The sequence below is a fragment of the Maricaulis sp. genome, from assembly GCF_048268525.1.
In the GTDB taxonomy this organism is placed as follows: Bacteria; Pseudomonadota; Alphaproteobacteria; order Caulobacterales; family Maricaulaceae; genus Maricaulis.
The window spans coordinates 1-54,941 of record NZ_JBLWVH010000008.1 but is presented as its reverse complement, the minus strand read 5'-3'; the positions used below and the strand labels follow the sequence as shown (position 1 = coordinate 54,941).

The window sequence follows — 54,941 nt, the reverse complement described above, 5'->3', positions numbered from 1 at the left end:
CGCCGGGATCGGCGTTCAGGGCCGCGGACAGTCTGGTCCGGTCTATCGCGCCATCCATCACCACACCGGGAAACGCCTTGCCAACCGGCTCGACTGCCGCTCCGCCCGGCGCGTAAAGCTCGTGGACAGTGGCATCGGAATCGAAAACGGGGAGCCCGGCCTCTCTCAGCAATTGCGCCGTCGCCGACTTGCCCATGCCGATCGACCCAGTGAGTCCGACCCGCAACATCAGTGTGTTCCGAGATGCTTGAGCAAGCGGGTGCGCATATCCGGCAGTTGCGGGACGGGGCAGTTAAAAAAGGCCTCAAAACTCGGCCGGGCCTGTCCGATCAGCATGTCCAGACCGTCAATCGCCGTCAGACCCTGCGCCCGGGCATCAACAAGAAACCGTGTATCAACTGGCGTGTAGATGCTGTCGAACGCGACACTACCCGGTCTGACCCGTTGCCAGTCGAGGACCAGACCCTCTCGACCTGCCAAGCCAAGCGAGGTCGCGTTGATGATCAGGTTGCGTCCTTGCAATGCGTCATCCTGGGCTTCCCATGGAATGATGCGGGCCTCCGGCGCGATATCACGGGCGAGGCCCTGGGCGCGCGTGATATTGCGATTGCAGATAGCGACGTCCCGGACGCCAACTGTCAGGAGCGCATACAACATGGCGCGCGCCGCACCTCCAGCTCCGAATATCAATGCCCGAGCCTTTTTGAATATGATATCGGCCGGGTTGAGGGCATACAGAAATCCGGCAATGTCAGTATTGTCAGCATGGATTCCCGCGGGGGTGAATGTCAGGAGGTTTGCGGCGCCGACCGCCCGGGCCGGTGCCGAGGCGGTCTGTGCCAGTTCGAGCGCTGCCTCCTTGTGGGGCAGGGTCACGTTGAGGCCGCGACAGCCGGCGCCGGCCAGGCCACGAACAACACTGTCAAACCGGTCGGCGCTGATCGGAAAGGGCGCATAGAGGGCATCAATACCCGCCGCATCGATCCAGTGACGCATCACCACAGGCGACAGGGAATGGGCGATCGGATAACCGGTTACTCCGGCAACACAGGCAGCTCCGGTCGGGATCATGGCTGCAATACCCCATGCTCACGCAGCACCGCCGCCAATGGCAAAAGCGGCAGGCCGAGAATGGCATAGTAATCGCCCTCCACCCGCTCGAACAATTGCGATCCAAGGCCTTCATAAGCGTAGGCGCCAACGCTGGCGGTCAGCGCAAAGCCGGCATTCTTGAGATACTGGTCGAGGAAAGCGTCACTGAAATCCCGCACATGGATGGTGGAGGTCTGCTGGTGTCGCCAGACTGGCTGACCGGCTTGCAAAAGCGCGAGGCCGGCATGCAAGCAATGTGGCCGACCGCGCATGCGCTCGAGACGGGCCCGCGCCAGCGAGGCATCCGGCAGTTTATCGAGTAGCTCACCGTCCAGTTCCATCGTCTGGTCAGCGCCCAGAACCAGGGCATCAGGATGCGCCAGCGAAACCGGTTCAGCCTTCGCTTCTGCCAGGCAGAGCGCCATGTCACGTGGCGACAGATCAGCCCTGCCCGCCTTGATTACGCTCTCATCGACATCCGACTTGATAATCTCGAACGGAATCTCCGCCTGACGCAGGATGTCGGCGCGGATCTGGCTTCCCGAGGCAAGAATGAAACGGGTCATGCCGACAGGTTCCGTTTTTCCATGAGAAGGTTGATGATCTTCGCGGCGGTTTCCTCGATTGACCGTCGCGTCACGTCAATGGTCGGCCATTTGTGCTTGGCGTACAGGCGTTTGGCGAACAGGATCTCCTCACGAACCGCAAAATCGTCGATATAATTGGTGTCCCGGTCCTCGTTCAGACTCAACAACCGATTACGCCGGATCTGAACAATGCGTTCCGGTGACGCCGTCAATCCGACCACCAGCGGATTGCGCAGACTGAACAGCGCATCGGGGATCGGGACATCTTTCACCAGCGGAATATTGGCCGCCCGATATCCACGATGAGCCAGATAGACACTGGTCGGGGTCTTGGACGTCCGGCTGACACCGAGCAGGACAATGTCGGCACCCTCGAAATCATCACCCTGGCCATCATCATGGGCCATGGCGTAATTCAGGGCATCGATGCGTCGGTAGTAGTCGGCATCCAGGGATCGCTGTGCTCCTGCCCGGCTGGCCACCGGCCGCCCCAGATAGGCGCTCAAGGTTGCCAGCATGGGGTCCAGAATGGCGATGGCCGGCACGCCGAGCTCGACACACCGTGTTTCCAGCTCTCGGCGCAGGTCGGCATTGACGATCGTGTACATGACGACGCCAGGATAGGCCGCGACCTCATCCAGCACCCGGTCAAGCTGTTTGGAGGAGCGGACCAACGCATAAAGATGTTCCAGCGGGCTGGTCCCCTCAAACTGGGCGACCGAAGCCCGCATGACCTCCATCAGGGTCTCGCCGGTCGAGTCCGACACCATATGAATATGAAAACATGTTTCGAAAGATGAATTGATAGGAGGCATGAGACCGATCACGGTTTGACGTTTACCATTTGTTAATAAGTTGGGCTGTTTTCCCCGGCGCGGCAATCCGGCTGCAACGGTTGTGGGTAGTACCGGGTCTTACCACGAAAAACCCACATCAATTTCCACAGGGTCCAAGGCTGTCGAGAAGGTTGTGAAAAATCCCGCCTCACATTGATTGGCCAGACGCTGTTGTCCACTGTCATTCCACATCACCTGGCTCACCTTTATCCATGAAAAATAACAGTGAATCGCTTTTTCCCGTCGATAGCCGGCTCACTTGTGTGGATGGATAAGCCCGAACTTTCCCGAACCGGATAACGGGGATTGTATCGGTCATCCCCAAAATCCACCCCCCAACAATCATCTACAATCCTTAGATTCTTTTTTGAGAGATGAAGGGCACAGATTGATCCTGTGGGAAGAGATGCCTAAGCAGGGCGAATGAATGATCTGACAAAAAAGCCGATGCTCCAGGTCCTGGCCGGAGAAACCGTCTCACCGCCACCGGTCTGGCTGATGCGCCAAGCCGGCCGCTATCTCGCTGAATATCGGGAAGTCCGCTCGCGAGCGAAGAACTTCATCGATTTCTGTTTCTCTCCGGATCTGGCGGCTGAAGTGACTCTGCAGCCCATACGTCGCTTTGGCTTTGACGCTGCGATCCTGTTTGCTGACATCCTGCTGGTACCGATCGCGCTGGGTCGCAAGGTCTGGTTCGTGACCGGTGAAGGTCCCCAGCTGGAACCCTTCGATCCGCGCCAATTCGAGCAGCTTCGTCTCGACCAGACGGAAGCAGTGCTCGGGCCGATCGGTGAGACGCTCAAGCGGGTGGTCCCTGAACTGCCTGACACCACCACCATGATTGGCTTCGCAGGATCACCCTGGACGGTCGCGACCTACATGGTCGAGGGCGGCGGATCGAAAGATCGCTTCCGGACCCGTGTCGCCGCCTGGGAACACCCCGAGGCCTTTGACGGGATGCTGGATCGGATCGCCGACGTCACGGCTGAATATCTGATCATGCAAGCCCGTTGTGGCGCTGAAGTGCTCAAATTGTTCGACAGCTGGGCCGAGGGCTTGCCGGAACCGCTGTTCGAACGGGTCGTGATCCGGCCGACCAAGCGGATCGTCGATGCTGTGCGGGCGGCCGGCGTTGACGTGCCGATTATCGGGTTTCCACGCGGCGCCGGGACGCTCTACCCGCGATATGCGCGCGAGACAGGTGTGACGGCGATTGCTATCGATACGGGTGTTGATCCGGCCTGGATCCAGTCAGTCCTGCCGGCATGCATGCCGGTCCAGGGGCATCTGGACCCGTCTGTCCTGCGGGCCGGCGGAGCGGCGCTGGATGGCGAGGTCGACCGATTGTTGGACCAATGGGCTGGTCGGCCCCATATCTTCAATCTTGGCCACGGCATCACGCCGGACGTGCCGGTTGCTCATGTCGAGCAGCTTCTGGCACGCATACGAGATCGCAGCTGATCCGGGAGAACGGACATTGGACAAAGCCCGCAAAAAACTCGCCGTTGTTTTGTTCAATCTTGGTGGGCCTGACGGGCAGGAATCCGTCCAACCCTTCTTGCGCAACCTGTTCCGTGATCCGGCGATCATCCAGGCGCCAGGTCTGATTCGCGAGGCCCTGGCCTGGTTCATATCGACGACACGGGCGAAGGAAGCCAAGGCCAATTACGCCAAGATGGGTGGCGGATCCCCCTTGCTTCCGGAGACCATACGCCAGGCGAACATGCTGGCCGAACAGCTGGGCGCCCGTTGGCCCGACCATGACGTGCAGATCTGGCCGGCCATGCGCTATTGGCACCCGTTTACCGAGGATGTGGCGCGGGAAGTCGAAGCCTGGCAGCCCGACGAAACCGTGTTGTTGCCGCTCTATCCGCAGTTTTCAACGACGACGACAGGCTCTTCGCTGAAGGCCTGGAAAAAAGCTGGTGGACCTGAGACCCGCACGGTTTGCTGTTATCCGACCGAGCCCGCTTTCCTTGACGCGCATGCATCCCTGATCCGCAAGGCGTGGGAGAAGTCCGGACGTCCGGACAATGTCCGTTTGCTGTTTTCTGCGCACGGACTTCCAAAAAAGATCATTGATTCGGGGGATCCCTATCAATGGCAGGTCGAGAAGACGGTTGAGGCCGTGATCAGGCAATTGCCTGAGTTTCCGGATTTCCAGATTTGCTATCAGAGCCGGGTCGGGCCGCTGGAATGGATCGGACCTTCGACGGATGAAGCAATCCATCAAGCCGCGGCTGACGGAAAGTCAATCCTGCTGACGCCGATTGCCTTTGTCTCGGAGCATATCGAGACTCTGGTCGAGCTCGACGAGGAATACGCGGAAATTGCCGAGGAATTGGGCGTGAAGACCTATGTCCGCGTGCCGGCTCTGGGTCAGGACCCGGTGTTCATCGAGGCACTCGCCAATCTGGTCAGCGACGCACTCAATCGTCCGGCAGGACTGCAATCGGCTGATGGTGAGCGGATTTGTCCGGCTGACTGCAGCGGGTGTCCGTGCAAGTCTGCTGCCTGATCTAACCGGGACATTATGTACCATGCTGTTGGCTGCCTATGACTGGCTTCGCGCTTTCCACATCCTGGCCGTGATCGCCTGGATGGCGGGCCTGCTCTATCTGCCGCGTCTTTACATCTATCATTGTGCTGCCACACCCGGCGGTGAGCTGGATGAGACGTTGAAGCTGCAAGAACGCCGGCTTTTGAAGATCATCATGAATCCGTCCATGATTGTGGCCTGGGTGATCGGACTGGCCCTGGTCTGGGCCAATATGGAGCGGGCCGGAGGCTGGTCGGTTTTTGTCAGCCTGGCCTGGTTCGGAAAATTTGTTCTCGTCAGTGCGATGACCGGTTTGCACCATGTCTTCGCCATTCGGTTCAAACGCTTTCAGGCTGGGACCAATGATTGGTCGGACAAGCGCTATCGCTTGCTCAATGAAGCCCCGTTTGTGCTGGCGATTGCCATCGTTCTGATTGCGGTTGTCGCCCTCAACTGAACAGGAATTGGCGCGCGCCGAGTGGCTTGTGCTTGACGGTGGGCGGGCTGCATGGCAAGGGTTTCTCGAATCCTTTTTCAGGATCCCTTCTTTCGTGACGTGAGACGCGTGAATCACAGCGCGCCCGTCTGCTCCTCAATTCTCGGGTCTTCCTCGCCTTGGCAGTACCCGGCTTGCTTGATCGCGTAAGGCCCGTCCCGGGTCACGCTCTTGTGCTTGAGCTGATAGTATCATCATGACCGACGAAATTTCCGCACCCGTCCCCGCCCTGCTTGAAGGTCTGGAGCGCATGACGCTGCAGGATCTCAAGGAAAAGAAGCCAACAGAACTGGTTGAGTTTGCCGAAGCGCTCGAGATCGAGAATGCGTCTTCCTTGCGCAAACAGGCCATGATGTTCGCCATTCTCAAATCCCTTGCAGAGCGGGATGTCGAGATTCATGGCGGCGGCGTCATGGAAGTGCTGCAGGACGGGTTCGGTTTTCTGCGTTCGCCGGAATCAAATTATCTGGCCGGACCGGACGACATCTATGTGTCCCCGACCCAGATCCGCAAATTCGGCCTGCGTACGGGCGATACGGTTGAAGGCGAAATCCGCAGTCCGCGCGATGGCGAACGCTATTTTGCGCTCTTGAAAGTCTCGACGATCAATTTCCAGGATCCGGAATCCGCTCGTCACAAGGTCCATTTTGACAATCTGACCCCGCTCTATCCGGAAAGCCGCTTCAATATGGAGCTGGCCGATCCGACGGTGAAGGATCGTTCCGGCCGGGTCATCGATATTGTGTCACCGCTTGGCAAGGGCCAGCGCGGACTGATTGTGGCGCCGCCGCGGACCGGCAAGACCGTTCTGCTGCAAAACATCGCCCACGCGATCGAAAGCAATCATCCGGATTGTTATCTGATGGTCCTGCTGATCGATGAGCGGCCGGAAGAAGTGACTGACATGCAGCGTACGGTCAAAGGTGAGGTGATTTCCTCGACTTTCGACGAGCCGGCAACGCGTCACGTCCAGGTCGCCGAAATGGTGATCGAAAAAGCCAAACGCCTGGTCGAGCACGGCCGTGATGTCGTGATCCTGCTGGACTCGATTACCCGTCTGGGCCGGGCTTACAACACGGTGGTGCCGTCCTCGGGCAAGGTGTTGACCGGTGGTGTTGATGCCAACGCCCTGCAACGCCCCAAGCGCTTCTTTGGTGCGGCCCGGAATATCGAGCATGGCGGATCGCTGACCATCATCGCTACGGCGCTGATCGATACCGGTTCGCGGATGGATGAAGTCATCTTCGAAGAGTTCAAGGGTACGGGTAACTCGGAAGTCGTGCTCGACCGCAAGGTCGCCGACAAGCGCGTCTTCCCGGCGATCGACATCCTCAAATCCGGTACCCGGAAAGAGGAACTCCTCGTCGACCGTGGTCAGTTGCAGAAAATGTATGTCCTGCGCCGCATCCTCAATCCGATGGGTGCCCAGGATGCGATCGAGTTCCTGCTCGACAAGCTGCGTCAGACCAAGACCAATGATGAGTTCTTCGACTCGATGAATACCTGATTCATCGGATCGGTCAGGGGACCAGGATACTGGCCCCTGTCGTCTGGCGGGATTCCAGCATCTCGTGGGCTTTGACGGCATCGTCCAGCGCGTGGCGCTGGTTGATGGTGATCGTCAGGGCTCCGCGGGCAACAGCATCGAAGACATCGGCGGTATTGGCAGCCAGGGCTTCATCGGTCGCGGTATAATGTCCAAGCGACGGGCGGGTGACGTAGAGCGAGCCCTTTTGTGTCAGAATTCCCAGATCGACACCCGTTACCGGGCCTGAGGCATTGCCGAAGCTGGCAAGCAAGCCGCGCGTCTTCAGGCAATCGAGTGACATTTCGAATGTGTCCTTGCCGACTCCGTCATAGACAACCGGAACACCCTGACCGTTCGTGATGTCCCGTACTCGGGCTACCACGTTCTCCTCGGTATAATTGATCATGTGTGTGGCGCCCATCGAGAGGGCGAGGTCGCATTTTTCCTGTGTGCTGGCGGTTCCGATGAGGGTGACACCCAGATCCCTGGCCCATTGGCAGACCAACAGGCCGACACCGCCGGCAGCTGCGTGGAACAGGATGGTTTCGCCGCGCTGGACCGGATAGGTCTCCTTGAGAAGATAGCGGGCCGTCATGCCTTTGAGCATGATGGTTGCGGCTTGCTCATGTGAAACAGCATCAGGCAGTTTCGCGACGCGGCCGGCCGGAACGATGTTGGTTTCGGCATAGGCACCCAAGGGTCCGCTGCCATAGGCGACGCGGTCACCGGTCTGGATACCTGAGACCCCACTGCCCATTGCCTCGACGATACCGGAAGCCTCGAGCCCCAAACCGCTGGGCAGGGGGACAGGATAGAGACCGGATCGGTGATAGGTGTCGATATAGTTCACACCGATCGCGACATGCCGGATCAACAATTCTCCAGGGCCGGGCTCTCGGGCCTCACAGTCTTCAAGCTGCATAACGGACGGACCGCCGGTCTGATGGATCCTGATTGCTTTTGTCATGGGTCTTGCCGATCCGGATTGTTCTGTGCGTCCACCATGTGGGGGTTCGTTACGGGTTTCCTAGGGCGTGCAGGCATTGATCTGGTCACGCAGAACGGCGCCGCCGCCCAGGGCCCTGACTGCAGTATCGACATCATCGACGGCGATCAGCTCGATATTGGCGTCGCGCGCTTCGAGATAGAGGCCGGGACTTCCATCCTCGCGGCGGAACAGGCCCGCTGATGTCTCTAGTCCGAGATCGCCGAGCGCTGTGTCGGCGTGGGGGTCCAATGGCCCGGTTCCCATCCAGATATAGCTCGCCTCAAGATTGACACCGGCGCGGCGCAAGGCGGACCTGTCATTGGGAACCGAGAGGAGAAGCCCCGGATCCAGTGCATGGACGGCGGCGGCGTCCTCAACGGTATAGGCGATGACCGCCACCAGATCGCGTGCGCCCTGTTCGTGAATGAAGGTGACAATCTGCTCGGGCGAAACCGATTTGAGATCGAGATTGAGGACTAGGTTGGCCTCTCGGGCCAGATCGAATGCTTCTATGAGGGTCGGAATGCGGGAGCTGGTTGGCAGCCCGTCATTGTCTGCGAGGCGGAGCCCGGACAGATCGGCCCAATCGAGCCCGTCGACCGGACCTGTTCCTGATGTCGTGCGGTCCAGGCTGTCATCGTGCAGCAGGTAGAGGACCCCATCGGCGGAGCGTCGGACATCGATCTCGGCATAAAGCACACCCAGAGTGGACAGGCGACGCAGGCTGGTGAGGGCATTCTCCGGATAGCCCTCAGCCGGCCCGCCGCGATGCGCGGCCAGCATGGATGTGCCTGTTTCGCGGAAACAGTCCATCGCGATGGCGGGTGCGGCACGGTCGACCGGGACGTTGTGTGATGCCGGTGAGCAGGCAGCGAGCAGGGCGGTTGCAGCGATAGGGAGCAGGCGCATGGTGGTCCTCAAGGCTGGTGTGGTGTCCGGAGGTGATTTGGGCAGGATTGTATCGTCGGCATGCGACAATTCTTGATGGCCGCGCGGTGGGACCATGCTTTCAATGTCGTGTGTTCGTGACAATCATAATCGGTACCGGATGCCAAAACACGGGGAGAAACACCATGGTCGAACAATCAGGCTTGCGTCTCTATCACGCGCCAAGGACCCGCTCGGTGCGGGTGCGGTGGTTGCTGGAGGAAATGGGGCTGCGTTACACGCTGGAGAGCGTTGCCTTTGCCCAGCGACCTGCCGGTGACGAGGCGTATGCAGATGTCCACCCGTTGCGCAAGGTGCCAGCGCTGGCTGACAAGGGCCGGGTCATGTTCGAGTCGGTGGCGATCATGCAATATATCATGGGACGCTACGGGCCGACGGATCTGGACGTGAAGCCCGAGGAAGAGGATTACGACCTCTTTCTGCAATGGCTCCATTTCGGTGAGAGCGGGCTGATCATGCCGGTCACGCTTCTGCTGGCTCACACGGTGTTGTTGCCGGAAAAGGCCCGTAGCGAGGTGATCGCGAAGTCAGCCAAGGCGGACACGGTCAAAGCGCTCACAATGTTGGCAGAGCATGGTCTCAAGGATCGGGACTATCTGGCCGGTGATCGCTTTACCGCAGCCGATATCTCGGTCGGCTACATGCTGTTTCTGCTCAAGATCATCAAGCAAATGGATGATGCGCCGGAGGCCGTGAAGGCCTATTTCGCACGTTTGACCGCCCGCCCTGCCTGGGCTGCTGCCAGTGCTGTGACGGGCTGATTGCAGGGGCCGGTCAGCCGAGCACCCGTTGGTCGAGTTGCTGACGGACTTCGGCCCGGTATCGGTCTGAAACCGGCAACTGGACGCCATTGCTCAGTTCGATGATGCGGAAACTCTCGCCGCGGGACCGGGCGACGCTGACCTTTGACGGGTTGACCAGGTGGGAGCGGTGGATGCGGATAAAACCGGCATCGGATAGCGCTGTTTCCAGTTGGGCCATGGTGGTGCGGTGCAAGACATCGCGCTCGTCCAGGTGCAAGGCGATGTAATTGCCTTGCGCGGTGGCGCCGAGAATACTGGCGACGGGGATGTATTCGACACGGCCGCTTGATTTCACGGCGAGTGATCCGGGGCTGTGTCCCGTCGTGGTGCGAGGGTCGAGCTCAGGTCGCATCTGCCGACCGACCAGAAAGGCCATGGCAAACAGGACAACGTCCCACAGGAAGTCGCGGACGCCGAAGCTGGCGAGTGTCTCGAGCGGCGACCGGCCTGTCCCGATCGAGAAGGCGACAGCCGCATAGGCGAGAACGGCGATCATGGCTGTCGTGCCAGCGACCAGGGCGGATACCGTGCTGTCTTGCAGATTGGCGTTGGTGTGGCGGGCGCCAAGCTTGAAGACCAGGGGGAAGAGGAAGAGCCAGGGCAGCAGGCCGCGCGTCCAGGCCATCAGATAGGCCGGGTAATCGGCCTGTGGATCTTCCCTGACCGCATCTATCCAGCCGGCGGTTGCGAACACAAGCAGGCAGACAAGCCAGATGCCGGTCGTCACTGCCAGGAAGGGGGGGCGGAGCGGGAAGCCGGCGCGGCGCACTTCACGGAGATCGTCGACGAATGCCAAGGGTAAATTCCGATTGTCGTTGATGCGAGACTGTCGGCACGGCTGAGTATTGTGACGGAAGATGGACGATCACGGTAATCACGCCCGCGTGACGATGAGGGTCAATCGAGGATTTCGTGGAGAAACTTCAGCGTCAGCATGTTGGCTCGGTCAGCGCTGTTCCCGGAATAGTGCCTGCCGCCGGGACGAGCGAAGGCGTGGTCTTCGTCGGGATAGCCTTCCAGGCGGATCATCGGATGATCGTCGAAGGCGGTGTGGATGTCGGCCTGGGCCTGCGGGGGCACGAACTGATCCTTGCCGGCGATGTGTAGAAGCAGCGGGCGATCGAGCGCGTCGGCCTCGCCGAGCCGGGTTTCGATCCCGACGCCATAATAGCCGACCGTGGCGTCGCTGTTGGTGCGGCAAGCGGTCAGATAGGCGAGCATGCCGCCGAGGCAATAACCCATCGCGCCCGCCTTGCCGGTGCACGCCTTGTCGGCTCGCAGATGCGCCAGCGCCGCGGCGACATCGCACATGCCGGTGTCGAGGTCGAATTCGCCATAGAGCTGGAAGGCGCGTTTCAGATCGGCATCAACATGATCGTCGAGCTCGAGGCCCGGCTCGGCGCGCCAGAACAGGTCGGGGCAAAGCGCGACAAAGCCGGCTTCAGCGAGACCGTCGCAGATTTGCCGCATGCCCTGATTGACCCCGAAAACCTCCTGCAGGACAAGCACGCCGGCTCCCTTGCCGGAGGCCGGCACGGCACGGTAAGCGGAAAAGGCTCCATCAGCTGTGTTGATGGAGATATGTTGACCTGTCATGGGAGGCTCCTGTTGAGTAGTCTTCTAGCAGTTCAAGCGAGGCCGGAATGAAGGTCAAGATCGACATTGATTGTACGCCCGAAGAAGCCCGGGCCTTTCTCGGCCTTCCTGAGGTATCGCGGATCAACGATGCGATGGTCGATGAAGTCGTCAAACGGACCGAGGCCAATCTGGAGTCGATGGAGCCGGAGGTCTTGATGCGCCAATGGTCGGCCGTTGGTGGTCAAATGACTAATCAATTCATGGAGATGATGCGTCAGGAGGGTGGCGTGAGCGGGTCGGGCAAGGACAAGTAGGACATTGAATACAACGGTTTACGCGCTTGCCACTCCGGCCGGACGGTCGGGGGTTGCGGTCATCCGCCTTTCCGGGCCCGGCGCAGGCGGGATGCTCGACGCGTTGGCCGGCTTTCCCCGGCCTGAACCGCGACTGGCAAGCTTGCGTGCGCTTCGCGACAGATCCGGCTCGGTCATGGATCGCGGGCTGGTTTTGTGGTTTCCGGGACCAGCGAGTTTCACGGGTGAAGACAGCGCTGAATTCCACGTTCACGGAGGACCAGCCGTCATCGATGCAGTGCTGTCGGCGCTGGATGAAGCCGGGGCTCATCCGGCCGAGGCCGGGGAGTTCACCCGTCGAGCATTCGAGAATGAGAAGATTGATCTGACCGAGGCCGAAGGATTGGCCGATCTGATTGACGCCGAAACCGAGGGCCAGCGTGCCCAGGCGCTTTCGCAAATGTCGGGATCCTTGCGGCGCCTCTATGATGGATGGCGGGACAGTCTGATTACCGCGATGGCTTCGATCGAAGGCGAGATCGATTTTCCCGACGAGGCCGACGTTCCGGACGCGTTGTCCCACGCCGCCTATGCGCCGTTGAGTAAACTGATCGACTCGATGTTCGAGCATCTGGATGACGGGCGGCGGGGCGAGCGGATCCGGACCGGGTTTTCCATCGTTCTGATCGGTGCCCCGAATGCTGGCAAGTCGAGCCTGCTCAATTGTCTCGCCCGACGTGATGCGGCGATTGTCACGGATATTCCCGGGACGACCCGGGATATTGTTGAGGTTCAATTGACCCTGGGCGGTTTCCCTGTGGTGATTTCGGATACTGCCGGATTGCGCGAAGCCGTGGATGCGATCGAGGCAGAAGGGGTTCGTCGTGCCCTGGATCGGGCCGAACATGCGGATCTGAGGATTGGTGTGGCGGATGCGCGGTCGACGGACGACCTGGTTGATCTGGAGGGCCGGCTGACCGATGGGGATTTGCTTGTCCTCAACAAGCTTGATCTTGGTACTGGCGCGGAACGGGATGGTGCCTATCGCTTGAGTGCCAAGTCCGGTGATGGCGTCGAGGCGTTGGAAGCGCGGATCGAACAGATTGTGCGGGACCGGCTGTCGACCAGGGAGATGCCGGCTCTGAGCCGGGTGCGTCATCGGAAAGCGGTTGAGGCGGCTTTGGAAGCTCTTGCGCGGTGTCGGGACCAGCTGGCAGATGCGCCGGAGCTGGCCGGAGAGGATGCCCGTCTGGCTGTGCGTTCGCTGGAGAGCCTGACCGGTCGGGTCGATGTCGAAGACATTCTGGATCGGGTGTTCTCACAATTCTGCATTGGCAAGTAGCCGCGGGTTAATGCTGTGCCGTGTTTCACGTGAAACATCCAATCTGCGATCTCGACTCCTTTGGGTGAAGGCCTTATGTAGGCCGACTTCTTCTAGAGCCTGAACCGAACGGATCGATCCCCATGCAAACCTGGGACGTCATAGTCATTGGCGGTGGTCATGCCGGCTGCGATGCGGCCGCGGCTTCAGCGCGCCTGGGGGCCCGGACGCTCCTTCTGACCCACAAGCTTGAGACGATTGGAGAGATGTCCTGCAATCCGGCCATTGGCGGGTTGGGCAAGGGTCATCTCGTTCGGGAGATCGACGCGCTGGATGGGGTGATGGGCCGTGTCGCTGATGCGTCGGGTATTCAGTTCCGCCTGTTGAACCGTTCAAAGGGACCGGCTGTACGAGGGCCGCGCACGCAGTCGGATCGTGCCCTCTATCGTGCAGCGATGCAGGCCGAGTTGACGTCCCTGTCGGGGCTGGAGATCAAGGCCGTCGCTGTTGAGGATCTTATGTTCGATGGCGATCGCTGTGTTGGCGCGACCGACGCTGATGGTCATGCGTATCACGCTGCCGCGGTTGTCCTGACGACAGGCACGTTTTTGCGCGGCCTGATCCACAAAGGGAGTGAGCGCATTCCAGCCGGGCGTGCAGGGGAGGCGCCTTCGATCGGGCTTTCTGATACATTGTATGGTCTGGGCCTGCAGATGGGGCGTCTTAAAACCGGCACGCCGGCCCGCCTTTCCAAGTCGTCGATTGATTGGGACAGTCTCGAGCAGCAGGCAGCGGATGAAGAGCCGGTGCCGTTTTCCTTCCTGACCGATCGGATCGAGGTGCCGCAGATCACTTGCGCGGTGACGCGGACGACCGAAGCGACACACCGGATCATTGCCGACAATCTCGGGCAGTCAGCGGTTTACTCCGGCGCGATCGCCGGGCGTGGTCCCCGGTACTGCCCGTCCATTGAGGACAAGGTCGTCAGGTTTGCCGACCGCTCCCAACACCAGATCTTCCTCGAGCCGGAAGGGCTGGATGACGACACGGTCTATCCGAACGGCATCTCGACGTCTCTGCCGGATGATGTCCAACAAGCCTTCCTCGAAACCATTCCGGGTCTCGAACAGGTGTCGGTCAAGCGGTACGGCTATGCGATCGAGTATGATTATGTCGATCCGCGAGAGTTGGACGCGACACTGCAGTTACGCAAGCGCGCCGGTCTGTGGCTCGCCGGTCAGATTAATGGAACGACGGGCTATGAAGAGGCCGCTGCCCAGGGGTTGATGGCCGGCGCCAATGCCGCCCTGTTCGCAACGGGTAGGCAGCCCTTCGTGTTGAGCCGTTCCGAGGCCTATATCGGCGTGATGATCGACGACCTGATCACGCGGGGAGTGAGCGAGCCCTATCGGATGTTCACATCGCGCGCTGAATATCGTCTGACGTTGCGGGCGGATAATGCTGACCAGCGCCTGACGCCGAAAGCGACCGAGCTGGGCCTGGCTGGCGGTGTTCGTGGCGCAGCGTTTGACCGCAAGATGGATCAGCTGTCGTCGGCGCGGTCGCTATCGCAGAGCCTGTCGCTGACTCCAAATGAAGCTCGCGACCGTGGCCTGTCGGTCAATGCCGATGGTAAGCGTCGGAATGTTTCCGAGCTGCTCGCTTATCCGGAGGTGGATTGGCAGCGCCTACGAGCGATCTGGCCTGAGCTGGGGAGCGTATCAGCGAGCGTGGCGGAGCAAATCGAGATTGATGCGCTTTATGCCGGTTATATCGACCGCCAGCAGGCTGACATCCTGGCCTTCCGTCGTGACGAGGCCGTGCGTCTGCCGCGCGATCTGGACTATTCCGGTATCGGGGGGCTGAGCAATGAGGCTCGTGAAAAGCTTGAACGTGCGCGTCCGGAAACCTTGGGTCAGGCGGCTCGAATTGAAGGTGTCACGCCGGGTGCGCTGACGGCGGTGCTGGCCCATGTGAAACGTCGTTCGCAGGAGGCCAGCTAGATGGATCGCGAAACTTTTGGTCGTGAGGCCGGTGTTTCACGTGAAACACTCGATGGATTTGAGGCGTGGCGGACGCTGTTGGTTGAAACAAACGCCCACACAAATCTCGTCGGACGGTCGACCTTGGACCAGTTCTGGGCACGCCATGCGATGGACAGCTATCAGCTAATGGACCATATCGGTCCGGATGTGAGCAAAGTGGCGGACCTCGGCGCCGGCGCCGGCTTCCCCGGCATTGCGTTGGCCCTGGGTTTTCGCGATCGTGGCCAGGACGCACATGTGATCTTGGTCGATTCCGTGGGCAAAAAAGTCGCCTTCCTTCGCAAGACCATTGCGGAACTGGGCCTGGATGCGGATGCCCGATCGGTTCGTGTCGAGACGCTCGATCCGGCTGAAGGCTTTGATCTGGTCACTGCCAGGGCTTTCGCGCCGTTGAATAAATTATTGGGGTATGTCTCGCCCTTGTTGAATAACAGGGCCCAAGGCCTTTTTTTCAAAGGTCAAAACTATCGCGATGAATTGACCGAAGCCCGTAAACACTGGACATTCGATTGTGAAGTCATACCCAGTCGTACCAGTGACGGGGTGATCCTGCGCATTCATGAGGTGGAACGTGCCAACTGACGTCCAGCGCGCCAAGGCGCCCCGCGTAATCGCTGTCGCCAACCAAAAGGGCGGCGTGGGTAAAACCACAACGGCCATCAATCTGGGCACGGCGCTCGCGGCCATCAAACAAAAGGTCGCGATCATCGATCTCGACCCCCAGGGCAATGCCTCCACCGGTCTCGGAGTGCCACCGGCCAAGCGCACCCTGACATCCTATGACGTTTTGGTCGGGGGCGATTCTCTCAAGTCTGCCATGGCGTCAACAGTTGTTCCGGGATTGAGCATTGTTCCGTCTGACGAGCTTTTGTCAGGAGCCGAGCTCGAACTGGCTGATGATCAGCGCCGTTCCTACCGCCTCAAGCGGGCGATCGATCAAAGCATGCAGGCGCTGGGGCCTGACGCAGCGGCACTCGATTACATCCTGATTGATTGTCCGCCTTCTTTGAATGTTCTTACCGTGAACTCCTTGACCGCCGCTGATTCCATTCTGGTACCGCTGCAGTGTGAATTCTTTGCGCTAGAGGGCCTGTCCCAGCTTCTCAAGACGGTCGAGCGGGTGCGTGGCCATCTGAATTCCCGCCTCGATATCCAGGGCGTGGTTCTGACCATGTATGACAGCCGCAACAACCTGTCGGCCGAGGTTGCGGCAGATGTGCGCGAGCACTTTGGCGACAAGGTCTATAAAACGGTCATTCCGCGCAATGTCAGGGTCTCTGAGGCTCCGTCAGTCGGCAAGCCGGTCCTGCTCTACGATCTGCAATGTTCCGGATCACAGGCCTATATCAGCCTGGCCAAGGAAATCGTCCAGCAAGAACGCAAACGTCATCGTGAAGAACAGGGTGTGGAAGCATGAGCGCCAGCGAAAAGAACAAACGTCTGGGCCGCGGTCTTTCGGCCCTGCTCGGCGAGACTGATACCGAGGGCTATAGCGCGCCGGACGCCCAAACCTCACCTGCCACAACACCCTCACGCGATGGCGTGCGCATGATCCCGATCGAGTTGATCGCGCCGAACCCGGACCAGCCCCGTAAGACCATTACCGAGCCTGAGCTCAATGCCCTTGCGGAATCAATCGCTGACAAGGGCATTGTCCAGCCGATCCTGGTGCGACCTGTTGATGGCGGGGAGCGGTTCCAGATTGTTGCCGGAGAACGTCGCTGGCGCGCTGCGCAACGGGCCCGTTTGCATGAGGTGCCGGCGCTTGTCCGAGAGCTTACAGATCGGGAAACGCTGGAAATCGGCATTGTCGAGAATGTTCAGCGCGCCGATCTTAACCCGGTCGAAGAGGCGCAAGCCTATCGCCAGCTGATCGACCGCTTCGGTCACACCCAGGAAGACGTCGCCCACGCCGTGTCGAAGAGCCGCAGCCATGTCGCCAACATGATGCGGCTTCTGTCGCTGCCGGATCCAGTCCTCGCACACCTGGCGAGCGGGCAGATTTCGGCGGGCCATGCCCGGGCGATTGCCAGTGCCCCGGACCCGGAGGCACTGTGCGAGCTTATCATTGCGCGTGGATTGTCGGTTCGCGAAGCCGAGAAACTGGCCCGTGACGCGCACAATCCGCCTGCACCGGAGAGCAAGGGCGGCGGGCGTGAAAGTGCAGCCAAGGATGCTGATACGCGCGCTCTGGAAGCCGATATCACCGCTCGATTGGGCCTGGCCGTGGAAATCAAACACGGCAGCAAGGGCGGCGAGTTGCGCGTGCAGTACAAAACGCTCGAACAGCTGGATGATGTGTGTCGACGGCTCAGTGCCGAAGGGGTCCGCTGATCAGCGCGCCATCTGGGCGGCGCCGCGCGCCAGCCTCAGCAGAAGATCACCGACAAGCGCTTCGGCCGGAGCCCCGGACCGTTTGACGGCCCGTTCGGCGTCGAAAGCGAGCTGGCGGGCATGCTCCAGACGACGACCACGCCACAGTGACAATTGACGCTTGAAGGCATCGGCTTGTGGTCCGTATCGCGGGGCGCCGCTGCGCGCCATCGCGCCATCGTTTCCGCCTGCAGCATGGACGGCACCAAGCTGGTCGAGGCGGCGCTGCAGCGCGCGCAGGATTCCAACGGCTGAACCGCCAGCCGTGATCGATCGATGATAGGCACTGTCAGCTTTTGTCAGTAAGCCGAGCAGGGCCGGCGCCAGAACGGCATCGAGTTGAGCCTCGCCCTGATCGGCCGCGACGGCTTCGATGTCGTCGCGCGTGATCACATCGTCGCCCTCAGCGCGCTGGGACTGAAGTCCCTTGTAGAGAATCAGCTTCTCGATCTCGCCTCGGGCCAGGGCACGATCTCCCTCAAGGCGCGGAAGCCACGCTGCACGCGCTTCGCGTGCAAGTTCGAGCCCCTCTACCTTTAGCATGTCTTCACACAGTGATTCGAGTGAATGAGACGTATCGGCATAACAAGCTATCGTTATTGCATTTTTTGCAGGTTCAAAGGTTTTTCGGAGCTTCCCTCGCGGCGCTAGATCGCCGGATTCGACCAGCAGCACAGCTTCCGCCGTCTGAGAGCCGCTCTCCAGACCCTTGATAATCTCGATGATCGGCCCGCTTCCGGTTTCACCGGTCAGTCGGACCCGGACCAGACGCTTTCCACCTGTCAGTGACATGGCAGCCATCGCATCGGCAAGGCCAGCCGGGTCGGACTTCAGGTCTTCCTCGGTGAGTTGGGTCAAAGCGAAGGGATCGTCGGGATCCTCAAGGATCGCCCGGACCAGCGTCTGGGCCCGCTCATGGGTCAGGCCTCGATCGGGACCGTAAATCAGATAGGCGCGGATCGACGGGTCCGGATTATTGACGCGGGCATCGGCTTCGCGCGCAGACGCCTTCACTGGGTGTCGGCGTCCTGAAGCGCTCGCACGAGCTGGTTGGCGATACGTTCGGCCGCGAGCTGTGCAGACCGCTCCGTCGCGTTTCGTTCCGCAGCAACGGACGCATAGATCGATTGGGGCACATTGTAGGATGCTTCGGTCTGGACAGTCCCTGACACGACAGGCACGCTTTCGCCCTCGCGCAACAACTCATAATCAACCGCCAGACCGATGGCGTAACGTGATACGGCCGCGTCGGTTCCGACGCCGAGTGCCGAGCGTGTGGTCTCGCTTTCAGTGCGAAGGAGATAAGGGCCGCTTGCATGCCGTGCGCCCATGCGATCGAGCAAGGCTTCCTGCAAGTGGAAATCAACCTGCTCCCGCCCGGTCTCAACCCGGATTTCAGACAAGGCATTGTTCACGCCCGCCCCGCCATACATTGGCGAGAAGCCGCAGGCGGACAGGGTCAAGCCCGTCGAAACGACGAGACCGACAAGAAGTGCACGGCGGCTGGAACGCATGATTCTATCCTGCGACGATATTCACGATACGATCAGGTACCACGATAACCTTGCGGACGGTAAGCCCTTCCAGCGCGCGCTGGACCGCCGGGTCGGACATCACCAACTCCTGGATGGCATCCTGGCCGGCTCCCTTTGGCGCCGTGACTTCCGTCCGGCGCTTGCCATTGACCTGAACCGGCAGGGTGACGCTGTCCTCGACCAGCAAGGCCGGATCGGCTTCGGGCCACGCCGCGTCAATCACCAGGCCTTCCCCGCCAAGCGTTTCCCAGCATTCTTCGGCCAGGTGGGGCACAAAAGGCGCGATGATGCGGGTCAGGATACCCAGCGCTTCGGCCTTGGCCGCAGTTCCGATTGCGTCGGACGGCTCGAACTTCCGAAGTACATTGACCAGATCATGAACCTGGGCGACGGCAGAGTTGAAGCGGAAGCCCTCAATCGCGTCGGTGACCGCGTGCAGGGCCTTGTGGGCTGCCCGCCGGATCTCGAGCGCGGGTCCGGAAGCCTCTGTTGCGATGGTCAGCGGGCCGGGAGCTCCGTCCGGAAGGGAGGTGACCGTCGTCCACAGTCGCTGGACAAAGCGCCAGACGCCTTCAACACCGCTGTCGGTGTATTCGACGTCCCGCTCCGGCGGTGAGTCCGACAGGACAAACCAGCGCACGGCGTCCGCGCCGTAGCTTTCGATGAAAGCGTCCAGATCGACCACATTCTTTTTCGACTTGGACATTTTCTCGATGGCGCCGACGGAGACCGGTTTGCCGGTCGCCAATTCCACGGCGCCGTCCTTGCGAAGGTCGACCTCCTCCGGCGCCAGCCACTTGCCTTCGGCAGACTTGTAGGTTTCGTGCGTTACCATCCCTTGCGTGAACAAGCCGGCGAAGGGTTCGCCCGACTTCATGTTCATCAGGCCGGCGTCGTTCAGGGCCCGGGTGAAGAAGCGGGCATATAGCAGATGCAGGATGGCGTGTTCGATACCACCGACATACTGGTCAACCGGCATCCAGTGCTCGGCATCGCTGGCCAGGAAGGGTGTGTCCTCGGACCAGGGTGAGGTGAAGCGCAGGAAATACCAGGACGAGCAGACAAAGGTATCCAGCGTATCGGTTTCGCGGCGACCCGCTTTGCCGCACTTGGGACAGTCGGCATTCTTCCAGGTCGGATGGCGCTCCAGCGGGTTGCTCGGGTGATCGAAGGTGACGTCTTCGGGCAGGACAACCGGCAGCTGGTCCTCCGGCACCGGAACGACGCCGCAATCCGCACAATGAATGACCGGGATCGGGCAACCCCAATATCGCTGCCGTGAGACCAGCCAGTCGCGAAGGCGATAGCTGGTCGCACCCTTGCCAAGCTTGCGGGCTTCCAGCTCGGTGATCGCACGCTCCAGCGCGTCGGCTGTTGAAAGACCGTCCAGAAAGCGGGAATTGTAGATCGTGCCGGGCCCGGTATAGGCCTCGTCTTCGATCGCATGCGTGTCCGCGCTCGCCTCGGGCGGCAGGACGACCGGCTGTACGGCGAGGTCGTATTTCCGGGCAAAGTCGAGGTCGCGCTGGTCTCCGGCGGGGGAGCCGAAAATAGCGCCCGTGCCGTAGCCGGAGAGCACGAAATTCGCTGACCAGACCGGCAATTCCCATTTCTCGTCAAAGGGATGACGGACCGTGATGCCCAGATCAACGCCGCGCTTGGGCGCTTTTTCGATTTCTTCGGCCGTCGTGCCCATGCGGGCGCATTCATGCATGAAGCGATCGATCTCCGGATCATCGGCGGCTAATGCCTTGACGATGGGGTGATCGGGCGCGAGCGCCAGGAAACTGGCTCCGAACAGGGTATCGGGACGGGTCGTGAAAACATCGATGGTGGCGCCGAACTGCTCGGCCAGGCCTGTATCGGTGAGCGGAAAGCTCACCTCCGCGCCGCGGGACCGGCCAATCCAGTTGGACTGCATGGTACGGACCTTGTCCGGCCAGCGGTCCAGCTCGTCGAGCGCGTCGGTCAGTTCGTCGGCGTATTCGGTGATCTTGAAGAACCACTGGTCCAGCTCACGCTGAACGACCAGGGCGCCAGAGCGCCAGCCGCGGCCATCGATAACTTGCTCATTGGCCAGTACGGTCTGGTCGACCGGGTCCCAATTGACCTTGGCCGTCTTGCGGTGAAGCAGACCGCGTTCCATCAGTTTCAGGAAGATGGCCTGCTGGTGACGGTAATAGGCCGGATCGCAGGTCGCGATCTCGCGGCTCCAGTCAAGCGCCAGGCCCAGGCGCTGCAGCTGGCCCCGCATGGCGTCGATATTGTCATGGGTCCAGGCGCCCGGATGGACGCCGCGATCACGGGCAGCATTCTCGGCCGGCAGGCCAAACGCGTCCCAGCCCATCGGATGCAGCACGTCAAACCCGCGCGCGCGCTTATAGCGAGCGACCACATCGCCCATCGTATAATTGCGCGAGTGCCCGACATGGATCCGCCCGGACGGGTAGGGAAACATCTCGAGGACGTAGTATTTGGGCTTGTCGTTGGATGCGCTGGGGCCAATGGCCTTGAATGCATCACAGGCATCCCAGGCCGATTGCCACTTGGGTTCGGCTTCGCGAGGATTGTATCGTGTCATGTCTGGCCCGCGGCCGCGCCGCGCCCCCGGTATGCGATCAGCCTGTGCAGCCGGTCTAGTTTTCCAGTTGCGAAATCCGCAGCTGGCGCGCACGGGTCAGGATGGCGTTCTCGATGTCGTACGCCGTCTGGGCGCCTGTCTCCGCGTCGATCCATTCTCCGCTCTCACTGCGCACCTGACGGAATACGCTGACGGCCAAGGCGTCAGCGCGCAGGCGTGTATCGAGAATGTAGACGGTCAGCTTGAAGCGCTCGCTGGCCATTTGCGGATTGGCGTACCAATCGGTGACAATGACGCCGCCGAACGGATCCACTTCAGCCAGGGGCATGAAGCTGATCGTGTCCAGGCTGGCACGCCACAGATAACCATTGACGCCGATGCCCTCAGGCTCGACCACGCGGTTGCTGGCGAGCGGGTTGGGAAGCGAAGGCAAGCGGAATCCGGACGATTCCGATGATGATTCCGCCGCTTCGGCGTTGCGCGAGGCGCAGGCCGGAAGTGCAAGAATGGCGGCAGAAAGGATCAATCCAAGAATCCGACGGTCCGACATGTGCCGTGACTCCTTCGAAACAAGACGGCGAAAACGCACGAGAAACTGCAGGACGCGAATGCGCCTCAGATTTAGAGTGGTTTGTATAACACGCGAATCCGTGCGCGCCAGCGACGAAAGGCACCCACCAAGGAGTGACAAACCTGCAACATGTTTGCGTGAACACGCATCGAACCCAATCCGGACGCTTGACCGGAAGGCCGTGCTCACCTCCTGTAAGGCGCGACGTCCGGGGGGACGGGGCCGATCGGCGGGACCGCGAGCGATGAAACGGACTACAAGCGCGATACTTTTCGCGGCTCTGTCCGGAACTCTTGCGGGCCCGCCGGCATCGGCACAAGACGCTGATTTTCCTGATTATGACCCGTTTGCCGCCGACGATGTCAGCTCCGTCAGCTGGCGTGCCGACATCGGCCTAGTGCTGTTGGCAGGCGATACACCCGATGGCGGCGCCGAAGCGTTGGCGGATGTCGAGCTGGGTTTCGATTTCGAAACCTTCACCGAAAGCGGCCGCCGGTGGGGCTTTGTTCTCACCGGCCATGCCGAGCGCGATCTGACCGGAGATTCTCATGGTGGCCGGGTGGGTGACTGCCCGCCTGGAACCGGGGATTGTGCGGCGGTTGGCCCCGGCGGGTCGCTGATGACTCCGATTGCGCCGGGCAGCGGCCTTTTCAGCGGCGGCAGCAGCTCCAGTGGCCGTGTACGCGCGATGATTTCCGACGCCTATCTCTTCACCGACACCGGCTGGGGTGAGTTGCGACTTGGGTATGGGGCGGGTGCGGCCCGACTGGACCCTGTTGGCGGCCCCGCTGCGGCCCGGCTTGTTCGAGCTGATGGTGGTCACCTCCAGGCGGGGGGCCGGTCGGCAATCCGTTCAGAAACACCCTTCTCCGGTCAGGATCCGAAACTGGTCTTCCGCTCCATTGCGCTCGGGCAGGAGACATCGGTGGGAACGATCCGGATTGCGGCGTCCTTTACCCCGGAAGTCAGCCAGTGCGGTATCGAATACTGTCCCCGCCGGATCGGCGAGACAGGCCAGGTCGGCGCGATCAACACAGAAGTGGCCGAGCTTTCCCTGACCTACAACCTTCGCCGCGGCGAGCACGAATGGGCCTTCAGCACGGCCGCCAGCAAGGCGGGCGGGGTTGATGGCGTTGTCGGTTTCGAACCGGTTTCAAGCCTCGACGCGGGTTTGTCCTGGCGCTGGAACGACTGGCTGGCCGGCGGCCGCTGGCAGCGCAGCAATAACGGTGTCGCCGGTGATGGCGACCTGGAGACCTGGTCGGCCTCGATCGGGTTTGAGCAGGGCGATTGGCTGACTGCGCTGGAGTTTGCGGCCTTCAGTGATGATTTCATTCATGCCGACGGCGAGACATTGCAGGCTGCCACTTCACGCCTTGTCGGAGAATCGGGCCTTATCGGGTTCGGCGTTCAGGCTGCGACCACGCGCGAGCCGTTCATCCAGGCGTCCGGGCGTACCCGGCAGACAGAGAGGTCGATGACCGCCTTTGTCGAGCTCGGCTGGCGATATTGACAATTCCGCCACAGGACTCGGACTTCTTTCATTATTTGCGCAGAATCTGTTGGGTCGGCGGGCAGTGCTGCGCTACAAAAGATTGGCGTGAGGGAGAAGTACGATGATCGGGCGGAACAAACCGTTTGAAATCATTGGAAAAAAATCGACTGTGGCAGGCGCTGCCGCGGCCGTCCTTCTCTGTGCGCCTGCCGCGATGGCCCATGATGTCAATGCGGATACCGAGGCCGCAGCGCCTTGGTATGAGGCTTTTACCCTGTCCATGGCTGAGGCACCGACGCCTGAACTCGATGAGGCCACCACCTATGATCTCGAGCTGGGCGAGCGCTGGGGCGTGACGCTTGGCTATCTGGAGCGCAGCGACTCCCGTGCCAATGACGATCTCAGTGCCGGAGCTTTCGTGACCTTTGGCGACCGGATCCGTTTGGGTGGTCAGGTTCGTTTTGCATCACCCGATGACAGCTTCTTCGTGCGCAACAGCGACGACGAAGAGCGGCAGCCGGAAATCAAGTTCGAGTCGGCCCTTCGTTTCTGATCGCGCCAACGACAGCAACACCTGACATTCCCAGCCCGTACAATCTGCCGGCATTCGTGTGTCTGACGCCGCCGAGCGCGTAGACCGGCAATGACGTGCGCCGGGCCCAGGCGGCCAGGGCCAACGGACCCATGGCGCGCCCGGCTGATGGGCTGCTGCTGGGAAAGACTGTCGAGACAAGGACCGCGTCCAGCCCGGCCCGATTGGCACGAGCAAGCGTGGACGGCGCATGTGCCGACCCGGAAAAGGGCATGCCGCATCCGCGTGCGCGCGCCCGCGCCGCCTGCGGCATCATTCGCTCGGGCCAGTGCACGCCGGCAGCATTGCTTCTTATTGCCAGGTCCAGATCGGACGACACCAGCACGACAACGCCTCTATCCATGCCTCTGGCGACTGCGGCAGTTGCGATTGCCAGCCGGTCAGGATCGCCGAAATGGCGATAGATGAGACCGGAGCCCGGTGGCAGTATGCCTGCCAGTGCGACAGGGTCGGGTTGCCGCATCGGGTCGGTGAGCGCCAGCAAGGGCGGCAAGGCGCATGTCCGGTCACCGCGCACCGACAGGGCAGTCCTTGCCAACCGCGCGGCTGCGTCGTAGGGCGAATTCATGACTGATACTCTCGACATGACGACACGGCGCGACGCGCTCCTCGCGGAAATGGGTGAGCTGGCCAGCCAGGCGGGCCGGGCGCCAGACTGCATCAAACTCGTCGCAGTTTCCAAACGCCAGCCCGAACAGCGGCTGGAGGCGGCGCTGGCCGCCGGTCAGCGCATTTTTGGTGAGAACCGGGTCCAGGAGGCGATGGAGCACTGGGGCGAGCGCCGAAAACAGTATCCGGACCTGGAATTGCGCCTCATCGGTCCGCTACAGTCCAACAAGGCCGCCGAGGCCGTGGCCCTGTTCGATGTGATCGAAACCCTGGACCGGGTCAAACTCGCCGACGCCCTGCGCAAGGAAATGGACCGTCAGGGCCGCTCGCCAGTCCTCTACGTCCAGGTGAATACGGGTGCAGAGGCCCAGAAGGCCGGTATCCTCCCGCAGGACCTGCCGGCTTTCCTGGAACGTGTGCGCGGCGAGCATGGATTCGCGATTGCCGGTCTGATGTGTATCCCGCCGGTCGACCAGCCGCCTGGTCTCCACTTCGCCCTGTTGGCGAAGCTCGCGGAAGAAAGCGGGGTTCAACGATTATCGATGGGGATGAGTGCCGACTACCCCACAGCGATCGCCCTCGGCGCCACATCGGTACGGGTCGGAACCGGCCTGTTTGGCCCGCGTTTGTCCAAGTAAGTGATCTGCAGGTCCGGCTAGCTGATTGTCAGCCAGTCGTCCGGCCGGGCCGCGGCCAGCAATTCACGGACATGATCCGGGTCCAGGGCAATGCAGCCCTCCGTCGGCTCATAATCACCCCGCTTGCAGTGCAGGAAGATGGCAGACCCGTCGCCGCTGACGGGTGGATCGTCATTGTGGCCCAGCACAAGGATGATGTCGTAAAGCCCATCCTCGCGCCACAAGGCCTCATGCGAGGCTGGATATGGGCGCCGCACCGGGCGGTTGTAGGCCGGATCGTCAGGGGCATCACACCAGCCGTCATCGGGTCTCAGGGCGCGGCAGGGCAGTGCCGTTGCCGGCGCCGAAATCCGGTCAGCGCGGTACAGGACACGCCGCAATGGATAGCGCCCCAGCGGCGTGGCGCCGTCTCCTTCACGCTTGTCTGACGCCTTCGTGACTCCCGACCGTCCCAGCGCTGCGCGTACGGTGCCACCTTTCGGCTCGGAGGATAAAGTGATGTGGCCGTTCCGGCTGACCTGCCAATCCATTGGGAACCTGTCGCCAAAAGCGCGGTGGTCGGCGAGGGACATCCGGAACGAGTATGCTCGGATGTCCACTTCGCCTCCCCCACCACGGAGGTTTGTCCGGGCAGCCGGACCTGCCATTAACCAAGCAAATTCGGGACCAGATCAGCCATCAAGCCAGGCTGGGAAAAATTGACCAAACCAGCAATTCCTGCCGGGCAGGATCTGCCGACCGGCAGGAATTGCCTTGTGAAACGAAATGGGCACAATCAACGCATGAACGCGCAAAAAACCATTCTGATCATCGACGATGATGAAGACCTTCGTGAAGCACTCGTCGAGCAGTTCGCCCTGCATGAAGAGTTTCGCACCCTGTCCGCAGAAACCGCTGGCAGCGGTATGGGCATAGCCCGAAATGAAAGGGCTGATCTCATTCTTCTTGATGTCGAGCTGCCCGACATGGACGGGCGCGAGGCCTGCCGACTGATGCGCAAGAACGGCATCACGGCGCCGGTGGTGATGCTGACCGGCCAGGATACCGATGCCGACCAGATCCTTGGCTTGGAGTCCGGGGCCAATGACTATGTCACCAAGCCGTTCAAGTTCTCGGTGCTGCTGGCCCGGGTCCGAGCGCACCTGCGCAGCCACGAGCAAAGCGAGGACGCGGTGTTCCAGGTCGGCCCCTATGAGTTCCGGCCATCGATGAAGTTGTTGCTGACATCGGACGAGAAAAAGATCCGCCTGACCGAGAAAGAAACTAATATTCTCAAATACCTGTACCGCGCTGGCGGCAAGCCGGTTCCGCGCGACGAGCTGCTTCACGAGGTTTGGGGATATAATCCGACGGTGACCACGCATACGCTGGAAACCCATATCTACCGGCTCCGCCAGAAGATCGAACCTGACCCCGCCCATGCCCGCCTTCTTGTCACCGAAAGCGGTGGCTATCGGTTGCAGAGCTAGGGGGATGGCGTTCAGCCTGTCGAAAACCTGGCGACTGGTCAGCCTGTTGGCCGTGATGACGCTATTTGGCCCATCGCCGGCCGGAGCGCAGGAATTGCCGCAACTGCCCCAGATCGACCAGGTCCCAGTCAGCATGTCGGTTCGCTATTACGACGTTGACGGGCGCCGTGTCAGCGATGCGGTCGAGGCCATGCGCTTTGCCGGCCCGATCGGCTATGAAGCGGAGACCCGCACCTGGGGCAGCTATTACATGGAGTATGAGCAGACCTCCCAAGGATGCGCCCTGAGTGTGCTGGAGATTCCCCTCGAGGTTGAAATTCTTTATCCGAACTGGACCGGTTACGATCGTGCGCGGCGGTCGGACCGGGACCGCTGGGATGCTCGCATGCATGTTCTGACGGTCCATGAGAACGTGCACGCCCTGATCGCTCTTCTGGGCATGGTCGAGACCTATAACGATGTCGTTCAGGAAGGACCGCAACCTGACTGTGGGGCGCTGCAGGATCGCGTCCGGTCAATGGTCGACGCTGCCAATGACCGCTTGAACGTCTGGCAGCGAGACTATGATCGCGTCACCAATCATGGCGCTGATCAGGTCGACTTCGATCTTCAGGCCTTCATGGCTGAGCGTCTCTAACCGCCCAGGGTCAGCACGACCGGTGCGTGATCCGACGGCTTCTCCCGACTGCGCTCGTCTTCCCAGATCCGGAACGCATCGCGCCCGCCCGCCAGGGCGCGATCACGGGCCGCCGGCGACGCCCAGATATGGTCCAGTCGGCGCCCGCGATTGGCCTTGCGCCAGTCCTTCGCGCGATAGCTCCACCAGGTGTAGATCTTTTCGTCCATCGGGATGAGTTCTCGCGCCACGTCCGAGAACTGGCCAGCCTGGCGGATGCGCTCGAGCGCTTCGACTTCGACGGGTGTATGCGACACGACTTTCAGCAACTGCTTGTGGGACCAGACATCGTTCTCATAGGGCGCGATGTTGAAATCACCGACCAGCACCAGGGGCGCATTCTCATTGGCACGGCCGGCAAAATAGCGTTCGATCCGCTCCAGGAATTCAAGCTTGTGAGCGAAGCGTGGATTGATCGCCGGGTCCGGCTCATCGCCGCCGGCGGGAATATAGAAATTGTGCAGCTCGAGACCCTCGACGCCGACCCGTTGATGGCGCGCCTCGCCACGCGGGCACAGATCGGCATCGCCCAGGTCTTCCAGCGGGTATTTCGAAGCGATTGCGACCCCGTGCATGCCCTTTTGACCGCGCACATGGAAATGCTTGAAGCCCATTTCGCGGAAGGCCTCTTCGGGAAATTGTTCTGCCAGGCATTTGATTTCCTGCAGGCACAGCACGTCCGGATCGGCTTCCCGGACCCAGTCAGCAACAAGCGGCACGGCGCGCAGGCGCACGGAATTGATGTTCCAGCTGGCAAGGGTCAGGGTCATGGCGCGGTCTCGTCTGTGAGTGGGTTCAAAGGATGTTGTAGGTCGAGCCGGCAATGCCGACAGGCCAGCGACCGCGCGCAAACAGGCGCCAGCGGGCCAGGAAGGGGTGCGGCGGCTGATCGTCCTCGGCTTCGGCCAGGACCACCAGGGCTGCTCCATTGGCCGCCTGGGCGAGGGCGCCAGCGGCGGCATTGACCAGCGCCATGTCCTCGACATCGTCCATCGAGGCGGCGTCCTCGATGATGTCGCGGGCGCTGTCCCCGGTTTTCTGCGCGACCATCGACAGGGCCGCGTGCACGGCTTCTTCGTCGAGGCGTTCCAGCACGCGGGAAACGAGGCCGGTCCGCAGCATTTCCTCGGCCTCCCAGCTGACCGGGTCACGGTCGAGCGTTTCAGCGGCGCCGGCGGCCTCTTCCCAGTCTGTGAGTAGGCCCGGCTCGGCGTCGGGGAAACCAAGCCCGTCCAGATAGGCGCGGGCCAGGTATTTCTCGCGCTCGTCCAGCGGCTCGCCCAAGCGGGCAAACCAGGAGTTGGAATTCAGGCTCTCGGCGAAGGCCTTGGCCTTGTAGAGGAGCGGGATTTCTTCGAGCAGGCGCGGAATATCGGCGTCGTCGGGGTCATCATGGAACTGCATGACGCGTATTTAACCCTCAATCCGCCGCCGCAACAGGGGCGCAGGTGCGAGAAACGGGGGATAGCGGGTGCGAACTGGTCCCAAAACGAAATGCGCCCGGTCTCGAGGGGGAGGAGACCGGGCGCAAAGCCATGCGCTTGTCTGTGTGAGCGCAGCGCCGGGAGGGGATCAATCCGGCGCGACTGAGATAAGGATCCGCAAGCGGGGGGACGACGCCGATCCATTGCCTCTCAGTCAGCGTAACAATAACGCCACAGCGCACAGACTTTTACAAATAAAAAATGAGAAAGAAATTGCGTGTGTCCAAAAAGCCGCAACTTTCTAGCGGCCACGCCTCGAATCGCGCCGTGATTCCGGCTCCGGAATGACAAAAATCCGCGGATTGAGGCTGACGCCTGACTGGACATCGGTCAGGCTGACCCGTGTGATCTCGCCCAGTGCGTCTGTGACAAACCATTCGCGCAGCGCGTAGTCGGTTTCGGAGAAAACGAACATGATTTCGCCCTCCATCTCGTCGGACGGGTCACGAAGTGTGAGGTAAAGAAAGCCGAACTCACGCTCCAGCGAAACAATCGATGCGTCCTCGGCGATGTTGATCTCCGGCTTCAGCAACCACCAGAGCGGGGTTGAACGCAGGGGAATCCTGTCGACGGTCTCCAATGCCCGGTCTTCCACCGCGACGGTCGTGCCATCGGCGATGATCCGCAGCGGATTGGGCTCGTCATAATCGAGCCGGATGCGGCCGGGGCGGGACAGGGCGAAAACGCCCTCAGCCGAGGACCCGTCCGGTGCAATCTGAATGAAGCGCGAGCGCAGCGTGTCGATCGAGTTGAGAGCGGCATTGATGCCGGCCAGAGCGGCCTCGCGGTCCAGCGGGGCCGGAGTCGGTGCCTGCTGGACGGAGGCCGGGTCGACGGCCGCTTCATCAGGAAGCGAGGCCGGTTCGGTCGCCTGCAAAAGGGCGAGAGAGGCAAGCAGAGTGATCATGGCGCCAAGCTGAACCGGGATTGCGGCGTGAGCAAGACCTTGATGTTCATGATCTGCTCACGCCGCATCCCGGTCGGTACCGGTGCTGTCATTGGGCCGGATAGTGGATCTCGTAAGCCGAAAGCTGGGAGCTCGACCAGTGCGGCGCAAAAATGAAGCGGCCGTCCGGCGTGCCGCCAATCGAATTGAGCATGATGTCTTCATCTTCAAACCCGTCCAGCACGGTCAAACCAGCCGTTTCGGACCAGTGCAACAGGCGGCCGCGCAGATCGCTCAACACCAGTCCGCCGCGCCCGTCGGTCACCACACCGTCCAAAGATCCCTCGCCCTCGAGCAGTAGCTCGGTCGCCAGTGTGTCGGGCTGCACCCGGATCAGATTGCCGACACCGCTGGAGCAGACGATATAGATCCAGCCATCGACATATTCGATCCCGTTGGCACCGGTGAAGGGGGCGCCCTCGAACAGGGTGCGCCAGGCGCCTTCGACAAGACCGAAAACCCGGCCTCCGCGCGTGTCTGTGACCCAGATGCGACCATCCGGATCAATGGCGATGTCATTGAGGAAAGTGTTGTCGACGTCGAGCGTCCAGCGATCCAGCTCCTCGCCGCTGTCTGTATCGAGCGCAACCACATGGCGTCCGGCATCGACCATGTAGAGCAACCCGTCCTGCGAAACGATGCCCAGCGGATCGTCAAAACCATCAGCCCAGCGGGCCTGCCATTCGCCTGTTTCCAGGTTGAGTCTGGAGACATATCCCTGTCCGGGCGGGTCGGTTTCCTCACCGGCCCCGGACTGGTTGCCGATATAGGCCCAGTCGCTGCCGACTGGCACATGGACGGCCTCCGGCCGGTCGACATTCTCACTTCGCCACAAGGCGTCCGCCTGCGGCATGGATTGCCCGTGGGCCAATGATCCCAAAAGGGCCAGGCCAGCGGCCAGCCAGATAGATTTCATGATGCGTCCCTCAGTCGTCATGCCCCCGAGCACAACGACCTTTGCAGCGAGTGCGCTATCCGGCCATTCACGATGGGGTGAGCTGGGTGCAGTCGGCAGTCGGCTCAGGCGCCGTCGCCCTCGGGCAGAAAAATTTCGCGACGACCGGCATGGTCGGCGGGGCCGATCATGCCTTCTTCTTCCATCTGCTCGATCAGGGTCGCGGCGCGGTTATAGCCGATTTGCAGCCGGCGCTGGATATAGGAGGTCGATGCCTTGCGGTCGCGGGCGACCAGAGCCACCGCCTGGTCAAACAGACTGTCGCCGCTGTCCCCCAGATCCATGCCGGACTGGCCGTCTTCGTCGTCATCACCGCCGGCGGTGACGGCTTCGAGATATTCCGGAGCGCCCTGCTTCTTGAGAAAAGCCGCAACGTCCTCGACTTCCTTGTCTGACACGAAGGGGCCATGAAGTCGGCGCACTCGGCCGCCGGACGCCATGTAGAGAAGGTCGCCCATGCCCAGAAGCTGTTCGGCACCCTGCTCGCCCAGAATGGTTCGACTGTCGATCTTGGAGGTCACGGAATAGGAAATCCGGGTCGGGAAGTTGGCCTTGATCGTACCGGTGATCACATCCACGGAAGGACGCTGGGTGGCGGTGACCAGGTGGATGCCGGCGGCGCGGGCCATCTGGGCCAGACGCTGGACGGCGCCTTCGATTTCCTTGCCGGCGACCATCATCAGATCCGCCATCTCGTCGATGACCACGACGATATAGGGCATTTTCTCTGCGGCGATGGTCTCGGTCTCGAAGACCGGTTCACCGCTCTCCTTGTCATAACCGGTCTGAACGGTCCGCGAGAGCGGCTCGCCTGTCTCGAGAGCTTCGGCGACGCGTTCGTTGAAGCCGGCGACATTGCGGACGCCGACCTTGGACATGCGCAGATAGCGGCTCTCCATCTCCCGCACCGCCCATTTCAATGCCACGACGGCCTTTTTGGGGTCGGTGACAACGGGAGAGAGAAGGTGCGGGATGCCGTCATAGACTGACAGTTCGAGCATTTTGGGGTCGATCATGATCATCCGGCAGTCTTCCGGCGGAAGCCGGTAGAGCAGGGACAGGATCATGGCGTTGATACCAACCGACTTGCCCGAGCCGGTGGTACCGGCGATCAGCAGGTGGGGCATGCGGGTGAGGTCGGCGACGAAGGGTTCGCCGCCAATGGTTTCGCCGAGCGCAAAAGGCAGCTCTGCCTTGGCGTCCTCGAAGGCCTTGGAGTTGAACAGCGCCCGCAGGAAGACGGTTTCGCGTTTCGGATTGGGCAGCTCGATCCCGATCGCATTGCGTCCCGGCACGACCGCGACCCGGGCCGCCATCGTGCTCATCGAGCGGGCAATGTCGTCTGCGAGGTTGATCACGCGGGATGACTTGACCCCGGGAGCGGGTTCGAATTCGTAGAGCGTCACCACCGGTCCGGGGCGGACCTGGACAATCTCGCCCTTGACCCCGAAATCGGACAGGACACCCTGCAAAAGCTCGGCATTCTGTCTCAGCGCTATCTCGTCGATAGCGTCGTTGCGGACGGAAGGTTTGGCGAGAAGGTCAAGTCTGGGCAGCTTGAATCCGGCCTTGCGGGCAAATGGCAGGGCTCCCTGCGCCTCGCGCGAATCGCGATCGGAAGGTTTGGACTTTCGTGACGGCGCGACCTTGACCGCCGGGTTGTAATTGGGCGTCTCCGGCTCGTCGCTGCGCGCCGCAATCGCCGGCGCTGAATCGGCTGCGCGCATGGCACGCTTCAAGACCGGTTCATCGCGAGGCTCATCTACAGTGTCTCCGTCAATCGGGTCTTCGTCCTCGTCCGACCAGCGGCCAGCCAGCCGGTCACGGAGGCGATCGAACCAGACGCGAAGCGTTGCCCAGGCGAGGCCGCTGACATCGACAGCGGCGCTCAGGTCGCGGGCGCGCAGACCGAAGGTGAAGAAAATTCCGGCAATCGACAGCAACAGCGCGAATCCGGCCGCCAGCACTGTCGCACCGGGCAGCTCAAACCGCAGCGGCAGGGAAGCCAGAGCACCAAGGAAGGCGTCACCGATCACACCTCCCAGTCCTGGGGCGAGAGGCCAGGCTTGTGGAACAGGCAGGGAGGCGACCGCCGCAGCGAAGCCCGCAGTCCCGAGCGCTGCAAAAAACCAGCGGAATACAGCCACCGAGCCCGGGCGTTGCTGGGGTGTCCGCCAGATCAGGATACCGCCCCAGATGACCAGCGCGATCGCGGGCCCACCCGCAGCCCAACCCAGCGCCTGCAGCAAGGCGTCAGAGGCCGTCGCGCCCGGACGCCCCAACCAATTGCCGATCTCGCCGTCCGACGCGACATTCCAGCTCGGGTCGAGGACGTTGTGTGACAGCAGTGAGGCCATGAAAAACACGCCTGTTGCCAGCATTGCGCTGCCGAACAGGAGGTCGGTCAGCCTCAGGCGCCAGGTCGGCGTCGCCTTGGGAGCTGATTTGGGTGCTTTGGCTTTGCGGGTCGAGGGTTTGCGGCTCATGCCTACTTCCTAACGCTGCAAGTCTTCCCGGTCGGTAAACAGAGGTTAACAGCACTGCGACGCTCTGGCCGCTTTTCAGCGCGCGCAAAGAGCCTATTCTGCGCCCCATGACCCAGACACCATCCTATCAAGGCGATGTTGTGATCGTCGGCGGCGGCCTGGCCGGAATGACATTGGCGCTGGCCATGGACCAGGCGGGCCTGACGGTCGCCTTGGTTGATGTGCTTGAGATGGACGAACAGATCGCGCCGGAGTTCGACGGTCGCGCCTCGGCGCTGGCCTATACCTCTTGGCGCATGTTCGAGGCGCTCGGCGTCGCCGAATTTCTCAAGCCCCACACCCAGCGCATTGAGCACATCCTGGTGTGTGACGGGCGCCCCTATGGTGGCGACAAGCCGGGTGGGCCGGGACCGCACAGCCTGCATTTCGATCGACGTGAGATTTCCGAAGGTGATGACGGAGAACCGCTGGGGTGGATGGCGGAGAACCGCCATTCCCGTTATGCGCTGATTCAGAGCCTGAAATCGAAACCTGGCATTTCGGTCTTCGCGCCGGCCAAGGCGGATCGCTATGAGACCCGCGGCGATGGCGTTGATCTTTTTCTCGACGATGGCCGGATGCTGTCAGGCCAGCTTCTGGTCGCCTGCGACGGCAAGTTTTCGAGGCTTCGCCAACAGGCCGGTATACGGACTGCGGGCTGGCAGTATGGTCAGAAGGGCGTCGTCGCCACGGTCCGTCATGCCGAGCCGCATAATGGTGTAGCCTACGAATACTTCCTGCCATCAGGGCCGTTTGCCATACTGCCACTTCCTGACAATCGGGCCTCCCTGGTGTGGACCGAGCCGGATGCCATCGCCGATGCTCTCAAGTCCGCTCCGGAAGAAGTTTTCCAGGAAGAACTCGAAAATCGCTTTGGTGACTTTCTCGGTGAGGTCCGGCCGGAGGGCCCCCGTTTCACCTATCCATTGGGGCTGCGCTATACGGAGCGCTTCTGCGACGAACGGATCGCCTTTGTCGGCGACGCGGCGCGCGGGATCCACCCGCTGGCGGGTCAGGGCTTCAATCTGGGAATACGCGATGCGGCGGCTCTGGCGGAAGTCACCGGCGAAGCCAAGCGTGTCGGCCTTGATATCGGTGCCCTGATCACGCTTCGCCGCTATGAGGACTGGCGCAAGTTTGACAGCGCCTCGCTGGCCGCCGGTACCGACATGTTCAACCGGTTGTTCTCCAACGATATTGAACCGATCCGGCAGTTGCGCGGTCTCGGCATGTCCCTGGTCAACAAGATCGGTCCGGCCCGTCGCTTCTTCATGCGCCAGGCCGGCGGAGAAACCGGTGATCCGCCACGGCTCTTGAAGGGTCGGCGTCTGGATGCGGCCTGAGACAGGCCGGGCTCAGAACGGGTTGAGGGTGTAGCCTTCCTGCTGCAACAGCGCGTGCGCGGTCATGGCCGAAAGCGCCATTTCGACGCCCGGCAACAGGTCGGAACGTTCAACGTCATAATAGGTTGCGCTCTGGCCACAGACGATTACGCGGACATTATGGTCCAGCAGGGTCTCGACAAGCCCGGCGTTGACGCCCGCGGTTGCTGACGACACGTCATGCACAGCGCCGCCGTGCACGATGACCGCAACCCGCAGCGAGTCTGCGTCCACGCCATTGGCGACATGCATATTGAGAAATCTCGCGCTACTTGTCAGCGTCCGGTTGAGCTCGTCCGGCCCGGCTCCGGTAGCGGTGTCGAAGGCCACAGCGAACGCGGCACCTTCCGGAATAGGCATGTCGGTGTCGACGATCGCGATCTGGCCATAGGCCTCGATCAGCGGGCCGGGTCCGAAATCATCGGGTCCGGCGGCTTGGGCGGCCGCGCCCAGGGCGGCGCTGCCAAGGCCTGCCAGACAAAGCGTGACGATGCGGCGGGTGGAGGCGGGCAAATCGGACATGTCTGAGATTCCTCGAAATTCATTCGGCCGACCTGGCCACGGACGACAGGCAATGTTGTCAGCGCCTGTCCGGATGATTGTGCTCAGCGGGCGGATTCGCCCAGCGCATACAGGTAGTCCCAGGTGAAAAGGCCGCTGTCATGGCCATCATCAAACAGGATACGGACGGCGTAGCGACCGACCGGTTCGGCAGCCCTGACACCCACATTCTGCTTGCCTGTCACCACTTTCTTTTGGCCGGGTCCGTGTCCCTGGACCTCGGCGCTGGGACTTTCGACACGCAAGGTCTCGAACGGAATTTCGAAGGCTTGACCATCGTCAAACCGCACGTGGAGCCGCTTGTCGGCGCTGGAAAAGTCCAGGGTTTCAGGCCAGGGGCGTGCCATATCAGTCGTCCAGCTGCCGGGCTTCGTCAGGCAGCATGATCGGAATGCCGTCCCGGATCGGATAAGCGAGGCCGGCACCTTCGGAGATCAGCTCGCGGGCTTCGCGGTCATAACGCAGCGTCTCGCGGGTCACGGGGCAGACCAGGATCTCGAGAAGTTTGGGGTCAATGTCGCGGGTTTCTGTATCGCTCATCGGGCATATCCTCAGGAAAACAGGATGGCTGAAAGGCGGCGGCGGCCGTCGCGCGTGACATCGGATGCAGGTCCGGCGGCTTCGAAGACTTTCAGCAAAAGGGTACGGGCCGCCTGTTCGTTCCACTCGCGATCGAGGGCTGTGATGGCGATCAGCTGATCGACCGCACCTTTATGGTCGCCGCCGGTCAGCAGCGCTTCGGCGAGATCGTACCGTGCCTGGAAATTGCCGGAGTCAGCAGCAACAGCCTGACGCAATGCCGCAGTTTCCGCGTCGTCGACCGGCGCTCCGGTTGCCAGTTCCAATGCGGCTCTTGCGCCATCAATGGCCGGATCGTCGGCACGGTCCGCCGGGACCTGCGCCAGGATGCTGGCCGCCTTGTCGGTGTCACCAGCCTTGATCCAAAGGCGGACAAGCGCCGCCATCGCGCCAGGATGGCCCTGATCGGCCTGCAGGACGGTGGCAAGATCCTGGGATGCGCCATTGAGGTCGCCGGTGTCGATCGAGGCGAGGGCACGATCGACCAGGCCGCGAAGCTCGGCTTCGCTCGGGCCCTTGCCGGAAATACGGGCAATGAAGTCCTTGATCTGGCTTTCGGGCAGCGCGCCGGTGAAACCGTCGACAGGCTGTCCGTCCTTGAAGGCAAATACGGCCGGGATCGACTGGACCCGCAATTGTTGTGCAATGCCGGGGTTTTCGTCGATATTGATCTTGACCAGCCTTACCGCGCCGCCGGCTTCCATCACACATTTCGCGATCAGCGGGCCGAGCTGGCGGCACGGGCCGCACCACGGGGCCCAGAAGTCGACAATGACCGGGACTTCGCGGGATGGCTCGATGACGTCCTGCATGAAACTCTGGTCGGAGGAATCCCGCACCAGGTCGTTCGTGTCGGTCTCGTTGTCGCCGGTTCCACCGATCAGGGTCATGCTGCCGTCCTTGTCATTGCGGGATCGTATTGGGGCTGGGTCTTAAGTGGCCTTTGCACGCCATCGATGCAAGCGGTCACTGTGGCGAAGCAGGGGAGGTGGCCAGTGTCCCGAAATCCATGATCAGCGGCTCGTGGCCGGTATCACGCGCGAAACGGATCAGATCCGTGGCGAGAACCGCTGTGGTGGCGTCATTCGACAATGGATGGAAATTGACCAGTTCGTGCCGCATCAGGGCTGCGTCGAGAATGAACTGAACTCGTCCGGCGGTGTCATTGGCCAGGGCGAAGGCACTGACCGATCCGGGCCGCACGCCCAACGTTTCAAACAGCAGTTCGGGTTTGCCGAAAGACAGTCGACCACATCCCAGCACCGGGTGCAGCTTGTTGATCGGGACCGAGGTCTCGCCCAGGGCCGAGACCAGGATGAGATGATCTTTCTTGTCTCTCAGGAACAGGTTCTTGGTGTGACCACCCGGCAGGGACTGCTTGATGTGTTCGCCCTCCGCGACCGTAAAGATGGGGGGGTGGTCGTGGGTTTCATGCGCAATACCAAGCGCATCGAGGCGCTGCAGCAGCTGGGTCCGGTCGATCATCATATCCGTGTTGAAGCCCGGCTGCGCGTGATGTGCAAGTGGATGGCGACAGGTGCTTGCAATCTTCGGAACTTTGCGCGATATACCCCGCTCCCCGGCGCGGCCAGACCGCGCCAATCGTGAGCGGGCGTAGCTCAGGGGTAGAGCGTCACCTTGCCAAGGTGAATGTCGTGAGTTCGAATCTCATCGCCCGCTCCATTCTCTTTCTGCTTGACGGAAAATGGACCACCGCCTGATTGGCGTGCGGGACCCTGTAGCTCAGGCCAGCCGCAATTCGCGGATTCTGACATAGATCGCGTGACGCGGGTCCGGTCGGGCCTGGGGTTTCGGCGTGTCCAGCAACAGGTGTGGCAGCCCGAGCCTGAGAGCGGCCGGTGCCTGTATCGGTGGTCTGAAGTGTTTGTGGGATCGGTCACCCATGATGCCCTCCTTGGACTGGAGTGGGCATCTTCGCGCCATGACGCGGCGGGCACGGGGCGGTGACAAGGCCATTTTCAGGCCGTTCCATTCACGCTGGTGTCAGGACAGGCAGACAGGCGGACCCGCGGGGCTTGATGTCCGCGTTTTACGGGATGTGCAAGAGCGAACCAATATGCGCCCGACCGCTGGCCGGGCGCGTATTGTCAATCAGCCAGAGAGCGCAGCAGGTCGATGACCCGGCGACGCACGGTCTGATCCTTGATGCCGGCGAAAGCCGACGCCAGCGCCAGGCCATCCGGGCTGGCGATGAAGTCGTAGAGCGTGTCGGAATCGCCGCCCTTCAGTTCCGATGAACCGTCTTCTTCGAGACCTTCGAAGAAATACGACACGGGAACTTCCGTGACCTTGGCAACATTGAACAGGCGGCTCGCGCCGATGCGGTTGGTGCCACGTTCGTATTTTTGGACTTGCTGGAAGGTCACGCCGAGCTTTTCGCCCAGTTCAGACTGACTCATTTCCAGAAGGCTGCGCCGCAGGCGCAGTCTGGCCCCTACATGCTGATCAATACTGGTTGGGCCTCTTGCACTCATTGCGTCCTCACGTCTGTGGTTTGATGACTTCCACGTCGCAAAACTCACTGGGGTGGCAGAACTCTTCGCGGAACCAAGGATGGAGTCTACGGTTGAACAGTTCGGCAATCCAGTCGGCAACGCACTTTATTCGGGTTATTCCAAGGCTGCCTGGCGAGTTCTTGAGCCAGAAGCGGACGTCTTGATGAAAGTCATAATCAAGAACAACCAATTCATCCGGGTAAAGCGATGCCAGATAGGTCGGCGCCATGGCAATTCCTCCACCATGACGTATGGTTTCAAATAGCACCGAACTGATGTCCGCCGTGAAGGAATATCTTACAACCTCATCAGTCGCCGTGGCTTTTCGCTGCCACAGGTGGAGCGACGGGTCGTATTGTTCCAGCCGCAGAAATCGTAGTGTCAGGACGTCTTCCAGCGATCTTGGAGCTCCGTAGGTGGCGATGAAATCCCGCGAAGCCATGGGCATGTAGTGGACGCTGCCGAGCGCTCGAGCCTCGGTATCCATTGCCTTGTCGGGTGTGAAGGTCAGGCTGAGGGCGGCGGCGGTGTCGCTGGCTGGCGCGGACCGGTCATTGATGATTTTCAGGACCACTTCCGGGTTAACCCTTTGAAATTCAGGAATATGGCGGGCCAACCAATAGGTCGCCAATCCATCCGGAACGCGCAGCGACACCTGGCCTGCAAGACTGCGGTCCATGCCGGCCAGCTCGGTTTCCAGGCGCTGCGCCGACCGCTGCATCGTGATCGCATAGTCGAGTGCGGCAGACCCCGCCTTGGTCAGCACCACGCCATCGGCGCGGCGCTCGATAAGTTGAGCTGCCAAGCGGCTTTCCAGCTGCCGCATCCGTTTCGACACGGTCGATTGCTGACAACCCAGCACGGTCGCCGCAGCGCTCATCGAGCCCGTGGTGGCGACCGCGTGGAAGATCTGCAGATCATCCCAATCAAACACGTTCCGGCGCAGATCGTTGTCCACTGTAGGAATGCCCCCCATGCCAACTTCGAAGAAGAACAGCTAGCCGGGGGGTGTTAACGAAGAATTAACTACATGTCGGAGCGTGCGTAATGGTGAGTCACGAGCTGAAGACCAGCTCTCTGGATACGGGCTTCAAGTTTCCGCTTGAACGGCTCGACAAGGCCTTTGGTTCCTTGGATTTCCAACCTGTCAGCCTGTCTGAGATTGACGATTTTCATGCCCTCGCCGACGAGCTGATCGACGGTGAGATTGCGAGCGCCGAGGATATCGGACGGGTGCAGGAATGGACCCGCCGGTCACTGCACATGCGTCGATGGAATGGCAGGCCTGACGGTTTCGTAGCGTCAATCCCGCTGAGCGATTCGGGTGTTTCTGCCCTCCTCGCCGGTGAGTTTGGTTTCTCAAATGCCCGTCGTGAGTGGGTTTGCGGGCTCGAGGAGCGGGCTTCGGCGCTCCTGTCCTGGGGACTTGCGGGTCGCACGCCCCACGCCCAGGCGGCGGCGCTCAGGGCATTGCTCGTTGGTTGGCGCGGCTTCTACGCGGATGTCCGAGTCTATGCCCGGGCTCGTACAACAGAGGGCAAGGCACTGATGCGACGTCTCAATTTCGAAATCTGCGCGTATCCGGATGGCGCCCATGAGCTCTATGGCAGCACCGGCTTTCCGCAGAAGCTGGGCAATATGTTGTTGAAGCGGACGGTTCTCGGAGAATGGGAGGGTGGCTCGTGAAAAGCGCGATACCCGATAGTCTCAAGGTGACCATCGCCCGCAGCCTCGATCAGGTTGTGATGGCCATGACACTGCGTGGCGTGATCTATCTGGGCGAACAGTTTGCCCCCTACTCGGAGGAGTATGATGGCAATGACCTGGTGGGTGCGGCGCATTTGATCGCCTGGCGCGGCAGTGAACCTGTCGGTGTGTTGCGGCTGCGCTTCTTCGCAGAATTCGCCAAAGTAGAGCGGGCAGCCGTGCTGCGCCAATACCGGCGCTTCGGCGTAATGCGCGTTTTGATGCAGGAAGCGCAACGCTATTCCGCCCGTCGCGGCTACAGGAAAATGTTGGGCCATGCCCAGCTCAACCGGGTCAAATACTGGCGTACGCATGGTTTCCGGATCCGGGCCGACCGACCTGAATTCGGATTCTCCGACTACAAGTATGTCGAGATCGAACGCGACCTGGTTCCGCCAGCCAATGCGATCACCATGGACGCCGATCCGATGGTCGTCATTCGTCCGGACGGCGACTGGGACCGGCCCGGCCCGTTTGACCTTTCGCTTGCCCGCATGCAAGAGGAAGCCGGTGACCGAAAGCCCGAGGAGGCCGCATGAGCTTCGCCGATCCCTGCCTGATCCTGCTTGATTGCCAGCGCGACCAGGTCACCGGGCCCGATGGCCGGATAGATCCGGAAAACCGTCGCGTTATCGATCGTATCAAGGCGTTGCTGCGCCATGCGCGCCAGTCAGGTTGGCGGGTCTGTCATTGCCAGTTCCAGGGGGATGGCCCAACAGTCGGTCGTGCGCCGATCGACGGCCTGCGCCCGACGGCCCAGGAAGCTGTTTTCCAGCGCCGGGGCCTGTCGGCCTTCTCCGACCCATATTTTCATCAGGTCCTGGCCCGGAGCGCCGGTTCGACCGCGTTGCTGGTCGGCTTTTCCGCACCCTTCTCGATCCTCGCGACGGTGTTTGACGACGCCAGTCGAGACAAGGCCGTGACCGTTGTTCCCGATGCGATCGGTGCACTCGCTGTCGAGCCCCGCGATATTGCCGAAACGCGCGCCATGGCGTTTGACCTGGTTGCCCGCATGGCTCCGGTGGTCGACTGGGAGACGTTGACCCGCGACTGGCCGATTGAGGCACCTGTGGCCTGACCTGGTCGAAGTGCGGTTGATCACATCCGGGTGATCATGGCCGTCTGGATGTGAAATCACATTAAATCCGGTCAATCCGGCCTTTAAATCTGTCCGCGGCTATCTACATGGGTGGTGTAGCGGTGAACCGGCCTGTGCGGTCTCCCCCCATGACCGCCCCGACGGGCGCCGCTTGCGATGAACAGGCCTCAATGTGCGTCCCCCCAGCCTGCCTATGAGGCCTGCCAGGCGCCGCCGGGTTCCCCTGTCCCTACCCGGCGGCGCCGTTATCGCTACCTTTCCAAGGCTTGAGAAAAAGAATGGCACGTTTGCGTTTTCAACGGCGTAGGCGGGTTGCTTGCATTTCAAACAGGACTAGGGTCGGGTCATAATCATAACAGTCTAGGGAGCGCCACCATGGGGGCGGTCGTCGGAGTCGCGCACGCTTACAGTCGCGCAGATTTCATGGAGGCAGCGCGGTCGCGCTGGCTTGAGGCTTTCGGCACCGAGTGCGGTGATCCGGGAAACTCGTTTTTCTCACAAATCTATGACGATGCCCTCGCCGAGGACCTCGAGCGGGTTGGCCCGGACGATCTCGCGGCACTGAGCATGGATTTCTGGCAGTTTGGCGACAAGCGGCCGGGCGAGGACATTCTTGTCCGGATGAGACCAGCGACCCGGGCCGACGGAAGCGAACTGCCCCGTGACGTGCTCGAAATCATCGGACGCGACCGGCCATTCATTGTTGATTCCGTGATGGGTGAGGTTGGCGCCCAGGGCCATGACATCATCGCGATGTTCCATCCGATCATTCAGGTTCGCCGGGACAATGATGGCGAACGAGTTGGCAAGGCCGGGCGATGCCTCGCCGAGTCGATGATCCAGGTCCACCTGCCACCGCTCGACGAGCTCTCACGCCGCACCCTGATCGAAGGTGTAACGGCGACGCTTGATGATGTCCGGGTTGCTGTCGAGGACTGGACCGACATGCGCGCCCAGATGGACGATGCGATCGCTCATCTCGCTGGCGCCCGAACCCACGCTTCACCGGACGAACTGGCGGAATCCCTGGAGTTCCTGCGCTGGCTCCGAGATGATCATTTCGCCTTCCTTGGCTGCCGGGTCTACGACTTCGAGGTCGATGATGATGGTTCAATGGCGCAGCGGCACCCGCGCGTCAGGCCGGAATCCGGTCGCGGCGTCCTGCGCGATCCGGAACGCCATGTCCTGAGAAAGGGCTCCGAACCGGCGGTTTTGACGCCTGCGATCGAAACATTTCTGCGCGAACCGAGCCCGATCATCGTGGCCAAAGCCAACATGAAGTCGCGTGTCCATCGCCGCGTTTACATGGATTATATCGGTGTCAAACGGTATCGCGAAGACGGGGCCGTGATCGGCGAAGCCCGTTTTGTCGGCCTGTTCACAGCCGAGGCCTACGACCAGAGCGCCAGCGCGGTCCCGCTGATCCGTCGCAAGGTGCGCCGCGTCCTCGAGCGGGCTGGCAAGACACCCGGCACGCATTCTGCCAAGAAATTGCGAAACACGGTCGAGAATTTCCCGCGGGACGAGCTGTTCCAGACCGACGAGAATGACCTGCTGGAGATGTGCCTCGGCATTCTTCACCTCTATGACCGGCCGCGAACGAAGCTATTCATCCGCCGCGACCAATTCGATCGATTTGTCTCCGCACTCCTCTTCGTGCCGCGTGACCGGTACAATTCGAAAGTCCGCGAGCAGGCGGGTGAACTGATCCGTGATGCGTTCGGTGGGCGACTGTCCGCCTTCTATCCGCAATTCGGTGACAGCTCTCTGGCCCGCGTCCATTACATCATCGGTCTGAACCCGTTCGATCATCCGGAGCCGGATACGGGCGAGCTTGAGCGTCGTGTCGCCCGACTGGCCAGGACCTGGGAAGACGATCTGGAAACCCATGTCCGACGCAATGCGCCGGAGGCCATCCGCCTGCGGATGGGGGCCTATCAGGATGCTTTCAAGGCCGGTTATCGCGAGCTCTACGATCCCGAGGAAGCGCTAGCCGACGTCACCAAGCTGGAATCACTGGCCGGAACCGACCGCGTCGCTGTTCGCGTCTATCGCGAAGTCGATGATGGTCCGGAAAGCCTGCGTCTGAAAATCTATCGCATCGGTAAGCCGGTTTCGCTGTCACGCGTCATGCCGGTCCTGGAGAATCTCGGTCTTTATGTCGTGCAGGAAACCGGGTTTCCGGTTGATCGGCGCGGGGCCAACGGGGAACCGTTCGACAGGGCACATATCCATGATTTCGAAATGAAATCGGATGCGCTCAGGGATCGGGACCTGAAGGAGCTGGCGCCGGGACTGGAAGACGCGATGCTGGCCATCGCCGACCGGCGCGCCGAAGATGACGGTTTCAACCGACTGATTGTCGAAATCGGTGTGACCTGGCGTGAGGCCGCCTTCCTGCGCACATGTGCCCGCTACCGTCAGCAGACCGGCCTTGATCCATCCCAGGCGATCCAGGAAGAGGCTCTGGCAGCCTGCCCCGAAATCGCCAGGGGATTGCTCGAACTGGCGCGGGTGAAGTTTGACCCGGCTTTCACTGACGACAAGAAAGTCCGCAGCGACGCGGTTTGGGAAGTGTCTGACACGCTCCGCAAGCAGCTCGATGACGTGGCCAGCCTTGATCATGACCGGGCCCTGCGCCGGATCTTTCATCTGATTGAAGCGACCTTGCGGACCAATTTTTACCAGACAGGCGAAGACGGTCAGCCCAAGCCCCGCATCGCGATCAAGATCGCCAGCGAGCTGCTCGAGGAATTGCCGCTTCCAAAACCCTACCGCGAAATCTTCGTGTGGTCCCCGGATGTTGAGGGCGTGCACCTGCGCTTCGGGCCGGTCGCGCGTGGCGGTCTGCGCTGGTCAGACCGGCGCGATGATTTCCGCACTGAAGTGCTGGGCCTGGTCAAGGCGCAGCAGGTCAAGAACGCGGTTATTGTGCCGGTGGGATCGAAAGGCGGTTTCTACCCGAAATCCCTGCCACGCAATGGTTCCCGCGAAGAGGTCTTCGAGGCCGGTCGCGAAGCCTACAAGACCTTTATCCGAGGCCTTCTCGACCTGACCGACAACATCGTAGACGAGACCGTGGTCAATCCGGCCGCAACCGAATGTTGGGACGATGATGACCCTTACCTGGTCGTCGCCGCGGACAAGGGCACCGCGACGTTCTCTGACACGGCCAACGGCCTTGCGACCGACGAGTTCGACTTCTGGCTCGGCGACGCTTTCGCGTCTGGTGGCTCGGCCGGGTATGACCACAAGAAGATGGGCATTACCGCCCGTGGTGCCTGGGAATCCGTCAAGCGACACTTCCGCGAGATGGGCAAGGACATCCAGACAGAAGCCTTTTCGGTCATTGGTGTCGGCGACATGTCGGGCGATGTGTTCGGAAATGGCATGCTGTTGTCCAAGCAGATCCGGCTGGTAGCGGCCTTTGATCACCGCGACATCTTCATCGATCCCGATCCGGGCGATTGCGAGACGCTGTGGAATGAGCGAAAGCGCCTGTTCGACCTTCCCCGTACCTCCTGGCAGGACTACGACAAGTCCCTGATTTCAGAAGGAGGCGGCATCTTTGCACGGTCTGCGAAGTCGATCCCTCTTTCGGCCGAGATCAAGGCCTTGACTGGCCTGGCCAAGGAGAGTGCAAGCCCGCTGGAGCTGATCAATGCCCTGCTGAAAGCGGATGTCGAACTACTCTGGTTCGGCGGTATCGGCACCTATGTGAAAGCAACCACCGAACAGCATTGGGAAGTCGGCGACAAAACCAATGACGGCCTGCGTGTGAACGCCAATGAGGTCCGGGCCAAGGTTATCGGCGAAGGCGCCAATCTCGGCTTCACCCAGGCCGCCCGTATCGAGTTCGGGCAGCATGGTGGCCGGGCCAATGCCGATTTCATCGACAATTCCGCGGGCGTCGACAGTTCCGACCACGAGGTCAATATCAAGATCTTGTTGCGACCGATGGTTCGTAGCGGTGACATGAACCGCGAAGCCCGTGACCGGCTTCTGGAATCCATGACCAGTGATGTTGCGACCCATGTCCTCCGGCACAATTATGACCAGTCTCTGGCCTTGTCGCTCGCAGAACATACCTCGGCCGCCGACCTGGACGCGCATGAACGCTTCATGGCCCGGCTCGAAGAGCTGGGGCAGCTGGACCGGGAAGTCGAGGGACTGCCATCGGTTGAACAGGTGCGTGGCCTGAAGGCTCGGGAACAGGGTCTTACCCGTCCTGAACTGGCGGTATTGACCTCGTACGCCAAGATCACCCTGTTCGATCAATTGGTAGCTTCGGACGTACCTGATGACCCGCATTTCAAGTCCATGCTGGTCAACTATTTCCCGAAAGGCCTGCACGACTTTGGCGACGCGATGGACGGGCACCGGCTGAAGCGCGAGATCATTTCGACGGTGCTGGCCAATGAAATGATCAATCTGGGTGGACCGACTTTCATTCACCGGGCGATCGACTCGACGACCGCGACGGTGCCGGCCATTGCCCGGGCCTTCGAAGCCGGTCGGCAGATCTTCGGATTCGCCGAGATCACGGATGCGATCAATGCCCTGGACAACAAGGCTCCGGCGACAGTCCAGGTGGCCCTGCACGAGGAAATCATCCGTCTTCTTCGCCGCCAGACCTACTGGCTTGTGCGTCGCGGGCGGAACAAGAAATCGGCGAAACCGGATACGATTGGTGACGTGATCAGCGCTTATCAGCCCGGTGTCCAGTCGCTGCGCTCAATGGTCCACGAAATCATCTCGACCCATGAGCGTCGCGGTGTGAAGTCGCGACAGAAGCGATTCATTGAGGCTGGCGCCCCTGAGGACATCGCTCTCGCGGTCGCCGAGCTGCGGCCACTGACCTCGTCGACAGACGTCATCGATATGGCCATGGAGTCAGATTGGCCTTTGGCTTCAACGGCTTACATTTATCATGCGGTCGGTGCGCGGTTCAAGTTCGACCGTCTGCGCGGGCTCGGCCAGGAAGTGTCATCCGAACAGCACTGGGATCGCCTCGCGGTTCGCCGGCTGATGGAAGACTTCTATGCCAGCCAGCAGGCCTTCACGGGTTCCGCGATGCGGTTTGCCTTGCAGGCCGGCGGATCGCTGGCTTCGGGTGTTGAGAACCCGTCCCGTGACTGGGCCGACGCGCTTGTCGAAGCCTGGAACACGATCAATGAGGAAGAGGCCGGTCGCGTCGACTCGGTCCAACGCCAGCTCGACGAATCCGGTGGCTGGAGCCTGTCCAAACTGGCCATCGCTTCCACCCAACTCGGCGAAATGGCGTCGGTCGTTCAACCCTGATCGACGAACGCCTCATCCAGCCAGACCAATATGCGGGCGCGAGCTCTTTGAGCCGCGTCCGCATCGTATTGCATGCGCGGGTCCGGTGGGCCGTTGGGCTCGTCGAAGGCATGGGTCTGGCCCGGCCAGACTTCATGATCAATAGCAACCCCGGACGCGTCTGAGCGGTCGAACAGACGGACGCAATCGTCGGGCGGGGCGACCATGTCGCGTTCGGCCAGGATGATGTGAAGCGGGATGGATCGCGGGAAGTCCCGACCATCGGCGCGTACCGGAAATCCGCAATAGGGATAGAGCGCGATTGCTGTCCGTACGCCGGGCAGGGGTGTCGAATCCGGATCGGGAGAGGTCGGCCGGAGTGCAGGCGCAGAACGGCCCTCCGCGGCGTAGTCGAGTGCTTCCAACACGGTCCAACCGCCATGGCTCCAACCGATCAGGGCCAACCGGTTGGCATCAATCACCGGGATTTCGCTGGCCAACGCAATCGCGGCGGGAATGTCGGCGGCGCGTTCCTGCCCCCACAGGCGAAGCGCGGTGCAGACCTGGGTCATGGCTCCGAAACGGCCGATACCCCTGGCCTGATTGGAATCGACCAGCACCACTGCATAGCCAGCGTCCAGCAAATCAACCGAATAGGCTTCCTGAACCTCACGCAAACCACCGCATCCGTGCAGCATTATCACCGCTGGTACAGGAGCGTCCTGACCGTCGGGCAATCGGATTTCAACATGATCGCGAAGCAGGTCGACCTGATCCTCGAGGGGGCGCTTGGGAACGCTCCAGCCGGTCATGTTGCCGGTGGCGCATCCCGCCAAACCGGCCAGAATCACCAGTGCAACGGTGCCGGCGGCTCGGAAGAGGGGGTTGATTTTCATGTGCCGACAATGACGTGAAAAGGCAAGGTCGTGCAATGATTGCTTGATTCACATGCAGAGCGGCCAGGTCCGGCTAGTGCCGGAAATGGCGCATCCCGGTGAAGACCATGGCGACACCCGCCTCGTCGGCAGCGGCAATGACCTCTTCATCGCGGATTGAACCACCGGGCTGGATGATGGCGGTGGCGCCGGCCTCGACGGCCGCGTGCAGTCCGTCGGCGAACGGGAAGAAGGCGTCAGATGCGCAGACCGAGCCCTTGGTCCGTGGGTCATCCCAACCATTTTCGGCAGCCGTTGCTTCGGCCTTGCGTACAGCCAGGCGGGCGGCTTCCAGGCGGCTGGTCTGCCCCATCCCGATCCCGGCGGTCGAGCCGTTGCGGGCATAGACAATGGCGTTCGACTTCACGTGCTTGACGACTTTCCAGCCAAACATCAGGTCTGACAGTTCGGCCTCGGTCGGTGCGCGCTTGGTGACCACTTTCAGGTCAGACGTCGAGACCATGGCAACGTCGCGTTCCTGGACCAGCAGTCCGCCGGCCACGGTTTTCGTCAGCCAGCCGCCCTGCTTCGGGTCCGGCATGCCGCCCGTGAGGAGCACCCGCAAATTCTTTTTGGCAGAGAGCACCGCCAGCGCGTCTTCATCGGCGTCGGGGGCAATGACAACTTCGGTGAAAACCTTGACAAGCTCACCGGCGGTGACCGCGTCGAGGGTGCGGTTCAGTGCCACGATGCCGCCAAAGGCTGAAATCGGATCGGCAGCGAAGGCTTTCTCATAGGCTGATGACAGCGTTTCATGCACGGCGACACCGCAGGGGTTGGCGTGTTTGACGATCACCACGGCCGCCGCTTCATCCGCGGCGAACTCTCCGGCCAGCTCGAAGGCGGCATCAGCGTCGGCCAGATTGTTGTAGCTCAGCGCCTTGCCCTGGACCTGTCGGCCCGTCGCGATCCCCGCCCGGTTTTCGGCACTACGATAGAAGGCGGCGTTCTGGTGCGGATTTTCGCCATAGCGCAGCGCCTGGGTCAGCGCGCCGCCAAAGGCGCGGTACTCCGGCGCCGGGTCTTCAAGCGCGTCGGCAAACCAGTTCGAAATCGCGGCGTCGTAGGCGGCAGTGCGGGCATAGGCCTTGGCCGCCAGTGACTTGCGAAGGTCGAGACAGGAATGCCCGTCATTGGCCGCCATATCGGCCAGCACCCGGTCAACATCGCTGCCATCAACGCAGACATTGACCCAGGCGTGGTTTTTGGCCGCTGCGCGGATCATGGCCGGTCCGCCAATGTCGATATTCTCGACACAGTCGGCATAGGCACCGCCCTTTCCGACGGTCTCCTCGAACGGGTAGAGATTGACGTATAGCAGATCAATGTGCGGGATTCCGTGTGTGCCCATGGCGGCTCGATCATCGCCATTGTCGCGTCGGGCCAGCAGGCCGCCATGAACCCGCGGATGCAGGGTTTTCAGGCGCCCGTCCATCATCTCGGGAAACTCGGTGACTTCGGAGACGTCCTTTGCCGGAATGCCCGCTTCGCTGAGGCTGCGCAGCGTGCCGCCGGTCGAAAGGATCTCGACACCGGCATCGGCCAGTTGCCGACCGCGTTCGATCAGGCCGGACTTGTCGGAGACGGAAATCAGGGCGCGCCGTACCGGGGCGAGATCATGGTCTGACATGGAAAATCTCCGTTCTTCATTCCGGTTGATCCGCGGCGAGGTATCACGGCGGTGTGGCAAGTCAATCACCGAGCGGCAATGGGCGCAATTTGCAAAGGGCCTCCAGCGCCGCCGACGCTCCAGCACCGTCACTGCTGCCGGCAGCGCGGATGATGGCATCAAGGCCGGTACTGACCGAGGCCGGGTCAAGGTCCGGTCCCGTCACCGCCCAGACTCCATCGATCGAGGTCTCGATCGTGCTCTCAAAATCATAGACCAGGCTTTCATGGCGTTTTTCGCCCGGCCGCAGGCCGACAACCCGGATCGCTCCGGGGGCATCAGGGTCACGGCCCCGCAGTCGAAGCAATTGCCGTGCGAGCCGCATGATCGAGACCGGGCGCCCCATGTCCAGAACATAAAGTGCCCCGTTCAGGGCCGGATCGGCAGCGGTCTGGGCGGCAGCATCGAGCACCAGGCCCGACGCCTCCTCCACGGTCATGAAATAGCGGGTCGCTTCCGGATCGGTGACTGTGACAGACTCTCCGGCCTCTATCTGTCGTTCAAACAATGGGACGACGGAACCGGTTGAGCCCAGCACATTGCCAAAGCGGACCACACAGACCCGAGTAGAATCGGACTGGTTGGCAGCGGCGCGCGCATAGAGTTCTGCGGCCCGTTTTGTCGCGCCCATGACATTGCCCGGATTGACAGCCTTGTCGGTGGAAATCAGCGCCACGACGCCGGCGCCGTATTGTTGTGACATCTCGATTGTGTTGACGGTGCCAATAATGTTCGTGCGGGCGGCTTCGCCCGGATTCCTTTCGCTCATCGGAACGTGTTTGAGCGCCGCCGCATGCAGAACGACATCCGGGCGCTCTTCGCGAAACACTTCGTCGAGCCTGTTCCTGTCGCGGACATCTCCCAGGACCGCCCGCCAGGCGATGCCGGAAAACCGTTTCGCGAACTCCAGATCGATTTCGTAGAGATTGGCCTCTGAGGCGTCGAACAGGATCAGTTTTTCAGGCCCCAGCGTCGCTGCGAGCCGGGACAATTGCGATCCGATTGTTCCTCCGGCTCCTGTAATCAACACCCGGCGTCCCTCGATCAGGGGGCGGGCCGGCGACAGGTTGGGTGCCCGTGGAGGGCGGTTCAGCAGGTCCGCGGCTTCGACAGGCGAAAAGGCCTCGCGGCCGTCTGACGGCCGTGCGCGGGACAGTTTGGCGCCGGTTCGTGATGCGATCCGGATCAGCTGGTTGACGATGTCGGCATCGGTGTGGGCGCCCGCCAGGACGAGGCGGGGCGGATCTTTCTCGACTTCCGACAGGCGTTTCAGGGCGGCCGGCAGAGCTTCCAGCCCACCCAATACCGGTATGCCACGAATGGCATGACCTGTCAGGGTCGCCCCAGGCTCGATCAACCCCTTGGTGCGGAAAGGTGCGGAACCGTTGCGCCGACCGAGGTCGCGCAGGGCATCGTCAAGTTCAAGATCGGTCCCGACGAGTATCGCTGTCGGCTTGCTGCGGTCTTCCATCTGAAGCGCGCCGCGCAGCCCCTGGGTCCGCAATGCCGCCACGGAAAGACGGGCAGCAATCAATATGAACACCAGGATCGGCATTTCCAGCAGGATCGAGGTCCGGGGGAATCCGTCGAGCCGGTTGATCAGGAACAGGATTGGCAGGAAGACCAGATTGGCCAGCACGATTGCCCGCACGATCCGGGCAGCATCGTTCAGGGCGGTGTAGCGCCACAGACCGCGATGAAGTCCCTCGATAGGAAAGATGATTGCGCAGGCCAGCGCGAACACCGCAACCGATTGCAGGACGACGTCGTCCGGGGGGGCGGAAGGTTCGAAGCGGTAGCGCAGCAGGACGGCCACCCACATGGCGATCGCGCCGGCCGCGAGATCGAACAGGGCAACCGCGACCATCGAAATCTGACTGCGGATCGATGTGACGCCGCGCGCCTTGGATGGCGGCTTGCTCATCCGGTTTCCCCCTGCGTCCCACCAACCTGGCCGAGCCTCTGGAAGGCCCAGCGTACCCGGTTTGGTGGCCGGTCGCCCGCCCCGAAGGGCTCAGCCTCCCCTTGTACTACAATTTGCGTCGCGCGTTGTGGAGGTGCACCGGCAGCAAGATAGACAGAGCGCTCCAGGCGGATCGGACCCCCATCGGTCCGGAACCGCCACCCATCGCCGTCCGGCTGGACCAGAAGGGCGCTCATAGTGTCCCGTGACAGGGACGCCCTGACATCAGGATGCAGATGAAAGCGGATGGCGAAACGGAAACGCACGTCGACATCGTCGGGCGGGCCGTCGGATACCGGGCGAAAAAGAGCATCCTCGCCACGCAGATCGCCACCATCAGCGGCCAGGAATACACGGCGACGATGGGACAGGCCGAATTCGTCGCGATAGCCTTCGTGGATGCCTTCGAGCCAGACGCCCATGTCTTCTTCATTGCGGCGGGCCGTGACCGGGCCGGGCGCGGAAGCCAGGCGGGGACCGAGCAGGTCGCGTTGCCAGCCGGGCGGGAACAGGCGAGCTGACGACGTTTCCTCAAGTGTGAGCGTGGAATGGGCGGCCGTTGCCCGCACCGCCTCACGCCAGCTGGACGGTTGGTCGTCATGCCAGCCGCAATTGACGACCAGGCGCCCGCCTGCGGTGCACAGTTCAAAAGCCAGGGCGCTGGCGTGAGCCCCCGTGCTCAAAACGCCAGGCGGTGCCTTGCCGACATCAAGGATGATTGTGGCGCCTCCGGCCTCGGCGCGGTGATAGCCGGAATGTGGTGCGAAGCCGAATGGCCTGGCGCCTGTTTCATCCCGCGATAACGCCGTTTTCAGGGCGCCATGATCACACTCGCCCCCGCCATGAAAACTCGCCAGGCCGCCATCGCTCATCCTGAAGAAGCGGCCCATGGGCGCCAGCCGGTCGATCGCGCGTATGATTTCCTTCGGGAATTCGACACCGGCCTTTTCGGCCACATCGCGCAGCGCGATCAGGTCAATCAGGGTTTCGGTGCCCGCGCGCGGCGACCGTGAAACATGGCCGCCATCCGGCAGGATCTGGCGTTTCACTTCCTTTTCCAGCGCCGACAGTCCCGCTTTTTGCAGGGCGCCCTGCCGGGGAATAGAGAGTCCGGCAAATGACAGGGCGATGGCGCACCGCAACCGGACAGCACCGTCATGGGCCAAGGGTATGGTGCGCTGGAGATAACGCGCCTGTCGCAACAGGCTGCGCAGGCGGACATTGCGCGTCTTCCTGTCGGATTCGCCAGCTTCGAATAGCGTTTCGCCGGCCTTGAGCCAGTTTATGATCCGGGCCGAAAGGACACCATGGCTCCAGGCAAAGCTGTTCCATCGCCCGAAAGCCCTGATCCAGTCATCGACCAAGGCCCTGGCAGCCTCGGCACCCGGCGGTAGGGCGGCCGGATCGGCTATCGCGTCCCTTGTGGACAGATCATCGGCTGGACCCGGTGTTTCATTCGCCGACGCGATGACGTCGCGCAACCAGCCAAACCCGTGCAGTCGACGCGCAAAAGCCCGTGTTGGCGCCGGTTTCAGCCAGACATTGTCATGTTCGGGGTCGATCGAAAGGAGGTCACCGGCCAGCTGGATCCGGCCGGCGCGGATCTCGGTCCCGCGATCCGGCCTGCTGCCGTAAAAATCCTCCGGCAGCGGTCCGACTTCGTCTGGCAGCGGGCCAAGGTCATGCAAGCTGGAAAACAGGCCAAGCGAATGCAGGGTGGACGACGCCTCACGGCGGGCGGCTGCCACGATTGCGACCGCATAGTCGGACAGACGCACCGCTCTAGCCATGGGTCAGCGACGCAGGGCTGAAATATTGTCGCGATAGGCGTCAGGGCCATCCTTGAAAACCGCAGACCCGGCGACTAGCGCCGAGGCGCCGGCATCAAGGCAATCCCGGGCGGTTTGCGGATTCACACCGCCATCGACCTCGATCAGGGTCGACAGGCCGCGCTGGTCGATCCGCGCCCTGAGCGCTTCGATCTTCTTCAACTGGTTGGTGATGAAGCTCTGCCCGCCAAATCCGGGATTGACGCTCATCACCAGCACCAGGTCGAGCTCGTCGAGGACGTAGTCAATCACCTCGACCGGCGTCGATGGATTGAGGGCGGCCCCGGCCTTGGCCCCGGTCGCCTTGATCGCCTGCACCGTGCGATGGAAATGCGGTCCGGCTTCCGGGTGGGCGGTGATGATGTCGGCGCCGGCATCGGCAAAGGCCTGGATATACGGGTCGACCGGCGTGATCATCAGGTGCACGTCGAAGGGCTTCTTGCTGTGCGGACGCAGTGCCTTCACCACAGCCGGCCCGATCGTGAGATTGGGCACAAAATGGCCGTCCATCACATCGATGTGGATCCAGTCGGCGCCGGCGGCGTCGATGGCGCGAACCTCGTCACCCAGCCTGGCGAAATCAGCCGAGAGGATGGAGGGGGAAATGATTGTGGGACTGACCATGTCGATCCGATAACAGTGAGGCCAAACCGGCGCAAGTCGAAGACAGCGGCAGCGGCCGATTAAGGTGTTATCCGGCCCGTTTCGTGAACCGGGCGATGAAGAAACCGTCCATTCCGCCTTGCTCGGCCCACAGGGCCGGGGTCAGGCGGACCCATCCGGCGGGAGTCAGAGCCCCGTCAATGCCCGCCAGCTCGGCCGGCTGGATGGGCGATTCCTTGAGTTGACGGTGCCGTCCGGAAACTCGACCGGCGAGGGCCTCGCCCTCCTCGGGCTGCAGCGAGCATGTGCACAGTATCAGCTGCCCGCCCGGCTTCAGCATGGTTACGGCGGCCTTGATCATCTCATCCTGAAGCCGCGCCATGCGGACTGTGTCTTCCGCGCGCTTGATCCAGGCCGCTTCAGGATGGCGCCGCAGCGTGCCAGTGGCTGTGCAAGGGGCATCGAGCAGGACCGCATCGACCGGCTGCGCCGGCTTGTATGCCAGCGCATCGCCGGCGATGAGCGTCGCCGACAGGCCTGTCCGGCCGAGGTTTTCCCGTACCCGCTCGAGGCGCTTTTCGGACAGGTCCAGTGCCGTCACCTCAGCACCTGTTGCCGCCAGTTGCATGGTCTTGCCACCAGGCGCTGCGCAAAGGTCGATGACACTGGAGCCGGGTCCCAATGTCAGCAGGGTGGCAGGTATGGCGGCGGCGGCATCCTGGGCCCACCAGGCGCCGTCTCGAAAGCCCGGCAGAGCCCTGACATCGCCCACTGTTTCTCGACGCAAGCTGCCATTGGGCAGGATTTTGGCGCCCAGCTGTTCGGCCCAATGCTCGCGCTCGTCCGGATTCTTGACGGTCAGGTCGAGCGGTGGCGCGACGGTGATGGCATTGGCGATCCGGCTGAGCGTGCCGGGGCCGTAGGCCGCGCGCCAGCTGTCGCGCAGCCAGTCCGGCAGATTATCGCGCGGAAGGGTCGGCTTGAGGCGCTCCCTGCCCTCGCGATCGACGCGGCGCAGGACGGCGTTGATCAGGCCCTTCAGCTTGCGCGCATCGCTGCGGGCATCGGCCAGCTCGACGGTCGACGAGACGACCGCATGCGGTGCGCCGTCCATCCACAAAAGCTGGGTGGCGCCGGTGATGAGCAGCGCCTGCGCGCCTTCCGACGTCTCGTGCAGGGGGCGGGACAACAGGCCATTCAACACGGCGCGTGTCTGGCCGAGGCGACGAAATGTCGTGGCGGTGATGGCACGCGCAAAGGCGCGATCACGATCACT

At 61.7% G+C, this 54,941-nt stretch carries 55 protein-coding genes and 1 tRNA gene (1 of these 56 running past the window's edge); 23 read left to right on the top strand and 33 right to left on the bottom strand.

The annotated features are described in order from the left end of the window. The 4 genes in view from coaE to ACN0X9_RS06225 are tightly spaced (each overlapping or abutting the next) and all read right to left on the bottom strand, a layout consistent with a single transcriptional unit that may run on beyond the window. Positions 1-229, bottom strand: the beginning of a protein-coding gene (gene coaE, locus ACN0X9_RS06240) for a dephospho-CoA kinase (RefSeq protein WP_417486755.1). Its footprint begins 374 nt before the window's first position; 229 of the gene's 603 nt are visible here — the first part of the coding sequence; it begins with the start codon at positions 227-229; its stop codon lies beyond the left edge, outside the window. Further along, positions 229-1,071 (bottom strand): shikimate dehydrogenase family protein, encoded by an 843-nt coding sequence (locus ACN0X9_RS06235; RefSeq protein ID WP_417486754.1) that lies wholly within the window; start codon positions 1,069-1,071, stop codon positions 229-231. Before ACN0X9_RS06235 ends, coaE begins: the two co-directional genes overlap by 1 nt. Further along, positions 1,068-1,658, bottom strand: a complete 591-nt coding sequence (locus ACN0X9_RS06230) for a Maf family protein (protein WP_417486753.1) — start codon at positions 1,656-1,658, stop codon at positions 1,068-1,070. Before ACN0X9_RS06230 ends, ACN0X9_RS06235 begins: the two co-directional genes overlap by 4 nt. Beyond that, positions 1,655-2,494: a pyruvate, water dikinase regulatory protein gene (locus ACN0X9_RS06225; RefSeq protein WP_417486752.1), complete on the bottom strand. Its 840-nt coding sequence runs from the start codon at positions 2,492-2,494 to the stop codon at positions 1,655-1,657. Before ACN0X9_RS06225 ends, ACN0X9_RS06230 begins: the two co-directional genes overlap by 4 nt. A gap of 444 nt (positions 2,495-2,938) precedes the next feature. Here ACN0X9_RS06225 and hemE point away from each other — a divergent pair, with 444 nt between their 5' ends. From hemE to rho, 5 genes are read left to right on the top strand one after another with little or no spacing between them, the layout of a single operon-like run. Further along, positions 2,939-3,976 carry a uroporphyrinogen decarboxylase gene (gene hemE, locus ACN0X9_RS06220; protein WP_417486751.1) on the top strand — a complete coding sequence of 346 codons (1,038 nt, stop codon included), beginning with the start codon at positions 2,939-2,941 and terminating at the stop codon, positions 3,974-3,976. A gap of 16 nt (positions 3,977-3,992) precedes the next feature. Then, positions 3,993-5,033, top strand: coding sequence for a ferrochelatase (gene hemH / locus ACN0X9_RS06215; protein WP_417486750.1), 1,041 nt, complete (start codon positions 3,993-3,995; stop codon positions 5,031-5,033). A 22-nt stretch (positions 5,034-5,055) separates the two neighbouring features. Further along, complete coding sequence (locus tag ACN0X9_RS06210; protein WP_417486749.1) at positions 5,056-5,511, top strand: CopD family protein; 456 nt, start codon at positions 5,056-5,058, stop codon at positions 5,509-5,511. Positions 5,512-5,562: 51 nt separating this feature from the next. Beyond that, a complete protein-coding gene (locus ACN0X9_RS06205; protein ID WP_417486748.1) occupies positions 5,563-5,700 on the top strand; it encodes a CSS-motif domain-containing protein in 138 nt (45 codons plus the stop codon). 46 nt (positions 5,701-5,746) lie between these two features. Beyond that, a complete protein-coding gene (gene rho, locus ACN0X9_RS06200; RefSeq protein WP_011644895.1) occupies positions 5,747-7,057 on the top strand; it encodes a transcription termination factor Rho in 1,311 nt (436 codons plus the stop codon). A 13-nt stretch (positions 7,058-7,070) separates the two neighbouring features. Here the strand turns inward: rho and ACN0X9_RS06195 are convergent, their stop codons facing one another. Then, a complete protein-coding gene (locus ACN0X9_RS06195) occupies positions 7,071-8,045 on the bottom strand; it encodes a quinone oxidoreductase family protein (protein WP_417486747.1) in 975 nt (324 codons plus the stop codon). Positions 8,046-8,105: 60 nt separating this feature from the next. Beyond that, on the bottom strand, positions 8,106-8,975 hold the full coding sequence (locus ACN0X9_RS06190; RefSeq protein WP_417486746.1) for a glycerophosphodiester phosphodiesterase family protein: 870 nt from the start codon (positions 8,973-8,975) through the stop codon (positions 8,106-8,108). 164 nt (positions 8,976-9,139) lie between these two features. On the opposite strand from ACN0X9_RS06190, the gene ACN0X9_RS06185 reads away from it, so the two are divergent. Continuing rightward, positions 9,140-9,775, top strand: coding sequence for a glutathione S-transferase family protein (locus tag ACN0X9_RS06185; protein WP_417486745.1), 636 nt, complete (start codon positions 9,140-9,142; stop codon positions 9,773-9,775). Positions 9,776-9,788: 13 nt separating this feature from the next. On the opposite strand, the gene ACN0X9_RS06180 is transcribed toward ACN0X9_RS06185, so the two are convergent. Both ACN0X9_RS06180 and ACN0X9_RS06175 read right to left on the bottom strand, forming a co-directional pair. Continuing rightward, on the bottom strand, positions 9,789-10,613 hold the full coding sequence (locus ACN0X9_RS06180; protein ID WP_417486744.1) for a LytR/AlgR family response regulator transcription factor: 825 nt from the start codon (positions 10,611-10,613) through the stop codon (positions 9,789-9,791). Between the two features lie 101 nt (positions 10,614-10,714). Further along, positions 10,715-11,413, bottom strand: coding sequence for a dienelactone hydrolase family protein (locus ACN0X9_RS06175; RefSeq protein WP_417486743.1), 699 nt, complete (start codon positions 11,411-11,413; stop codon positions 10,715-10,717). A gap of 47 nt (positions 11,414-11,460) precedes the next feature. On the opposite strand from ACN0X9_RS06175, the gene ACN0X9_RS06170 reads away from it, so the two are divergent. The 6 genes from ACN0X9_RS06170 to ACN0X9_RS06145 all read left to right on the top strand — a co-directional run bounded on the left by ACN0X9_RS06170 (position 11,461) and on the right by ACN0X9_RS06145 (position 17,388). Next, positions 11,461-11,709 (top strand): DUF6489 family protein, encoded by a 249-nt coding sequence (locus ACN0X9_RS06170; RefSeq protein ID WP_417486742.1) that lies wholly within the window; start codon positions 11,461-11,463, stop codon positions 11,707-11,709. 4 nt (positions 11,710-11,713) lie between these two features. Then, positions 11,714-13,030, top strand: coding sequence for a tRNA uridine-5-carboxymethylaminomethyl(34) synthesis GTPase MnmE (mnmE, locus tag ACN0X9_RS06165; RefSeq protein WP_417486741.1), 1,317 nt, complete (start codon positions 11,714-11,716; stop codon positions 13,028-13,030). Positions 13,031-13,152: 122 nt separating this feature from the next. Continuing rightward, positions 13,153-15,012 (top strand): tRNA uridine-5-carboxymethylaminomethyl(34) synthesis enzyme MnmG, encoded by a 1,860-nt coding sequence (gene mnmG, locus ACN0X9_RS06160; RefSeq protein ID WP_417486740.1) that lies wholly within the window; start codon positions 13,153-13,155, stop codon positions 15,010-15,012. Beyond that, a complete protein-coding gene (rsmG, locus tag ACN0X9_RS06155) occupies positions 15,013-15,636 on the top strand; it encodes a 16S rRNA (guanine(527)-N(7))-methyltransferase RsmG (protein WP_417486739.1) in 624 nt (207 codons plus the stop codon). It abuts the gene before it with no gap. Continuing rightward, positions 15,614-16,471: a ParA family protein gene (locus ACN0X9_RS06150; protein WP_417486738.1), complete on the top strand. Its 858-nt coding sequence runs from the start codon at positions 15,614-15,616 to the stop codon at positions 16,469-16,471. Before rsmG ends, ACN0X9_RS06150 begins: the two co-directional genes overlap by 23 nt. Further along, positions 16,468-17,388, top strand: a complete 921-nt coding sequence (locus ACN0X9_RS06145) for a ParB/RepB/Spo0J family partition protein (protein WP_417486737.1) — start codon at positions 16,468-16,470, stop codon at positions 17,386-17,388. Before ACN0X9_RS06150 ends, ACN0X9_RS06145 begins: the two co-directional genes overlap by 4 nt. Here the strand turns inward: ACN0X9_RS06145 and holA are convergent, their stop codons facing one another. The 4 genes from holA to ACN0X9_RS06125 are packed head-to-tail and all read right to left on the bottom strand — an operon-like array spanning position 17,389 to position 22,093. Then, a complete protein-coding gene (gene holA / locus ACN0X9_RS06140; protein ID WP_417486736.1) occupies positions 17,389-18,441 on the bottom strand; it encodes a DNA polymerase III subunit delta in 1,053 nt (350 codons plus the stop codon). Next, positions 18,438-18,941: an LPS assembly lipoprotein LptE gene (gene lptE / locus ACN0X9_RS06135; protein WP_417486735.1), complete on the bottom strand. Its 504-nt coding sequence runs from the start codon at positions 18,939-18,941 to the stop codon at positions 18,438-18,440. The genes holA and lptE overlap by 4 nt, the downstream gene beginning before the upstream one ends. Positions 18,942-18,945: 4 nt before the next feature. Beyond that, positions 18,946-21,543 (bottom strand): leucine--tRNA ligase, encoded by a 2,598-nt coding sequence (leuS, locus tag ACN0X9_RS06130; protein WP_417486734.1) that lies wholly within the window; start codon positions 21,541-21,543, stop codon positions 18,946-18,948. Positions 21,544-21,598: 55 nt separating this feature from the next. Further along, on the bottom strand, positions 21,599-22,093 hold the full coding sequence (locus ACN0X9_RS06125; RefSeq protein ID WP_417486733.1) for a DUF3576 domain-containing protein: 495 nt from the start codon (positions 22,091-22,093) through the stop codon (positions 21,599-21,601). 265 nt (positions 22,094-22,358) lie between these two features. Here ACN0X9_RS06125 and ACN0X9_RS06120 point away from each other — a divergent pair, with 265 nt between their 5' ends. Both ACN0X9_RS06120 and ACN0X9_RS06115 read left to right on the top strand, forming a co-directional pair. Then, positions 22,359-23,627: a hypothetical protein gene (locus tag ACN0X9_RS06120; RefSeq protein ID WP_417486732.1), complete on the top strand. Its 1,269-nt coding sequence runs from the start codon at positions 22,359-22,361 to the stop codon at positions 23,625-23,627. A 196-nt stretch (positions 23,628-23,823) separates the two neighbouring features. Beyond that, the gene (locus ACN0X9_RS06115; protein WP_417486731.1) at positions 23,824-24,162 is read left to right on the top strand and encodes an NtrZ family periplasmic regulatory protein; all 339 of its coding nucleotides are present in this window, start codon (positions 23,824-23,826) and stop codon (positions 24,160-24,162) included. Here ACN0X9_RS06115 and ACN0X9_RS06110 read toward each other — a convergent pair. Beyond that, entirely contained in the window at positions 24,134-24,769 is a 636-nt protein-coding gene (locus ACN0X9_RS06110; RefSeq protein ID WP_417486730.1) for a thiamine phosphate synthase, read from the bottom strand. The two genes, ACN0X9_RS06115 and ACN0X9_RS06110, sit on opposite strands and share 29 nt — an antisense overlap. Here ACN0X9_RS06110 and ACN0X9_RS06105 point away from each other — a divergent pair. After that, positions 24,768-25,448 carry a YggS family pyridoxal phosphate-dependent enzyme gene (locus ACN0X9_RS06105; RefSeq protein ID WP_417486729.1) on the top strand — a complete coding sequence of 227 codons (681 nt, stop codon included), beginning with the start codon at positions 24,768-24,770 and terminating at the stop codon, positions 25,446-25,448. The two genes, ACN0X9_RS06110 and ACN0X9_RS06105, sit on opposite strands and share 2 nt — an antisense overlap. A gap of 17 nt (positions 25,449-25,465) precedes the next feature. Here ACN0X9_RS06105 and ACN0X9_RS06100 read toward each other — a convergent pair whose 3' ends face one another. Next, positions 25,466-25,978 (bottom strand): L,D-transpeptidase family protein, encoded by a 513-nt coding sequence (locus ACN0X9_RS06100; RefSeq protein WP_417486728.1) that lies wholly within the window; start codon positions 25,976-25,978, stop codon positions 25,466-25,468. A gap of 252 nt (positions 25,979-26,230) precedes the next feature. On the opposite strand from ACN0X9_RS06100, the gene ACN0X9_RS06095 reads away from it, so the two are divergent. Beyond that, the gene (locus tag ACN0X9_RS06095) at positions 26,231-26,917 is read left to right on the top strand and encodes a response regulator transcription factor (protein ID WP_417486727.1); all 687 of its coding nucleotides are present in this window, start codon (positions 26,231-26,233) and stop codon (positions 26,915-26,917) included. Positions 26,918-26,921: 4 nt separating this feature from the next. Further along, on the top strand, positions 26,922-27,554 hold the full coding sequence (locus ACN0X9_RS06090) for a DUF922 domain-containing protein (RefSeq protein ID WP_417486726.1): 633 nt from the start codon (positions 26,922-26,924) through the stop codon (positions 27,552-27,554). Here the strand turns inward: ACN0X9_RS06090 and xth are convergent. The 5 genes from xth to ACN0X9_RS06065 all read right to left on the bottom strand — a co-directional run bounded on the left by xth (position 27,551) and on the right by ACN0X9_RS06065 (position 33,464). Continuing rightward, on the bottom strand, positions 27,551-28,363 hold the full coding sequence (gene xth / locus ACN0X9_RS06085) for an exodeoxyribonuclease III (RefSeq protein ID WP_417486725.1): 813 nt from the start codon (positions 28,361-28,363) through the stop codon (positions 27,551-27,553). The two genes, ACN0X9_RS06090 and xth, sit on opposite strands and share 4 nt — an antisense overlap. A gap of 25 nt (positions 28,364-28,388) precedes the next feature. Continuing rightward, a complete protein-coding gene (locus tag ACN0X9_RS06080; RefSeq protein ID WP_417486724.1) occupies positions 28,389-28,997 on the bottom strand; it encodes a hypothetical protein in 609 nt (202 codons plus the stop codon). Between the two features lie 321 nt (positions 28,998-29,318). Then, positions 29,319-29,984: a LolA family protein gene (locus ACN0X9_RS06075; RefSeq protein WP_417486723.1), complete on the bottom strand. Its 666-nt coding sequence runs from the start codon at positions 29,982-29,984 to the stop codon at positions 29,319-29,321. Between the two features lie 88 nt (positions 29,985-30,072). Further along, positions 30,073-30,939, bottom strand: a complete 867-nt coding sequence (locus ACN0X9_RS06070) for an SMP-30/gluconolactonase/LRE family protein (protein ID WP_417486722.1) — start codon at positions 30,937-30,939, stop codon at positions 30,073-30,075. A gap of 104 nt (positions 30,940-31,043) precedes the next feature. Further along, positions 31,044-33,464, bottom strand: a complete 2,421-nt coding sequence (locus tag ACN0X9_RS06065; protein ID WP_417486721.1) for a DNA translocase FtsK — start codon at positions 33,462-33,464, stop codon at positions 31,044-31,046. A 107-nt stretch (positions 33,465-33,571) separates the two neighbouring features. On the opposite strand from ACN0X9_RS06065, the gene ACN0X9_RS06060 reads away from it, so the two are divergent. Then, the gene (locus ACN0X9_RS06060; RefSeq protein ID WP_417486720.1) at positions 33,572-34,846 is read left to right on the top strand and encodes a UbiH/UbiF/VisC/COQ6 family ubiquinone biosynthesis hydroxylase; all 1,275 of its coding nucleotides are present in this window, start codon (positions 33,572-33,574) and stop codon (positions 34,844-34,846) included. 12 nt (positions 34,847-34,858) lie between these two features. On the opposite strand, the gene ACN0X9_RS06055 is transcribed toward ACN0X9_RS06060, so the two are convergent. The 5 genes from ACN0X9_RS06055 to ACN0X9_RS06035 form a co-directional block, all read right to left on the bottom strand. Then, positions 34,859-35,407, bottom strand: a complete 549-nt coding sequence (locus ACN0X9_RS06055) for a DsrE family protein (RefSeq protein WP_417486719.1) — start codon at positions 35,405-35,407, stop codon at positions 34,859-34,861. A gap of 83 nt (positions 35,408-35,490) precedes the next feature. Beyond that, positions 35,491-35,793, bottom strand: a complete 303-nt coding sequence (locus ACN0X9_RS06050) for a gamma-butyrobetaine hydroxylase-like domain-containing protein (RefSeq protein ID WP_417486718.1) — start codon at positions 35,791-35,793, stop codon at positions 35,491-35,493. A 1-nt stretch (position 35,794) separates the two neighbouring features. Next, entirely contained in the window at positions 35,795-35,986 is a 192-nt protein-coding gene (locus ACN0X9_RS06045) for a Trm112 family protein (RefSeq protein ID WP_417486717.1), read from the bottom strand. 11 nt (positions 35,987-35,997) lie between these two features. Then, positions 35,998-36,915: a thioredoxin gene (gene trxA, locus ACN0X9_RS06040; protein ID WP_417486716.1), complete on the bottom strand. Its 918-nt coding sequence runs from the start codon at positions 36,913-36,915 to the stop codon at positions 35,998-36,000. 76 nt (positions 36,916-36,991) lie between these two features. Next, entirely contained in the window at positions 36,992-37,510 is a 519-nt protein-coding gene (locus tag ACN0X9_RS06035; RefSeq protein ID WP_417486790.1) for a prolyl-tRNA synthetase associated domain-containing protein, read from the bottom strand. Between the two features lie 123 nt (positions 37,511-37,633). Between ACN0X9_RS06035 and ACN0X9_RS06030 the strand changes: the two genes are divergently transcribed. Further along, positions 37,634-37,708, top strand: a tRNA-Gly gene (locus tag ACN0X9_RS06030). A 60-nt stretch (positions 37,709-37,768) separates the two neighbouring features. Here the strand turns inward: ACN0X9_RS06030 and ACN0X9_RS06025 are convergent. The 3 genes from ACN0X9_RS06025 to ACN0X9_RS06015 form a co-directional block, all read right to left on the bottom strand. After that, positions 37,769-37,930 carry a hypothetical protein gene (locus tag ACN0X9_RS06025; protein WP_417486715.1) on the bottom strand — a complete coding sequence of 54 codons (162 nt, stop codon included), beginning with the start codon at positions 37,928-37,930 and terminating at the stop codon, positions 37,769-37,771. Positions 37,931-38,133: 203 nt separating this feature from the next. Further along, a complete protein-coding gene (locus tag ACN0X9_RS06020; RefSeq protein WP_011644860.1) occupies positions 38,134-38,520 on the bottom strand; it encodes a helix-turn-helix domain-containing protein in 387 nt (128 codons plus the stop codon). Positions 38,521-38,527: 7 nt separating this feature from the next. Beyond that, positions 38,528-39,499: a LysR family transcriptional regulator gene (locus ACN0X9_RS06015; RefSeq protein WP_417486714.1), complete on the bottom strand. Its 972-nt coding sequence runs from the start codon at positions 39,497-39,499 to the stop codon at positions 38,528-38,530. A gap of 89 nt (positions 39,500-39,588) precedes the next feature. On the opposite strand from ACN0X9_RS06015, the gene ACN0X9_RS06010 reads away from it, so the two are divergent. The 4 genes from ACN0X9_RS06010 (at position 39,589) to ACN0X9_RS05995 (ending at position 46,687) form a co-directional block, all read left to right on the top strand. Continuing rightward, positions 39,589-40,227 carry a hypothetical protein gene (locus ACN0X9_RS06010; protein WP_417486713.1) on the top strand — a complete coding sequence of 213 codons (639 nt, stop codon included), beginning with the start codon at positions 39,589-39,591 and terminating at the stop codon, positions 40,225-40,227. Continuing rightward, the gene (locus ACN0X9_RS06005) at positions 40,224-40,826 is read left to right on the top strand and encodes a GNAT family N-acetyltransferase (RefSeq protein WP_417486712.1); all 603 of its coding nucleotides are present in this window, start codon (positions 40,224-40,226) and stop codon (positions 40,824-40,826) included. The genes ACN0X9_RS06010 and ACN0X9_RS06005 overlap by 4 nt, the downstream gene beginning before the upstream one ends. Then, entirely contained in the window at positions 40,823-41,365 is a 543-nt protein-coding gene (locus ACN0X9_RS06000; protein WP_417486711.1) for a cysteine hydrolase, read from the top strand. Before ACN0X9_RS06005 ends, ACN0X9_RS06000 begins: the two co-directional genes overlap by 4 nt. 444 nt (positions 41,366-41,809) lie before the next feature. Next, positions 41,810-46,687, top strand: coding sequence for an NAD-glutamate dehydrogenase (locus tag ACN0X9_RS05995; protein WP_417486710.1), 4,878 nt, complete (start codon positions 41,810-41,812; stop codon positions 46,685-46,687). Here ACN0X9_RS05995 and ACN0X9_RS05990 read toward each other — a convergent pair. The 6 genes from ACN0X9_RS05990 to ACN0X9_RS05965 form a co-directional block, all read right to left on the bottom strand. Next, a complete protein-coding gene (locus ACN0X9_RS05990; protein ID WP_417486709.1) occupies positions 46,678-47,562 on the bottom strand; it encodes a dienelactone hydrolase family protein in 885 nt (294 codons plus the stop codon). The two genes, ACN0X9_RS05995 and ACN0X9_RS05990, sit on opposite strands and share 10 nt — an antisense overlap. Positions 47,563-47,635: 73 nt before the next feature. Beyond that, positions 47,636-49,231 (bottom strand): bifunctional phosphoribosylaminoimidazolecarboxamide formyltransferase/IMP cyclohydrolase, encoded by a 1,596-nt coding sequence (purH, locus tag ACN0X9_RS05985; RefSeq protein WP_417486708.1) that lies wholly within the window; start codon positions 49,229-49,231, stop codon positions 47,636-47,638. Between the two features lie 61 nt (positions 49,232-49,292). Further along, complete coding sequence (locus ACN0X9_RS05980; protein ID WP_417486707.1) at positions 49,293-51,194, bottom strand: SDR family NAD(P)-dependent oxidoreductase; 1,902 nt, start codon at positions 51,192-51,194, stop codon at positions 49,293-49,295. After that, positions 51,191-53,011: a heparinase II/III family protein gene (locus ACN0X9_RS05975; RefSeq protein ID WP_417486706.1), complete on the bottom strand. Its 1,821-nt coding sequence runs from the start codon at positions 53,009-53,011 to the stop codon at positions 51,191-51,193. The genes ACN0X9_RS05980 and ACN0X9_RS05975 overlap by 4 nt, the downstream gene beginning before the upstream one ends. Positions 53,012-53,026: 15 nt before the next feature. Beyond that, on the bottom strand, positions 53,027-53,686 hold the full coding sequence (gene rpe, locus ACN0X9_RS05970) for a ribulose-phosphate 3-epimerase (RefSeq protein ID WP_417486705.1): 660 nt from the start codon (positions 53,684-53,686) through the stop codon (positions 53,027-53,029). Positions 53,687-53,753: 67 nt separating this feature from the next. Continuing rightward, positions 53,754-54,941, bottom strand: a 1,188-nt coding sequence (locus ACN0X9_RS05965; protein ID WP_417486704.1) for an RsmB/NOP family class I SAM-dependent RNA methyltransferase, incomplete at its 5' end; no start/stop codon positions are given.

What these genes read in the sequence shown, in the direction of transcription:
- ACN0X9_RS06060 (WP_417486720.1), top strand. Translation starts at nt 33,572, where the DNA reads ATGACCCAGACACCATCCTATCAAGGCGATGTTGTGATCGTCGGCGGC.
- hemE (WP_417486751.1), top strand. Translation starts at nt 2,939, where the DNA reads ATGAATGATCTGACAAAAAAGCCGATGCTCCAGGTCCTGGCCGGAGAA.
- ACN0X9_RS05990 (WP_417486709.1), bottom strand. Translation starts at nt 47,562, where the DNA reads ATGAAAATCAACCCCCTCTTCCGAGCCGCCGGCACCGTTGCACTGGTG.
- rpe (WP_417486705.1), bottom strand. Translation starts at nt 53,686, where the DNA reads ATGGTCAGTCCCACAATCATTTCCCCCTCCATCCTCTCGGCTGATTTC.
- leuS (WP_417486734.1), bottom strand. Translation starts at nt 21,543, where the DNA reads ATGACACGATACAATCCTCGCGAAGCCGAACCCAAGTGGCAATCGGCC.
- ACN0X9_RS06185 (WP_417486745.1), top strand. Translation starts at nt 9,140, where the DNA reads ATGGTCGAACAATCAGGCTTGCGTCTCTATCACGCGCCAAGGACCCGC.
- ACN0X9_RS05980 (WP_417486707.1), bottom strand. Translation starts at nt 51,194, where the DNA reads ATGAGCAAGCCGCCATCCAAGGCGCGCGGCGTCACATCGATCCGCAGT.
- ACN0X9_RS06000 (WP_417486711.1), top strand. Translation starts at nt 40,823, where the DNA reads ATGAGCTTCGCCGATCCCTGCCTGATCCTGCTTGATTGCCAGCGCGAC.
- ACN0X9_RS06075 (WP_417486723.1), bottom strand. Translation starts at nt 29,984, where the DNA reads ATGATCACTCTGCTTGCCTCTCTCGCCCTTTTGCAGGCGACCGAACCG.
- ACN0X9_RS06095 (WP_417486727.1), top strand. Translation starts at nt 26,231, where the DNA reads ATGAACGCGCAAAAAACCATTCTGATCATCGACGATGATGAAGACCTT.
- ACN0X9_RS06020 (WP_011644860.1), bottom strand. Translation starts at nt 38,520, where the DNA reads ATGAGTGCAAGAGGCCCAACCAGTATTGATCAGCATGTAGGGGCCAGA.
- ACN0X9_RS06120 (WP_417486732.1), top strand. Translation starts at nt 22,359, where the DNA reads ATGAAACGGACTACAAGCGCGATACTTTTCGCGGCTCTGTCCGGAACT.
- ACN0X9_RS06065 (WP_417486721.1), bottom strand. Translation starts at nt 33,464, where the DNA reads ATGAGCCGCAAACCCTCGACCCGCAAAGCCAAAGCACCCAAATCAGCT.
- ACN0X9_RS06070 (WP_417486722.1), bottom strand. Translation starts at nt 30,939, where the DNA reads ATGAAATCTATCTGGCTGGCCGCTGGCCTGGCCCTTTTGGGATCATTG.
- ACN0X9_RS06150 (WP_417486738.1), top strand. Translation starts at nt 15,614, where the DNA reads ATGAGGTGGAACGTGCCAACTGACGTCCAGCGCGCCAAGGCGCCCCGC.
- lptE (WP_417486735.1), bottom strand. Translation starts at nt 18,941, where the DNA reads ATGCGTTCCAGCCGCCGTGCACTTCTTGTCGGTCTCGTCGTTTCGACG.
- rho (WP_011644895.1), top strand. Translation starts at nt 5,747, where the DNA reads ATGACCGACGAAATTTCCGCACCCGTCCCCGCCCTGCTTGAAGGTCTG.
- ACN0X9_RS06090 (WP_417486726.1), top strand. Translation starts at nt 26,922, where the DNA reads ATGGCGTTCAGCCTGTCGAAAACCTGGCGACTGGTCAGCCTGTTGGCC.
- ACN0X9_RS06190 (WP_417486746.1), bottom strand. Translation starts at nt 8,975, where the DNA reads ATGCGCCTGCTCCCTATCGCTGCAACCGCCCTGCTCGCTGCCTGCTCA.
- ACN0X9_RS06175 (WP_417486743.1), bottom strand. Translation starts at nt 11,413, where the DNA reads ATGACAGGTCAACATATCTCCATCAACACAGCTGATGGAGCCTTTTCC.
- ACN0X9_RS06205 (WP_417486748.1), top strand. Translation starts at nt 5,563, where the DNA reads ATGGCAAGGGTTTCTCGAATCCTTTTTCAGGATCCCTTCTTTCGTGAC.
- ACN0X9_RS06100 (WP_417486728.1), bottom strand. Translation starts at nt 25,978, where the DNA reads ATGGATTGGCAGGTCAGCCGGAACGGCCACATCACTTTATCCTCCGAG.
- ACN0X9_RS06125 (WP_417486733.1), bottom strand. Translation starts at nt 22,093, where the DNA reads ATGTCGGACCGTCGGATTCTTGGATTGATCCTTTCTGCCGCCATTCTT.
- ACN0X9_RS05995 (WP_417486710.1), top strand. Translation starts at nt 41,810, where the DNA reads ATGGAGGCAGCGCGGTCGCGCTGGCTTGAGGCTTTCGGCACCGAGTGC.
- ACN0X9_RS06210 (WP_417486749.1), top strand. Translation starts at nt 5,056, where the DNA reads ATGCTGTTGGCTGCCTATGACTGGCTTCGCGCTTTCCACATCCTGGCC.
- ACN0X9_RS06170 (WP_417486742.1), top strand. Translation starts at nt 11,461, where the DNA reads ATGAAGGTCAAGATCGACATTGATTGTACGCCCGAAGAAGCCCGGGCC.
- purH (WP_417486708.1), bottom strand. Translation starts at nt 49,231, where the DNA reads ATGTCAGACCATGATCTCGCCCCGGTACGGCGCGCCCTGATTTCCGTC.
- trxA (WP_417486716.1), bottom strand. Translation starts at nt 36,915, where the DNA reads ATGACCCTGATCGGTGGAACCGGCGACAACGAGACCGACACGAACGAC.
- ACN0X9_RS06025 (WP_417486715.1), bottom strand. Translation starts at nt 37,930, where the DNA reads ATGGGTGACCGATCCCACAAACACTTCAGACCACCGATACAGGCACCG.
- ACN0X9_RS06145 (WP_417486737.1), top strand. Translation starts at nt 16,468, where the DNA reads ATGAGCGCCAGCGAAAAGAACAAACGTCTGGGCCGCGGTCTTTCGGCC.
- rsmG (WP_417486739.1), top strand. Translation starts at nt 15,013, where the DNA reads ATGGATCGCGAAACTTTTGGTCGTGAGGCCGGTGTTTCACGTGAAACA.
- ACN0X9_RS06235 (WP_417486754.1), bottom strand. Translation starts at nt 1,071, where the DNA reads ATGATCCCGACCGGAGCTGCCTGTGTTGCCGGAGTAACCGGTTATCCG.
- ACN0X9_RS06230 (WP_417486753.1), bottom strand. Translation starts at nt 1,658, where the DNA reads ATGACCCGTTTCATTCTTGCCTCGGGAAGCCAGATCCGCGCCGACATC.
- ACN0X9_RS06050 (WP_417486718.1), bottom strand. Translation starts at nt 35,793, where the DNA reads ATGGCACGCCCCTGGCCTGAAACCCTGGACTTTTCCAGCGCCGACAAG.
- ACN0X9_RS06010 (WP_417486713.1), top strand. Translation starts at nt 39,589, where the DNA reads ATGGTGAGTCACGAGCTGAAGACCAGCTCTCTGGATACGGGCTTCAAG.
- ACN0X9_RS06105 (WP_417486729.1), top strand. Translation starts at nt 24,768, where the DNA reads ATGACTGATACTCTCGACATGACGACACGGCGCGACGCGCTCCTCGCG.
- ACN0X9_RS06115 (WP_417486731.1), top strand. Translation starts at nt 23,824, where the DNA reads ATGGCCCATGATGTCAATGCGGATACCGAGGCCGCAGCGCCTTGGTAT.
- ACN0X9_RS06045 (WP_417486717.1), bottom strand. Translation starts at nt 35,986, where the DNA reads ATGAGCGATACAGAAACCCGCGACATTGACCCCAAACTTCTCGAGATC.
- ACN0X9_RS06225 (WP_417486752.1), bottom strand. Translation starts at nt 2,494, where the DNA reads ATGCCTCCTATCAATTCATCTTTCGAAACATGTTTTCATATTCATATG.
- ACN0X9_RS06195 (WP_417486747.1), bottom strand. Translation starts at nt 8,045, where the DNA reads ATGACAAAAGCAATCAGGATCCATCAGACCGGCGGTCCGTCCGTTATG.
- ACN0X9_RS06080 (WP_417486724.1), bottom strand. Translation starts at nt 28,997, where the DNA reads ATGCAGTTCCATGATGACCCCGACGACGCCGATATTCCGCGCCTGCTC.
- ACN0X9_RS06055 (WP_417486719.1), bottom strand. Translation starts at nt 35,407, where the DNA reads ATGTCCGATTTGCCCGCCTCCACCCGCCGCATCGTCACGCTTTGTCTG.
- xth (WP_417486725.1), bottom strand. Translation starts at nt 28,363, where the DNA reads ATGACCCTGACCCTTGCCAGCTGGAACATCAATTCCGTGCGCCTGCGC.
- ACN0X9_RS06035 (WP_417486790.1), bottom strand. Translation starts at nt 37,510, where the DNA reads ATGATCGACCGGACCCAGCTGCTGCAGCGCCTCGATGCGCTTGGTATT.
- mnmG (WP_417486740.1), top strand. Translation starts at nt 13,153, where the DNA reads ATGCAAACCTGGGACGTCATAGTCATTGGCGGTGGTCATGCCGGCTGC.
- ACN0X9_RS06110 (WP_417486730.1), bottom strand. Translation starts at nt 24,769, where the DNA reads ATGAATTCGCCCTACGACGCAGCCGCGCGGTTGGCAAGGACTGCCCTG.